Annotated in this window: 56 protein-coding genes and 2 tRNA genes (1 of these 58 only partly in view); 16 read left to right on the plus strand and 42 right to left on the minus strand. The window is 69.6% G+C overall.

All coding sequences use genetic code 11. The annotated features are described in order from the left end of the window. Positions 1-369 precede the first annotated feature (369 nt). Positions 370-1,632 (minus strand): UDP-N-acetylglucosamine 1-carboxyvinyltransferase, encoded by a 1,263-nt coding sequence (gene murA / locus AC1DU4_RS08620; RefSeq protein WP_477838918.1) that lies wholly within the window; start codon positions 1,630-1,632, stop codon positions 370-372. 58 nt (positions 1,633-1,690) lie between these two features. Here murA and AC1DU4_RS08625 point away from each other — a divergent pair, with 58 nt between their 5' ends. Further along, the gene (locus AC1DU4_RS08625; RefSeq protein WP_477838920.1) at positions 1,691-2,278 is read left to right on the plus strand and encodes a cob(I)yrinic acid a,c-diamide adenosyltransferase; all 588 of its coding nucleotides are present in this window, start codon (positions 1,691-1,693) and stop codon (positions 2,276-2,278) included. 72 nt (positions 2,279-2,350) lie between these two features. On the opposite strand, the gene AC1DU4_RS08630 is transcribed toward AC1DU4_RS08625, so the two are convergent. From AC1DU4_RS08630 to prmC, 13 genes are all read right to left on the minus strand, one after another. Further along, positions 2,351-2,773: a DUF2550 domain-containing protein gene (locus AC1DU4_RS08630; protein ID WP_477838922.1), complete on the minus strand. Its 423-nt coding sequence runs from the start codon at positions 2,771-2,773 to the stop codon at positions 2,351-2,353. Between the two features lie 54 nt (positions 2,774-2,827). Continuing rightward, complete coding sequence (locus tag AC1DU4_RS08635) at positions 2,828-3,196, minus strand: F0F1 ATP synthase subunit epsilon (protein WP_072846395.1); 369 nt, start codon at positions 3,194-3,196, stop codon at positions 2,828-2,830. A 6-nt stretch (positions 3,197-3,202) separates the two neighbouring features. Then, positions 3,203-4,648: a F0F1 ATP synthase subunit beta gene (atpD, locus tag AC1DU4_RS08640; protein WP_477838924.1), complete on the minus strand. Its 1,446-nt coding sequence runs from the start codon at positions 4,646-4,648 to the stop codon at positions 3,203-3,205. 4 nt (positions 4,649-4,652) lie between these two features. Beyond that, on the minus strand, positions 4,653-5,624 hold the full coding sequence (locus tag AC1DU4_RS08645) for a F0F1 ATP synthase subunit gamma (RefSeq protein ID WP_477838926.1): 972 nt from the start codon (positions 5,622-5,624) through the stop codon (positions 4,653-4,655). A gap of 49 nt (positions 5,625-5,673) precedes the next feature. Further along, positions 5,674-7,317 (minus strand): F0F1 ATP synthase subunit alpha, encoded by a 1,644-nt coding sequence (gene atpA / locus AC1DU4_RS08650; RefSeq protein ID WP_072846398.1) that lies wholly within the window; start codon positions 7,315-7,317, stop codon positions 5,674-5,676. Positions 7,318-7,387: 70 nt separating this feature from the next. Further along, positions 7,388-8,212: a F0F1 ATP synthase subunit delta gene (locus AC1DU4_RS08655; protein WP_477838928.1), complete on the minus strand. Its 825-nt coding sequence runs from the start codon at positions 8,210-8,212 to the stop codon at positions 7,388-7,390. Positions 8,213-8,217: 5 nt separating this feature from the next. Then, on the minus strand, positions 8,218-8,778 hold the full coding sequence (locus AC1DU4_RS08660) for a F0F1 ATP synthase subunit B (RefSeq protein ID WP_477838930.1): 561 nt from the start codon (positions 8,776-8,778) through the stop codon (positions 8,218-8,220). A 4-nt stretch (positions 8,779-8,782) separates the two neighbouring features. Then, entirely contained in the window at positions 8,783-9,034 is a 252-nt protein-coding gene (locus AC1DU4_RS08665) for an ATP synthase F0 subunit C (protein ID WP_477838932.1), read from the minus strand. Positions 9,035-9,104: 70 nt separating this feature from the next. After that, positions 9,105-9,830, minus strand: a complete 726-nt coding sequence (gene atpB / locus AC1DU4_RS08670) for a F0F1 ATP synthase subunit A (RefSeq protein ID WP_477838934.1) — start codon at positions 9,828-9,830, stop codon at positions 9,105-9,107. Between the two features lie 425 nt (positions 9,831-10,255). Then, positions 10,256-10,708 carry a hypothetical protein gene (locus AC1DU4_RS08675; protein ID WP_477838936.1) on the minus strand — a complete coding sequence of 151 codons (453 nt, stop codon included), beginning with the start codon at positions 10,706-10,708 and terminating at the stop codon, positions 10,256-10,258. A 17-nt stretch (positions 10,709-10,725) separates the two neighbouring features. Further along, complete coding sequence (locus tag AC1DU4_RS08680) at positions 10,726-11,847, minus strand: glycosyltransferase family 4 protein (protein WP_092776441.1); 1,122 nt, start codon at positions 11,845-11,847, stop codon at positions 10,726-10,728. A 118-nt stretch (positions 11,848-11,965) separates the two neighbouring features. Then, positions 11,966-12,634: an L-threonylcarbamoyladenylate synthase gene (locus tag AC1DU4_RS08685; protein WP_477838938.1), complete on the minus strand. Its 669-nt coding sequence runs from the start codon at positions 12,632-12,634 to the stop codon at positions 11,966-11,968. A gap of 82 nt (positions 12,635-12,716) precedes the next feature. Next, positions 12,717-13,616 (minus strand): peptide chain release factor N(5)-glutamine methyltransferase, encoded by a 900-nt coding sequence (prmC, locus tag AC1DU4_RS08690; protein WP_477838940.1) that lies wholly within the window; start codon positions 13,614-13,616, stop codon positions 12,717-12,719. A gap of 132 nt (positions 13,617-13,748) precedes the next feature. Between prmC and AC1DU4_RS08695 the strand changes: the two genes are divergently transcribed. Beyond that, the gene (locus tag AC1DU4_RS08695; protein ID WP_477838941.1) at positions 13,749-14,204 is read left to right on the plus strand and encodes a hypothetical protein; all 456 of its coding nucleotides are present in this window, start codon (positions 13,749-13,751) and stop codon (positions 14,202-14,204) included. Between the two features lie 27 nt (positions 14,205-14,231). On the opposite strand, the gene prfA is transcribed toward AC1DU4_RS08695, so the two are convergent. The 8 genes from prfA to argS form a co-directional block, all read right to left on the minus strand. Continuing rightward, positions 14,232-15,311: a peptide chain release factor 1 gene (gene prfA / locus AC1DU4_RS08700; RefSeq protein ID WP_477838943.1), complete on the minus strand. Its 1,080-nt coding sequence runs from the start codon at positions 15,309-15,311 to the stop codon at positions 14,232-14,234. A gap of 181 nt (positions 15,312-15,492) precedes the next feature. Then, the gene (gene rpmE, locus AC1DU4_RS08705; RefSeq protein ID WP_027503018.1) at positions 15,493-15,726 is read right to left on the minus strand and encodes a 50S ribosomal protein L31; all 234 of its coding nucleotides are present in this window, start codon (positions 15,724-15,726) and stop codon (positions 15,493-15,495) included. Positions 15,727-15,896: 170 nt separating this feature from the next. Continuing rightward, positions 15,897-17,981, minus strand: coding sequence for a transcription termination factor Rho (gene rho, locus AC1DU4_RS08710; RefSeq protein ID WP_477838946.1), 2,085 nt, complete (start codon positions 17,979-17,981; stop codon positions 15,897-15,899). 396 nt (positions 17,982-18,377) lie between these two features. Next, positions 18,378-19,310 carry a homoserine kinase gene (gene thrB, locus AC1DU4_RS08715; RefSeq protein ID WP_477838948.1) on the minus strand — a complete coding sequence of 311 codons (933 nt, stop codon included), beginning with the start codon at positions 19,308-19,310 and terminating at the stop codon, positions 18,378-18,380. A gap of 29 nt (positions 19,311-19,339) precedes the next feature. Continuing rightward, complete coding sequence (gene thrC, locus AC1DU4_RS08720; RefSeq protein WP_477838949.1) at positions 19,340-20,428, minus strand: threonine synthase; 1,089 nt, start codon at positions 20,426-20,428, stop codon at positions 19,340-19,342. Beyond that, positions 20,421-21,734: a homoserine dehydrogenase gene (locus tag AC1DU4_RS08725; RefSeq protein WP_477838951.1), complete on the minus strand. Its 1,314-nt coding sequence runs from the start codon at positions 21,732-21,734 to the stop codon at positions 20,421-20,423. Before AC1DU4_RS08725 ends, thrC begins: the two co-directional genes overlap by 8 nt. Beyond that, positions 21,727-23,154 carry a diaminopimelate decarboxylase gene (lysA, locus tag AC1DU4_RS08730; RefSeq protein ID WP_477838953.1) on the minus strand — a complete coding sequence of 476 codons (1,428 nt, stop codon included), beginning with the start codon at positions 23,152-23,154 and terminating at the stop codon, positions 21,727-21,729. Before lysA ends, AC1DU4_RS08725 begins: the two co-directional genes overlap by 8 nt. Beyond that, positions 23,151-24,803: an arginine--tRNA ligase gene (gene argS / locus AC1DU4_RS08735; RefSeq protein WP_477838955.1), complete on the minus strand. Its 1,653-nt coding sequence runs from the start codon at positions 24,801-24,803 to the stop codon at positions 23,151-23,153. The genes lysA and argS overlap by 4 nt, the downstream gene beginning before the upstream one ends. A 123-nt stretch (positions 24,804-24,926) precedes the next feature. Between argS and AC1DU4_RS08740 the strand changes: the two genes are divergently transcribed. Both AC1DU4_RS08740 and AC1DU4_RS08745 read left to right on the plus strand, forming a co-directional pair. Further along, positions 24,927-25,841, plus strand: coding sequence for a DUF3105 domain-containing protein (locus AC1DU4_RS08740; protein WP_477838957.1), 915 nt, complete (start codon positions 24,927-24,929; stop codon positions 25,839-25,841). Further along, on the plus strand, positions 25,834-26,562 hold the full coding sequence (locus AC1DU4_RS08745; RefSeq protein WP_477838959.1) for a DUF305 domain-containing protein: 729 nt from the start codon (positions 25,834-25,836) through the stop codon (positions 26,560-26,562). The genes AC1DU4_RS08740 and AC1DU4_RS08745 overlap by 8 nt, the downstream gene beginning before the upstream one ends. A gap of 64 nt (positions 26,563-26,626) precedes the next feature. On the opposite strand, the gene AC1DU4_RS08750 is transcribed toward AC1DU4_RS08745, so the two are convergent. After that, the gene (locus tag AC1DU4_RS08750) at positions 26,627-29,032 is read right to left on the minus strand and encodes a phosphoketolase family protein (RefSeq protein WP_477838961.1); all 2,406 of its coding nucleotides are present in this window, start codon (positions 29,030-29,032) and stop codon (positions 26,627-26,629) included. A 220-nt stretch (positions 29,033-29,252) separates the two neighbouring features. Between AC1DU4_RS08750 and AC1DU4_RS08755 the strand changes: the two genes are divergently transcribed. Then, positions 29,253-29,328 (plus strand) — tRNA-Arg (locus tag AC1DU4_RS08755). A 60-nt stretch (positions 29,329-29,388) separates the two neighbouring features. On the opposite strand, the gene AC1DU4_RS08760 is transcribed toward AC1DU4_RS08755, so the two are convergent. The 6 genes from AC1DU4_RS08760 to AC1DU4_RS08785 form a co-directional block, all read right to left on the minus strand. Then, positions 29,389-29,760: a nuclear transport factor 2 family protein gene (locus AC1DU4_RS08760; RefSeq protein ID WP_477838964.1), complete on the minus strand. Its 372-nt coding sequence runs from the start codon at positions 29,758-29,760 to the stop codon at positions 29,389-29,391. A gap of 81 nt (positions 29,761-29,841) precedes the next feature. Then, entirely contained in the window at positions 29,842-30,906 is a 1,065-nt protein-coding gene (locus AC1DU4_RS08765; RefSeq protein ID WP_477838966.1) for a TIGR03617 family F420-dependent LLM class oxidoreductase, read from the minus strand. Positions 30,907-30,950: 44 nt separating this feature from the next. Further along, on the minus strand, positions 30,951-32,063 hold the full coding sequence (locus AC1DU4_RS08770; protein WP_477838968.1) for a 3'(2'),5'-bisphosphate nucleotidase CysQ: 1,113 nt from the start codon (positions 32,061-32,063) through the stop codon (positions 30,951-30,953). Beyond that, positions 32,060-33,922 carry a sulfate adenylyltransferase subunit CysN gene (gene cysN / locus AC1DU4_RS08775; protein WP_477838970.1) on the minus strand — a complete coding sequence of 621 codons (1,863 nt, stop codon included), beginning with the start codon at positions 33,920-33,922 and terminating at the stop codon, positions 32,060-32,062. The genes AC1DU4_RS08770 and cysN overlap by 4 nt, the downstream gene beginning before the upstream one ends. Next, complete coding sequence (gene cysD, locus AC1DU4_RS08780; RefSeq protein ID WP_477838972.1) at positions 33,922-34,863, minus strand: sulfate adenylyltransferase subunit CysD; 942 nt, start codon at positions 34,861-34,863, stop codon at positions 33,922-33,924. Before cysD ends, cysN begins: the two co-directional genes overlap by 1 nt. Positions 34,864-35,009: 146 nt before the next feature. Beyond that, complete coding sequence (locus AC1DU4_RS08785; protein WP_477838974.1) at positions 35,010-35,930, minus strand: IclR family transcriptional regulator; 921 nt, start codon at positions 35,928-35,930, stop codon at positions 35,010-35,012. 92 nt (positions 35,931-36,022) lie between these two features. Here AC1DU4_RS08785 and AC1DU4_RS08790 point away from each other — a divergent pair, with 92 nt between their 5' ends. The 5 genes from AC1DU4_RS08790 (at position 36,023) to AC1DU4_RS08810 (ending at position 40,066) form a co-directional block, all read left to right on the plus strand. Further along, a complete protein-coding gene (locus AC1DU4_RS08790; RefSeq protein ID WP_477838977.1) occupies positions 36,023-37,207 on the plus strand; it encodes a hypothetical protein in 1,185 nt (394 codons plus the stop codon). 8 nt (positions 37,208-37,215) lie between these two features. Further along, complete coding sequence (locus AC1DU4_RS08795) at positions 37,216-37,998, plus strand: SDR family oxidoreductase (RefSeq protein ID WP_477838979.1); 783 nt, start codon at positions 37,216-37,218, stop codon at positions 37,996-37,998. Positions 37,999-38,011: 13 nt separating this feature from the next. Next, complete coding sequence (locus AC1DU4_RS08800) at positions 38,012-39,163, plus strand: sulfotransferase family protein (RefSeq protein WP_477838981.1); 1,152 nt, start codon at positions 38,012-38,014, stop codon at positions 39,161-39,163. Positions 39,164-39,323: 160 nt separating this feature from the next. Beyond that, the gene (locus tag AC1DU4_RS08805) at positions 39,324-39,737 is read left to right on the plus strand and encodes a Zn-ribbon domain-containing OB-fold protein (protein ID WP_477838983.1); all 414 of its coding nucleotides are present in this window, start codon (positions 39,324-39,326) and stop codon (positions 39,735-39,737) included. Further along, the gene (locus AC1DU4_RS08810) at positions 39,734-40,066 is read left to right on the plus strand and encodes a hypothetical protein (RefSeq protein WP_477838985.1); all 333 of its coding nucleotides are present in this window, start codon (positions 39,734-39,736) and stop codon (positions 40,064-40,066) included. Before AC1DU4_RS08805 ends, AC1DU4_RS08810 begins: the two co-directional genes overlap by 4 nt. 59 nt (positions 40,067-40,125) lie before the next feature. Here the strand turns inward: AC1DU4_RS08810 and AC1DU4_RS08815 are convergent, their stop codons facing one another. Further along, positions 40,126-40,959, minus strand: coding sequence for an alpha/beta fold hydrolase (locus tag AC1DU4_RS08815; RefSeq protein ID WP_477838987.1), 834 nt, complete (start codon positions 40,957-40,959; stop codon positions 40,126-40,128). Between the two features lie 181 nt (positions 40,960-41,140). Here AC1DU4_RS08815 and AC1DU4_RS08820 point away from each other — a divergent pair, with 181 nt between their 5' ends. Together AC1DU4_RS08820 and bfr are read left to right on the plus strand one after the other, a co-directional pair. Beyond that, positions 41,141-41,338, plus strand: a complete 198-nt coding sequence (locus tag AC1DU4_RS08820) for a (2Fe-2S)-binding protein (RefSeq protein ID WP_072846427.1) — start codon at positions 41,141-41,143, stop codon at positions 41,336-41,338. Positions 41,339-41,425: 87 nt separating this feature from the next. Beyond that, positions 41,426-41,911: a bacterioferritin gene (gene bfr / locus AC1DU4_RS08825; RefSeq protein WP_072846428.1), complete on the plus strand. Its 486-nt coding sequence runs from the start codon at positions 41,426-41,428 to the stop codon at positions 41,909-41,911. 54 nt (positions 41,912-41,965) lie between these two features. Here bfr and AC1DU4_RS08830 read toward each other — a convergent pair whose 3' ends face one another. From AC1DU4_RS08830 to AC1DU4_RS08860, 7 genes are all read right to left on the minus strand, one after another. After that, positions 41,966-43,129 carry a CaiB/BaiF CoA transferase family protein gene (locus AC1DU4_RS08830; protein WP_477838990.1) on the minus strand — a complete coding sequence of 388 codons (1,164 nt, stop codon included), beginning with the start codon at positions 43,127-43,129 and terminating at the stop codon, positions 41,966-41,968. Then, positions 43,122-44,183: a phosphotransferase family protein gene (locus AC1DU4_RS08835; RefSeq protein WP_477838992.1), complete on the minus strand. Its 1,062-nt coding sequence runs from the start codon at positions 44,181-44,183 to the stop codon at positions 43,122-43,124. The genes AC1DU4_RS08830 and AC1DU4_RS08835 overlap by 8 nt, the downstream gene beginning before the upstream one ends. Further along, positions 44,183-44,932, minus strand: coding sequence for an SDR family oxidoreductase (locus AC1DU4_RS08840; RefSeq protein ID WP_477838994.1), 750 nt, complete (start codon positions 44,930-44,932; stop codon positions 44,183-44,185). Before AC1DU4_RS08840 ends, AC1DU4_RS08835 begins: the two co-directional genes overlap by 1 nt. 1 nt (position 44,933) lies before the next feature. Beyond that, positions 44,934-45,941: a 3-oxoacyl-ACP synthase III family protein gene (locus AC1DU4_RS08845; RefSeq protein WP_477838995.1), complete on the minus strand. Its 1,008-nt coding sequence runs from the start codon at positions 45,939-45,941 to the stop codon at positions 44,934-44,936. A gap of 180 nt (positions 45,942-46,121) precedes the next feature. Next, positions 46,122-46,192, minus strand: a tRNA-Cys gene (locus AC1DU4_RS08850). 72 nt (positions 46,193-46,264) lie between these two features. After that, entirely contained in the window at positions 46,265-46,777 is a 513-nt protein-coding gene (locus tag AC1DU4_RS08855) for a DUF6998 domain-containing protein (protein ID WP_477838997.1), read from the minus strand. A 126-nt stretch (positions 46,778-46,903) separates the two neighbouring features. Continuing rightward, the gene (locus AC1DU4_RS08860; RefSeq protein WP_477838999.1) at positions 46,904-48,094 is read right to left on the minus strand and encodes an MFS transporter; all 1,191 of its coding nucleotides are present in this window, start codon (positions 48,092-48,094) and stop codon (positions 46,904-46,906) included. A gap of 110 nt (positions 48,095-48,204) precedes the next feature. Here AC1DU4_RS08860 and AC1DU4_RS08865 point away from each other — a divergent pair, with 110 nt between their 5' ends. The 3 genes from AC1DU4_RS08865 (at position 48,205) to AC1DU4_RS08875 (ending at position 50,539) form a co-directional block, all read left to right on the plus strand. After that, on the plus strand, positions 48,205-49,017 hold the full coding sequence (locus AC1DU4_RS08865; RefSeq protein WP_477839001.1) for an SDR family NAD(P)-dependent oxidoreductase: 813 nt from the start codon (positions 48,205-48,207) through the stop codon (positions 49,015-49,017). A gap of 104 nt (positions 49,018-49,121) precedes the next feature. Then, a complete protein-coding gene (locus AC1DU4_RS08870; protein ID WP_477839003.1) occupies positions 49,122-49,655 on the plus strand; it encodes a MarR family winged helix-turn-helix transcriptional regulator in 534 nt (177 codons plus the stop codon). A gap of 107 nt (positions 49,656-49,762) precedes the next feature. Beyond that, complete coding sequence (locus tag AC1DU4_RS08875; protein WP_477839005.1) at positions 49,763-50,539, plus strand: DUF7159 family protein; 777 nt, start codon at positions 49,763-49,765, stop codon at positions 50,537-50,539. A 44-nt stretch (positions 50,540-50,583) separates the two neighbouring features. Here AC1DU4_RS08875 and AC1DU4_RS08880 read toward each other — a convergent pair whose 3' ends face one another. From AC1DU4_RS08880 to AC1DU4_RS08900, 5 genes are read right to left on the minus strand one after another with little or no spacing between them, the layout of a single operon-like run. Then, a complete protein-coding gene (locus AC1DU4_RS08880) occupies positions 50,584-51,360 on the minus strand; it encodes an enoyl-CoA hydratase (RefSeq protein ID WP_477839007.1) in 777 nt (258 codons plus the stop codon). Beyond that, the gene (mmsB, locus tag AC1DU4_RS08885) at positions 51,357-52,271 is read right to left on the minus strand and encodes a 3-hydroxyisobutyrate dehydrogenase (protein WP_477839009.1); all 915 of its coding nucleotides are present in this window, start codon (positions 52,269-52,271) and stop codon (positions 51,357-51,359) included. The genes AC1DU4_RS08880 and mmsB overlap by 4 nt, the downstream gene beginning before the upstream one ends. Before the next feature lie 26 nt (positions 52,272-52,297). Next, positions 52,298-53,389 (minus strand): enoyl-CoA hydratase/isomerase family protein, encoded by a 1,092-nt coding sequence (locus tag AC1DU4_RS08890; protein ID WP_477839011.1) that lies wholly within the window; start codon positions 53,387-53,389, stop codon positions 52,298-52,300. Positions 53,390-53,429: 40 nt separating this feature from the next. Beyond that, entirely contained in the window at positions 53,430-54,578 is a 1,149-nt protein-coding gene (locus AC1DU4_RS08895; RefSeq protein WP_477839013.1) for an isobutyryl-CoA dehydrogenase, read from the minus strand. A gap of 7 nt (positions 54,579-54,585) precedes the next feature. Continuing rightward, positions 54,586-56,091 carry a CoA-acylating methylmalonate-semialdehyde dehydrogenase gene (locus AC1DU4_RS08900; protein WP_477839054.1) on the minus strand — a complete coding sequence of 502 codons (1,506 nt, stop codon included), beginning with the start codon at positions 56,089-56,091 and terminating at the stop codon, positions 54,586-54,588. 165 nt (positions 56,092-56,256) lie between these two features. Between AC1DU4_RS08900 and AC1DU4_RS08905 the strand changes: the two genes are divergently transcribed. Beyond that, on the plus strand, positions 56,257-56,451 hold the beginning of the coding sequence (locus AC1DU4_RS08905) for an SDR family NAD(P)-dependent oxidoreductase (RefSeq protein ID WP_477839015.1). Its footprint extends 585 nt past the window's final position; 195 of the gene's 780 nt are visible here — the first part of the coding sequence; the start codon lies at positions 56,257-56,259; the stop codon falls past the right edge of the window.

A 56,451-nucleotide genomic window follows, 5' to 3' on the forward strand; every position in this document is an offset into this window, starting at 1 on the left:
GCTGGATGTTCTGGCTGAAAAGGGGTTCTTGTCAGGCTTTCGACGTCCTACCTCGTGTCCCGTACCTCTCGGTCCGGGTCGGTGTCCGTGTCGCTCTGACTCGACAAAAGTTACGTGAGCGTGAACCCCGAAGCAAATCGCCAGGTCACGCGCATCGGCCGGCCGCATCGCTCCAGGTCAGCGCCCGACCACCGGTCCGAATTCCGTTCTGAACCGCAGATTCGGGCGGTGTGACGCCGACCACCCTGCCCCGTGGGCCGGCGCCGAGGCCCCTGCAAGTGCCCCGGCATGCAAGAAGGGCACCGCCGCCCGCAGCCGCGAGAGGTGGTGCCCTTCTTCGTTCATGTGCAGGTGACGGGACCGAATCCGTCAGCCGGCGTCGGTGACCCGGACGATGTCGCCGCCGAGCGCCGAGAGCTTCTCGACGAACATCGGGTAGCCGCGATCGATGTGGTAGACGTCGTGGACCTCGGTGGTTCCGTCCGCGACCAGGGCGGCGAGCACCAGGCCCGCGCCGGCGCGGATGTCCGAGGACCACACCGGCGCACTCGACAACCGGGTGATCCCGCGGACCACGGCATGGTGTCCGTCGGTCCGGGCGTCGGCACCCAGGCGGATCATCTCCTCCACGAACCGGAACCGGGCCTCGAAGACGTTCTCGGTGATCATCGACGTCCCGTCCGCGACCGCGGCCAGGCCGATCGCCATCGGCTGCAGGTCGGTGGGGAATCCGGGGAACGGCAAGGTCGCGAAGTTGACCGCCTTCGGCCGCGACTCCTGGACCACCCGGAAACCGTCGGCCTCGGGTGTGACCTCGGCGCCGGCCGCTCGCAGCTTGTCCAGCACCAGCGACAGGTGCTTCGGGTTCACCCCGCGCACCCGGACGTCGCCCCGCGTCATCGCAGCGGCGATCCCCCAGGTCGCGGCGACGATCCGGTCGCCGATCACCCGGTGCGTCGTCGGCTCCAGCCGGCGCACCCCCTGAATGGTCAGGGTCGACGAACCGGCGCCCTCGATCCGGGCTCCCATCCGCGCCAGCATGTTGCACAGGTCGACGATCTCGGGCTCGCGCGCGGCGTTGTCGATCACCGTCTCGCCCTTGGCCAGGACCGCCGCCATCAGGATGTTCTCGGTGGCGCCGACAGACGGGAACGCCAGCCGGATCTGCGCACCGTGCAGGTCGTCGGCCTCCGCGACGAGGCAGCCGTGCTGGATCTCGCTGCGCGCGCCGAGCAGTGCCAAGCCGGTCTGGTGCATGTCGAGCGGGCGTGACCCGATCGCGTCGCCGCCCGGCAACGCCACCACCGCACGCCGGCACCGTGCCACCAGCGGCCCGAGCACACAGACCGAGGCCCGGAACTGCGTCACCGCCGGGAAGTCGGCGTGGAACTTCGGCTCGGCGGGCGTCGTGATCCGCACTGTGTCGCCGTCGAGTTCGACGTCGCAGCCCAGTCCGCGCAGGACCTCGGCCATGTACGGCACGTCGAGGATGTCGGGGCAGTTGGTGATGACGGTGGTGCCCTCGGCCAGCAGGGCCGCGGCCATCAACTTGAGCACGCTGTTCTTCGCGCCACCCACCGAGACCTCACCGGTCAGTCTGTTGCCACCGGTGACAAGAAAGCGTTCACTCACAGTTCGACAGCCTAGTCAGGTCCCCCGGCGCCGGATGCCACGCCGGTACCGTGACGGCATGGCAGTCCACCTCACCCGCATTTACACCCGCACCGGCGACGACGGCACGACGGGGCTCAGCGACTTCTCCCGGGTCTCGAAGAACGACCCGCGACTGATCGCCTACGCCGACTGCGACGAGGCCAACGCATGCATCGGCGTGGCACTCGCGCTCGGCGAACCGAGTCCGCAGATCACGTCGGTGCTCCGCCAGATCCAGAACGACCTGTTCGACGCCGGCGCGGACCTGTCCACTCCGGTGGTCGAGGATCCGAAGTACCCGCCGCTGCGGGTGACCCCGGCCTACGTCGAGCGACTCGAGGCCTGGTGCGACGAGTTCAACGAGCCGCTGGCCCCGCTGAACTCGTTCATCCTCCCGGGCGGCACCGTGCTGGCGGCGCAGTTGCATGTCGCCCGGACGGTGACGCGGCGGGCGGAGCGGGCGGCCTGGGCAGCGGTCGATGCCAGCCCCGCCGACACCAGTGTGCTGTCGGCGAAGTACCTCAACCGGCTCTCGGACCTGCTGTTCATCCTCGGCCGGGTGGCCAATCCGGACGGCGACGTGCTGTGGCAGCCGGGTGCGGGCGGTACCGATTCCGACGCCTGACCGCATCGGCACCTGCCCCTACACACAAGAGAACCCCGACCGGATTCGGTCGGGGTTCTTGTTTCGTCGGCGTCAGGCGGGCCGGCCGCGCATGGAGCGGCCGTCCGGGCGCGACTCCACCCAGGAGAGGAAGGCGGTGAGCGCACCGCGGTCGAGGGCAACCTCGTAGCTGCGCTCGCCGTCGACCACCGACAGGATCAGGATCTCGTCGGTCATGATGTCGTACTCGGTCTCGCGGGGACCGCGCCGCTCACCCAGCTCGATGCCCTGCCGGTCCAACCGGATGTCCGGTCCGGGCCGCAGGCTCGACAGCTTGAGGAAGACGAGACTGTTCTCGCCGTACCGGATGACGCCGTGCCGCCAGCCGTGCCCGGCCGCGGCGGGTGTCACCCGGAGAATCGCCGCGGTCCCGCCGCGGCGCAGAACGCTCAGTCGATACACGAAAGCCGCGACGAGCGCCGCGAGCAGGACAACCAGAACGAAGAGAACTGTCACTCCGATTGTCACTGCCCGTGGCCCTGCTCGTCGCGGCTGTCTGTGTCTACCGGGTCAGGCCCGCTCGACGGCGCGCAGGCGCCCCTTGGCGATCGCGATCGCCTCGAGGTCGTCCTGCGTCTCCGCGAGCACTGCCTTGGCGGCCTCCACGTCGATGTCGCCGGCAAAGTCCGCGGACTCGGCCAGGATCGTCACCGAGGTGCCGGTCACGGAGAGGAAGCCACCGTGCACCGCGGCGACGACGCGGTCGCCCTCGCCGGTGGTGATGGCGACGACACCCGCCTCGACCAGCTGACCGAGGACCGGCTCATGTCCGTACATGATGCCGATCTCGCCCTCGGTGGTCTGGGCGCTGACGAGCGTCGCCGTGCCCGACCACAGACGCCGCTCGACGGCGACGAGCTCAACGGTCATCTCAGCCATGGTCGACTACTTCCCTGCGATCTTCTTGGCAGCGGCCTCGACGTCGTCGAGTCCACCGCAGCTGTTGAACGCCTGCTCGGGCAGGTGGTCGAACTCGCCCTTGCAGACACGGTCGAACGCCTCGATGGTGTCCGCGAGCGGCACCACGGAGCCGGCCTCGCCGGTGAACTTCTCGGCGACGATGAAGTTCTGACCGAGGAACTTCTGGATGCGGCGCGCGCGGCCGACGAGGATCTTGTCCTCKTCCTGCAGCTCGTCCATACCCAGAATGGCGATGATGTCCTGCAGTTCCTTGTACTTCTGCAGGATCCGCTTGACCTCGTTGGCGACGCGGAAGTGCTCCACGCCGACAATGCCGGGCTCGAGGATGCGCGAGGTCGACGTCAGCGGGTCCACAGCGGGGTAGATACCCATCTGCGAAATCGGACGCGAGAGCTCGGTGGTCGCATCGAGGTGCGCGAAGGTGGTCGCCGGTGCCGGGTCGGTGTAGTCGTCGGCGGGCACGTAGATCGCCTGCAGCGAGGTGATCGAGCGGCCACGGGTCGAGGTGATGCGCTCCTGGAGCTCACCCATCTCGTCCGCGAGGGTCGGCTGGTAACCCACGGCCGAAGGCATACGACCCAGCAGGGTCGAGACCTCGGAACCGGCCTGGGTGAACCGGAAGATGTTGTCGATGAAGAGCAACACGTCCTGGTTCTGCACATCGCGGAAGTACTCCGCCATGGTCAGTGCCGACAGGGCGACGCGCATACGCGTTCCCGGCGGCTCGTCCATCTGGCCGAAGACAAGGGCGGTGTCCTGGAGGACGCCCATCTCTTCCATCTCGAGGTGTAGGTCGGTGCCCTCACGGGTCCGCTCACCGACGCCTGCGAACACCGAGGTGCCGGAGAACTCGCGGGCGATACGGGTGATCATCTCCTGGATCAGAACGGTCTTGCCGACACCGGCACCACCGAACAGACCGATCTTGCCGCCCTTGACGTACGGGGTCAGCAGGTCGATGACCTTGATGCCGGTCTCGAGGATCTCGGTCTTGCCCTCGAGCTGATCGAAGGCGGGGGGCTTGCGGTGGATGCCCCACTGCTCGCCGTCGCGACCGAGGCCCGGGGTGTCGAGGCAGTCACCGAGGGCGTTGAACACGTGGCCCTTGACGACGTCGCCGACGGGAACCGAGATCGGCTTGCCGGAGTCGACGACCGCGGTGCCGCGCACCAGGCCGTCGGTGGGCTGCATCGAGACGGTGCGCACCAGGTTGTCGCCCAGGTGCTGCGCCACCTCGAGGGTCAGCGTCTTCGCGACCGTCGGCAGAGTGACCTCTGCGTTCAGGGCGTTGAACAGTGCGGGAACGGCGCCGCGCGGGAACTCAACGTCCACAACGGGACCGATGACCCGCACGACTCGGCCGGCGGTTGCCGCACCGTTCGCGTTGGTTTGGGTTACTGCTGCGGTCATGTGTCTAGTCACTTCCTGCGCTCGAGGCGAGCGCATTCGCGCCACCGACGATCTCGCTGATTTCCTGGGTGATCTGGGCCTGGCGCACCTGGTTTGCCTGACGGCTCAGGGTGTTCACCAGCTCGTTGGCGTTGTCCGTGGCCGCCTTCATGGCGGTCCGACGTGACGCCGACTCCGACGCCGCGGCTTCGAGCAGCGAGGAGTAGATGCGGGTGTTGATGTACTTCGGCAGCAGCGCCGACAGCAACACACCCGCTTCGGGCTCGAAGTCGTACTGCGCGGTGGGATGAGCACCGTTCGAGTCGGTGAGCATGTCCTCGCCGAGCTCGAAGTTCTCGTCCTGGTACGCCACCTCGAGCGGAGCCATCCGCCGGACCTCCGGCGTCTGGGTCAGCATCGACACAAAGCGGGTGTAGACGATGTGAAGCTCGTCGACGCCCTCGATGGTGCCCTCGCCGTTGTACGCCGGAACCTCGTTGCCCGAGCCGGCCATGAACAGCTCGACCAGGTGACGGCTCGCCCGTGCGGCGTCCGCGTAGCCCGGGTCCTGCGAGAACCCGGTCCACGAACCCTTCAGGTCCCGGTCGCGGAAGGTGTAGTACGTCAGACCCTTCGCGCCGAGCACGTACAGCACCGGCTCCTTGCCCTCGCTGCGCAGCAGCGCGAACAGCTCCTCGGCCTCCTTGAGGACGTTGGAGTTGTAGCCGCCACACATGCCGCGGTCACTGGTGACCACGAGCACGGCCGCACGCTTCGGGTTCGCCCGCTCGTTGAGCAACGGGTGGTCGAGCGATCCCGAGGCACTCGYCAGCGCGGAGAGCACCTTGGTGATCTCCTCGGCGTACGGCTTGGAAGCCGCGACCCGAGTCTGCGCCTTGGTGATGCGGGAGGTAGCGATCAGCTCCTGCGCCTTGGTGATCTTCTTGGTCGAGTTGACTGACTTGATACGTGAGCGCAGTTCGCGCAGGCTTGCCATCTACTCAGTCACACTCCCTTCCCACAAGTCGAGGACACGGCAGTCACGCTCACTTGGTGACGTGCTTGCGCGTGACGGAAACCTGCTCCTGGCTGACCTCGTCGGCACCCAGTGCGCTGGCCTCGGCCTCGTTGACCACGCGGCTGCCGTCCGACGCCAGGAAGCCCTGCTTGAACTTGTCGGTCGCCGCCACGAGGGCCTTGGTCGAGTCCGCGTCGAGAGCCTTGCCGCCCTTGATCGCCTCGTAGACGCCGGCCGCGTTGCGGTGCAGGTCCTCGAGCAGCTCCGCCTCGAACCGGCGGACATCGCCGACCGGCACGGAGTCGAAGACACCCTCGCCCGCGAGGTAGATCGAGATGATCTGGTCCTCGACGGCAATCGGGGAGTACTGGTCCTGCTTGAGCAGCTCGACCAGACGCTGGCCGCGCTCGAGCTGGGCCTTGGAGGCGTCGTCCAGGTCGGAGGCGAAGGCGGAGAACGCCTCCAGCTCACGGAACTGTGCGAGCTCCAGACGCAGCGAACCGGAGACCTTCTTCATGCCCTTGGTCTGCGCGGCGCCACCGACTCGGGAGACCGAGATACCGACGTTGATCGCGGGGCGGATGCCCTTGTTGAACAGGTCGGACTCGAGGAACACCTGACCGTCGGTGATGGAGATGACGTTGGTCGGGATGTAGGCCGAGACGTCGTTGGCCTTGGTCTCGATGATCGGCAGCGCGGTGAGCGAGCCACCACCGAGGGCGTCGGACAGCTTCGCCGAGCGCTCCAGCAGACGGGAGTGCAAGTAGAAGACGTCACCCGGGTACGCCTCGCGGCCCGGCGGGCGACGCAGCAGCAGCGAGATGGCGCGGTACGCCTCGGCCTGCTTGGTCAGGTCGTCGAACACGACCAGGACGTGCTTGCCCTGGTACATCCAGTGCTGGCCGATGGCCGAACCGGTGTACGGCGCGAGCCACTTGAAGCCGGCGGAGTCGGAGGCCGGGGCGGCGACGATGGTGGTGTACTCCATCGCGCCCTGCTCCTCGAGCGCCTGCTTGACGCCGGCGATGGTGGAGCCCTTCTGACCGATGGCGACGTAGATGCAGCGGACCTGCTGCTTCGGGTCGCCGGTCGCCCAGTTGGCCTTCTGGTTGAGGATGGCGTCGACGCAGACCGCGGTCTTGCCGGTCTTACGGTCGCCGATCACCAGCTGGCGCTGGCCACGGCCGATCGGGGTCATCGCGTCGATGGCCTTGATGCCGGTCTGCAGCGGCTCCTCGACCGGCTGGCGCTCCAGCACGGACGCGGCCTGCAGCTCCAGCGCGCGGGTCTCGGTGGTCTCGATCTCGCCGAGGCCGTCGATGGGCTGGCCCAGCGGGTTCACGACGCGTCCGAGGAACGCATCGCCCACCGGCACGGACAGCACGTCGCCGGTGCGCTTGACCTGCTGGCCCTCCGCGATGTGCTCGTAGTCACCCAGGATGACGGCACCGATCTCGGTGGCATCCAGGTTCAGTGCCACGCCGAGGACGCCGCCGGGGAACTCCAGCAGTTCGTTGGCCATTGCCGAAGGCAGGCCGGTGACGTGCGCAATGCCGTCACTGGTGTCGGACACCGCTCCGACCTCCTCGCGGGAGGCCTCCGGGGAGTAGCTCGCGGTGTAGTTGTCGATCGCGCTACGGATCTCGTCGGAGGAGATCGTCAGCTCCGCCATGTTCTTCCTGCTCTCGGTATCTGGTCTTCGAATTGATCTGGAGGTTGGTGCTGCGAGGCGCAGCGCCGGACTACTTGAGGTTCTTGCGCAGCGTCGCGAGTCGTCCCGCCGCGCTGCCGTCGATGACCTCGTCGCCCACGCGAACCACGAGACCGCTGAGGAGCTCGGGATCGACCTCCACGTGCACGGTGACCGGCTTCCCGTAGGTCCGGGTCAGGGTCGCGGCGAGCCGCTCCACCTGTGCGCTCGACAGCGGCGAGGCGCTGCGCACGTGCGCAACGGCCTTGTCACGTCGGGCCGCGGCCAGCTCGGACAGCTCGTTGAATGCGTCCGCCGGGGCGGTGCGCAGTCGACCGGCTGCCTGGATGGCCAGCGCCTCGGTCACCGCGGTGACCTTGCCGTACAGCAACTTCGACAGCATCTCGCGCTTGGCCGCAGTAGGCCGGGCCCGATCGGACAGGGCCTGCTCGAGCGCGGGGTTACCCGCGACGATGCGACCGAGCCGGAAGAGCTCGTCCTCGACGGTGTCCAGCTGGTTCTGGTCGTCGGCCGCGCGAAGCAGCGACTCCCGTCCCAGCAGCACCAGCGAGTTCCGAAGGTCGGCGGAGCTGGACCAGTCCTGGCCCGCCGCTGCCTTCAGAGTCGCCAGCGTCTCGGCGGAAACCTTCGCCGAGAACACCTGCTCGGCCAGCCCCTGCCGCACAGCCGCGGGGGCCGACGGATCGGCCAGTGCGGCGCGCAGCGTGCGCTGGCCGTCGAGGGTCTCGACCGCCGTGAACAGCTCTGCGCCGGTCTGTGCCGCAGCCGCAGTCGCCGCGCCGGCCGAGACTCCGGCCAGCGCTGAATCCAGGACGCTCCTCGTATGAGTCAGCGCCTCACGGCTTGCTGCGTACATGGTGCTCACTTTCCGGCTGCGGAGTTCGCGCTGACGGTGTCCAGTTCACTGAGGAAACGGTCGATCGTGCCGGCCCGCTTGACGTCGTCGGAGAGCGACTCCCCGATGACCTTCTCGGCGAGGTCGACCGCGGTGCGGCCGAGATCGCTGCGCAGTTCGGCCACGATCTGCTGACGCTGCGCGGCGAGCTGGCTGCTGCCGGCGGCGACGATGCGGTCGCTTTCCTCCTGGGCCTGGACCTTCATCTCGGCGATGATCTGCTGACCCTGGGTGCGGGCATCCTCGCGGATGGCCGCTGCCTCGGTACGAGCCTCGGCGAGCTGGGCGCGGTACTGCTCCAGCGTCTCCTTGGCCTCCACCTGGGCCTCTTCGGCACGCTTGATGCCGCCTTCGATCTGGTCGCTGCGCTCGGCCAGCACCTGCTGGAACTTCGGAAGGATGAACTTCCAGAAGGCAAAACCGATGATGACGATGCAGACCGTCGACCACACGATGTCGTAAGTCTCGGGGAGGAGGGGATTGATGTTCTCCGCCTCCGAGGCTGYGATCACTGCAATGTTCGACATTCGATCAGCCGAACAGGAAGCCGGCGACGATACCGATCAGCGCGAGGGCCTCGGTGAATGCAATACCGAGGAACATGTTGGTGCGGATCTGGCCGGAGAGCTCGGGCTGACGCGCGATGCCCTCGATGGCCTTACCGACGACGATACCCACGCCGATGCCGGGGCCGATGGCCGCGAGACCGTAGCCGATGGCGCCGTAGCCCTTGCCCGTGGTGGTCTGCTCAACCGCGGCCTGTGCCAGGTACGAGAGGCTCATGTGGTGTTCCGTTCCCTTTCTGTTGCCCCTTGCCGGGATCGGCGAGGGGTCAGGTTTGTGTGTAGTGCGGTCAGTGCGAGTCGGCGTGGAGCGCCAGGTCGATGTACACGGCGGTCAGCAGGGCGAATACGTACGCCTGCAGGAAGATCACCAGCAACTCGAAGAGGGTGAATCCGAAGCCGGCTGCCAGCGAGAACACACCGAAGATCTTCATTCCGGCCGCAGCCTCGAAGAAGAAGAACTGGGTGGCGCTGAAGAACAGCACGAGCATGAGGTGGCCGGCCAGCATGTTCGCCATGAGACGGACGGTGAGCGTGAACGGCCGAAGGATGAAGGTCGAGATGAACTCGATCGGGATCAGGATCACGTGCAACGCAATCGGTACGTCAGGAACAACGATGCTGCTCTTGATGTACTTGAAGAAGCCGTACTTCTTGATACCGACGTAGTTGAAGGTGATGTACGCGATCGCGGCAAGCACRATCGGCATACCGATCCGCGCATTCGGCGAGATGTTCAGCAGCGGAATGATGCTGGACACGTTCATGAAGAGCACCGCGAAGAAGATCGTCGCCAGGACCGGCAGGAAACGCTTGCCCTGTTCCTTGCCGAGGATCTCGTCGGCGATCTGGTCCTTGACGAACGCGAGCCCCATCTCGGCCACGTTCTGGACGCCGCGCGGGATCAGCCGCGGGCTGCGCATCGCGATCGCGAAGAAGGCGAGCAGCACGACCGTCATGAGGATGCGGATGAGCATCAGTCGGTCGAGCTCGAAGGGGGTCCCCTCGAACAGCACAGCGGGAGGGAAGAAGTCTGCAAGTGACGGCGGATGGAACTCCGCGGCCAGGGTCGTGACGCTCAGCGGTCTCTCCCGTAGTCGTGGCCGCAGGCGGCATCGCCTGCGGTTCGATCGGACATTGACGAAACAAGTCGACAAGGTCGGCTCGCGTATTCGTCAGCAGCTGTGAGCCCGTTCCAGGGCTCGTGCGTCTGTCGGTGTCGGCGGACTGTCGTCGACTCGGCGACCACCCCACGACGCTCCGGTCATGTCGAAATCCAACATGCGAAACCGTCGATCGGGGCCACCTGTGCGGTTGCGGGACGACGCGGAATTGCGAGATTTGCGTCGTTCCTACCCTCGCTTGGGCATGACCCTATCAAGACATCTACGACGTTGTGTAGACAGGGTCCCCGCAAAACAAATTACTACAGGCTGTCGTACTACTTCCCGTCGGAATCGGGCTCCTCGGAGGCGGGCACGACGTACGGCACCTTGATCTTGAGCAGCCCGTAGGTCTCGGCGCCGAGGACGATGATCAGGGCCAGCACCATGACGATGGCCAGCGCGCCCTTGCTGTAGAAGTCCATCCCCTTGAGGATGCCCAGCACCAGGATCGCCAGGATCATCTTGAGCAGCCAGCTGCCCAGCAGGACCGCACCCGAGGTGGCCGGTGGGAGCTTCTCGGTGAACAGGACGGCGAGCGCGGTGCAGAGCACGAAGCCTCCGCCGACCGCGACGCCGATGAGCGCACCCCACAGCCCGGCCCAGCCGGCGACCAGGCTCGCCACGATCGACCCGACCACCGCGAGGGCGATCAGGCCGAAGATGCCGTACCGCACCGCGGCGCGGAGCGGGGCGGACTGGTCGGGCACTGGGTTCGGAGAAAAAGTCACGGTCCAAGCCTAGCTGGCTACGCCTGCCGGTCCCGATCCCGTCCGTGGTCCTGCTGCACCCGCAGCGAGGGGACGGCCGTGACCACCAGCGCGAACACCAGTCCGCCGGCGAGCAGCAGCACCACCAACCGGCGGTCGATCAGCGCCGATCCCACCGCACCGAACGCCAGCACACCCACCCACAAGTAGATGAGCAGGACGACCCGCCGATGCGAGTGCCCGATCTGCAGCAGGCGGTGATGCAGGTGCATCTTGTCCGGACTGAACGGACTGCGACCGGCCATGGTGCGACGAATCACCGCGAGCAGCAGGTCCAGGACCGGGATGAACATCACCGCGCCCACCAGCAGCAGCGGGGTGAGCAGGCCCAGGATGTCGCGAGAACCGTAGGCGTTGAGCGAGATCCGCCCGGACGCACTGGTCGAGATCGCGGCGAGCATCAGGCCGATCAGCATCGAACCGGAGTCGCCCATGAAGATGCGGGCCGGTTGGAAGTTGTGCGGGAGGAAGCCGAGGCAGGCACCGGCCAGCGCGGCCGCGAGCATTGCCGGCGGGTACGCGCTCACGTCACCACCCTGCTCGTGCAACAGCCCGACGGAGAACACGCAGATCGCCACCGAGGAGATCAGGCCCAGTCCCGCGGCGAGGCCGTCCAGGCCGTCGACGAAGTTCATCGCATTGATCATCACCACCGCGACCAGGACGGTGAACAGTCCGGCCTGGAGTTGGTCGAGGATCAGCGTGGTGCCGCCCCAGGGCAGGTACAGCGCGAACCAGCTGACCCCCATCACCACCAGCACGCCCGCGGCGGTGACCTGGCCGACGAACTTGGTGAGGGCGTCGAGGCCCCAGCGGTCGTCGACGACGCCGACCAGCACGATCAGCAGGCCCGAGACCAGCGCGGCCGGGATGTCCTGGGTGTTGTACTCGAATCCCCTGGCCAGGGCGGGCAGTTGCTGCGCGAAGAGCAGCGCGACCGCGAACCCGAGGTACATGCCGATCCCGCCGAGCCGCGGTGTCGGCGTGACGTGCACGTCACGATCGCGTGGGACCGCGACCGCGCCGAACCGGATCGCGAACAGCCGCACGGCGCCGGTGGCGAGGAAGGTGACCACGGCCGCGGTGAACAGCACCAGCATCAGTTCCCGCAACGGCACGCCGGCGCCGCGATTGGACTGCGCCTCGAACGCCGATCCGGCCAGAAGTACGGTATCGGCGGCGATCACGTCGACGACGGTACCCGCAGATGCGTCGCCGTCATCCCGCCGCGCCCCCGCCGACCAGGGACTCCACCGGCACGCCGAGCACCTCGGCGACGGCGGCCGCCGGCACCGCGCCCTCCCGCAGGATCCGGGGCTCGTCCGCGGTCAGGTCCACGATCGTCGACGCCACCGCGTGTTCGGCCGGTCCCCCGTCCAGGTACACGCTGGCCGCCGCGCCGAGCTGGTCACGCGCCTGCTCCACCGTGGTCGACGGTGCGTGGCCGGAGATGTTGGCGCTGGAGACCGCGAGCGGTCCCACCTCGCGGAGCAGTTCGATGGCAACCGGGTGCAGCGGCATCCGGAGCATCACGGTGCCCCGGGTGTCCCCCAGGTCCCAGGCCAGCGAGGGTGCCTGTTGCACAACCAGACTCAGCCCGCCGGGCCAGAAGGCGCGGATGAGCTCACGCGCCTGCGGACGGACGTTGAAGACCAGCCCGTCGATGGTGTTCCACGAGCCCACCAGGACCGGCACCGGCATGTCGCGGCCACGTCCCTTGGCGCGCAGCAGGCTGGTCACGGCCTCGCCGTCGAAGGCGTTGGCGGCCAGTCCGTAGAGGGTGTCGGTGGGGACCACCACCAGTCGCCCGGCCTTGAGCGCGTTGGTGGCGGCGGTGATGCCCGCCTCGCGCGAATCGGTTTGCCGGCAGTCGTACACAGTGCTCACATCGTCATCCTTCCATCCGCGCGATTGCGGCCCGACCGACCCCACCACGCCGGGGCCTTCTGCGCCCGGTTTACGGCCTACTTCAGCGGGCGCGGGCCGCCTCGGTCTCGGTCGCGACCCGGCGGGCCACCACGAATCTCGGCTTGCCCGCGAGGTCGGAATGCTCTGCGACGTCACCGAACACCCGGCGCTCGGCCAGCATGGCCGCGACCTGGGCGCCATTTGTGTCGTCGTGTTCGATGGCGAGCGCGCCGCCGATGCGCAGCCAGCGCGCGATGTTGGAGACCATCGGGGTGATGACCGACAGCCCGTCCGGACCGCCGAACAACGCGAGGGCCGGGTCGTGCTCGGCCACCTCCACGTCCAGTTGCGCGCCGGACGGGATGTACGGGGGGTTGGACACCACCACGTCCACCCGTCCCTCCAGTTCGGTGAGCAGGCCGCGGTCCGTCACGTCGCCCTGGTGCAGGGTGATCGGGGTGTCGCCGTCCCGGGCGCGGGTGTCGGCGTTGCGCCGCGCCCAGGCCAACGCGCCGGGGTCGAGCTCCACGGCGTGAACCACCGCGTCCGGACGCGCATGGGCCAGCGCCAACGCCAGCGCACCGGAGCCGGTGCACAGGTCCAGGACCACCGGACGCTCGCCGGCGGTGCCCTCCAGGACGGCCAGCGCCCAAGCCAGCAGCAGCTCTGTCTCCGGCCGCGGCACGAACACCCCAGGCCCCACCTGCAGGTCGATCTCACCCATCGAGGCCACACCGGTGATGTGCTGCAACGGAATTCGCTCGGCACGACGGGCGACCAGCGCACGGTACTCCTCGATCACCTCGGCGTCGACGAGCGGCACCAGGCCTAGTCGGCCCCGCTCGACGCCCACCACGTGGGCCGCGAGAAGTTCCGCGTCGATGCGTGGGCTGTGCACGCCGGCCTCCTCGAGGAGACGGGTGGCTTCGAGGATCGCTAGGCGCAGGGGTTGACGGCTCACGCGGTCAGCCTGCCACGCCGTCACGAAGCAGACACGTACAGGTCACGAACCACGCGGACCGTCTGACGAAGCGCGCGGACCGCCGCAAACCTCGATACGGTCGGCTGGTCGGGACAATGGAAAGGAACTCTTGTGTACGAGTCACGATTCATCGCCCGCACGGTCGCCGCCGCGGCACTCGGCGGCGCGGCCGTCCTGGCAGCTCCCGGGCCGGCCTCCGCGAAACTGATCGATGTGCAGCCGGCCCCCCTGTTCTGCGCGGGAGGCATCGCCCCGGTCCAGTCGCTCACGCACGCCGACAACGACAAGATCGAGCCCGACGACCTGCTGTTCGTCGTCAACGAGCAGGGCAAGACCGGCCCCAATGTCAACTGGATCAACGTCAACACCGGCGAGACCGGAGCCGGCGTGATGGCCCCCGAGAAGGACATCCTCAACGCACCGGCACTGCTCGTCGAACCCGAGGGCGGCACCGCGATCACCGCCGTGTGGGGCACGTACGAGAACCCGAAGGGCGAGAACTGCTTCCTGCTGCCGGGCATCGACGTCAGCCAGCTGGCCGGCGAGCCCGAGGGGCCCGCCGACTGACCGACCCGGTGGACCGGCCGCGGCGAGTCACTCCGCCGCGAGCCTGGCCTCTCGGTCCGACTTGCCGAGCGCGTCGAGCAGCGCGTCGAGGTCGCCGTCGAGCACCGCGTCCAGGTTGTGTGCCTTGAACCCGATCCGGTGGTCGGTGATCCGGTTCTCCGGGTAGTTGTAGGTGCGGATGCGCTCGGAGCGGTCGACGGTGCGGACCTGGCTCTGGCGTCCGGCGGAGGCCTCGTCCGCGGCGGCCTCCTCGGCCGCGGCCTGCAGCCGGGCAGCGAGCACCTGCATCGCACGCGCCTTGTTCTGCAGCTGCGAACGCTCGTTCTGACAGGTCACGACGATGCCGGTGGGCAGGTGGGTGATCCGGACCGCGGAGTCGGTGGTGTTGACGCCCTGCCCGCCCTTGCCGGACGAGCGGTACACGTCGATGCGCAGATCGGTCTCGTCGATCTGCACCTCCTCGACCTCATCGGGCTCGGGGTAGATGAGCACGCCGGCGGCGGAGGTGTGCACGCGCCCCTGGGACTCGGTCACGGGAACCCGCTGCACGCGGTGCACGCCGCCCTCGAACTTGAGCCGGGCCCAGACGCCGTCCCGGGTGTCGCCCTTCGACTTGATCGAGATGGTCGCGTCCTTGTAACCGCCGAGATCCGAGATGGTGGCGTCGAGCACCTCCACCCGCCAGCCGTGCCGCTCGGCGTACCGGACGTACATCCGGGCAAGGTCGGAGGCGAACAGTGCGGATTCCTCGCCGCCCTCCCCCGACTTGACCTCGAGCACCACGTCGTCGCCGTCGTGCGGGTCGCGAGGGGCGAGCAGGTCGGTCAGTGCGACGTCGAGCTCGGCGACCGTGACCTCCAGCTCGGGCAGCTCGGCGGCGAAGCTGGAGTCGTCGGCGGCCAGCTCGCGGGCGGCCTCGAGGTCCTCGCGGGCCGACTGCAGCCTGGTGAGCGTCGCCATCACGGGGGCGAGTTCGGCGAACCGCTTGCCCACCCGTCGCGCGGCGGCGGGGTCGTTGTGCAGCGCCGGATCCGACAACTGCTGCTCGAGGCCGGCGTGTTCGGCCAGGATGTCGTCGATGGCCGACGGCTGGGTGTTGCCCGCCATGGTTGCTCCGCTCTCAGTCTTCTCGCGTGGCACGGACTACTCGCGTGTCATGCCTGTTCTTGCGTGTCGCGCACGCGCCGGTCGTTCCAGGTACCCCAAGTGTGCGCACTCCCCGCGGTACCGCACAAAAAAACCGACGCCCGGCCTGTGAATGAACACAGGACGGGCGTCGGCAGTGAAGCTAGCTGTCGGCGTCGGCCTTCTTGCCGGCGCGCTTGCCGTAGCGAGCCTCGAAGCGCGCGACGCGTCCACCGGTGTCGAGGATCTTCTGCTTGCCGGTGTAGAACGGGTGGCACTGCGAGCAGACCTCGACGTTGATGCGTCCGGACTCCTTGGTGCTGTGGGTCTCGAACGTGTTACCGCAACCGCAGACGACGGTGGTCGCCACGTAGTTGGGGTGAATTCCTGCCTTCATGGTGTCCCTTTCGGTGGTCGCCGGGTCGCCCTCGCCACTCGAGGACGTGAACCGGAACCGGACATGGTTTTGCCGTGCACTCGGCGGATGCCGTGAGACGCGAGGTCTCATTGTGCCAGAGCCGCCTATGTTGTCCTAAACGGCCCTGGCACAACTTCTGTTCCCGACAACTAGTCGTCGCCCATGGCTCCCGGCGCGGTCTTGGAGACCTGCATCAGGAACTCGACATTGCTCTTGGTCTTCTTGAGCCGGTCGATGAGCAGGTCGATCGCCTGGTGCGAGTCCAGACCGGACAGCACCCGGCGCAGCTTGTGCAACACCGCGGCCTCGTCGGGGCTGAGCAGCAGCTCGTCCTTACGGGTACCGGACGGATTGACGTCGACCGCGGGGAACACCCGGCGCTCGGCGATCTTGCGGTCCAGCTTGAGCTCGGCGTTGCCGGTGCCCTTGAACTCCTCGAAGATCACCGTGTCGCCGGTCGAGCCGGTCTCCACCATCGCGGTGGCGATGATCGTCAGCGAGCCGCCGTTCTCGATGTTGCGGGCCGCACCGAGGAAACGCTTCGGCGGGTACAGCGCGGTCGAGTCGACACCACCGGAGAGGATGCGTCCCGAGGCGGGCGACGAGTTGTTGTACGCACGCCCCAGTCGAGTGATCGAGTCGAGCAGCACGACGACGTCCTTGCCCTCCTCGACCAGGCGCTTGGCCCGCTCGATCGCGAGCTCGGCGACCGAGGTGTGGTCTCCCGGCGGCCGGTCGAAGGTGGAGGCGATGACCTCACCCTTCACGCTCCGCTGCATGTCGGTGACCTCTTCGGGACGCTCGTCGACCAGGACGACCATGAGGTAGCACTCAGGGTTGTTGGTCGCGATGGCGTTCGCGATGGCCTGCAGGACGCTGGTCTTACCGGCCTTCGGCGGGCTGACAATCAGGGCACGCTGGCCCTTGCCGATCGGCATCACCAGGTCGATGACGCGGGTGGTGAGGATGTTCGGCGTGGTCTCGAGCCGCAGCCGCTGGTTCGGGTACAGCGGGGTGAGCTTGCCGAACTCGGGGCGACGCTTCGCCGCCTCCACGTCGCCACCGTTGACGGAGTCGATGCGGACCAGCGGGTTGAACTTCTGACGCTGGCTGCTGCCCGGGGCCTCGCCCTCGCGGGGAACGCGGACGGCACCGGTGATGGCGTCACCGCGACGGAGCCCGTTCTTGCGGATCAGGTTCATCGACACGTAGACGTCGTTCGGACCGGCCAGGTAACCGGAGGTCCGCACGAAGGCGTAGTTGTCCAGCACGTCGAGGATGCCGGCGACCGGCTGCAGGACGTCGTCCTCGCGGATCTCGGGCTCGCGCTCGCGGTTGTCCGCGCCGCCACCCTCGCCGCGGTCACGCCCACGACGACGCTCGCGGAAGCGCCGACCCCGACGGCCGCGACCTTCTCCGTCGTCCTCGCCGCCGCGGTCGTTGCGGTCACCACGCGGGCCGTTGTTGCCCTGGTTGCGATCGCCCTGGTTGCGGTCACCCTGGTTGCGGTCACCCTGGCTACGGTCACCCTGGCTACGGTCACCCTGGCTACGGTCACCCTGGCTACGGTCACCCTGGTTGCGATCGCCCTGGCTACGGTCACCCTGGTTGCGATCACCCTGGTTGCGGTCGCGACGGTTGCGCTCGCCGCGCTCACCCTGCTGGGACTCGCTGCCCTGCTGCTCGGTGCCGGTCGAGGCGTTCTCGCCCTGCTCGGCGGAACCGGCGGCCCGGGAGGCGCCGCGACGCTGACGGCCACGACGACCGCCCTGCTCGCCCTCGCCGGACTGCTCGCCCTCGGCGCGAGCCGAATCCGGAGCCTGAGTCGGCGCGGACACGGCGGCCGGAGCCTGAGCGGCGGGCGCCTGAGTGGCGGCGGGCGCCTCGACCTTGGCCGGAGCCTCGGTCGCGACGGCTGCAACCGCGGGTGCCTCGACCACGGTCTTGACGGCCTTGTTCGCCGCCGGGGCACCGCCCTGACGGTCCTTGATGGCCGCGATCAGGTCGCCCTTGCGCATGCCGGAGGTGCCCTTGATGCCGAGTTCGCCGGCGAGCCCGCGCAGTTCGGCGAGCACCATTCCGGACAGGCCCGCACCGCGGCGCGCATCGGCACGCTTGGTTGCGGCGGCCACGGCAGGGGCCGATTCTGAAGTCTGTGAACCGCTCTTCTCACTCGTCACGGCGGAAGCCGCAGAATCGAGCGCAGGAGGAGCGATCAGGTCCGTATCGGTCACGGAGATCCTTTCCTTCCCTCGCTCGCGCGTCGCAAAGTCGAGGGTTCGTCCCGAAGTTCAGTTCATACACTGAACCCGGATGTGCCGGACGTGTTCGCTGGATGGAACTTTCGGCTCGTCCGCCCCCGTGGGCCCGCATGCAGGCACATTTTCCGATCCATCACCGCAGAGAGATTCGCGAGAGGACCAAGCCAGGAACGCGCACCCGCAATTCGACGCTTCCGTTATTCGGAGAGCTCCGGAATTCGGGAGTTGATTGCCCTGGTAGAGCACCGGCGACTGACGCGCACGATGGGCGGACGATCCCCACAATAGCCGCGAACTGGATGCTCGGCAAGGTCCCGCCCTGCCGGTGTGCCCACCGCCACGATCGACGACCTGCCGAGCGGGGTCCGGTCAGTGAACCTGCACGCCGTCCGACACCTCGAGATCGAGCACGCGCAGCCCCTCCGCCTCCGCACGCCGGCGGAGTTCGTCGGGCAGCGCCGCGGTGGTCAGGGCCAGTACGGTCGGCCCGGCACCGGAGACCACCGCGGCGATGCCGTGCTCACGCAGCGTGGCGATCCACCGGGTCGTGACCGGCAGCGCCGAGGCCCGCTGCCGCTGGTGCAGCCGGTCCTCGGTCGCGCTCATCAGCAGCTCGGGACGCTCGGTGAGGGCGACCACGGCGAGCGCCGCCCGGCTCACGTTGAAGGCGGCGTCGGCGTGCGGGACCTGCTCCGGCAGCATCCCTCGGGTGTGCGCGGTGGACGAATGCTCGGACGGCACCAGTGCCACGATCCGAATGTCCGGGTGTACCTCGAGACGTGCGGCGAAGTACTGCTGCGGGCCGTCGGCAACCGTCGGCGCCTCGGACCACGAGACCACGGCGCCGCCGAGCACGCTGGCCGATGCATTGTCCGGATGCCCCTCGAACTCGGAGGACAGCTGCACCAGCTGCGCGGCGGTCAGCGCCAACGCGGGATCGAGGAGGGACACCAGCCCGTTGGCCGCGGCGAGCCCGCCGACGGCCGCGGACGCGGACGACCCGAGTCCACGAGAGTGCGGAATCACGTTGCGGCAGACCACGTCCAGGCCGCCGGCCCAGACGCCTGCGACCTCGAGGCCACGCTCGATCGCCCGCACCACGAGGTGCGAGGGGCCCCATGGCACGTCCTCGGCACCCTCGCCCTCGACCCGAACCGTCAGGCCGGCCGCGGTCGTCGTCACCGTGATCTCGTCGTAGAAGCCCAGCGCCATGCCCAGGGTGTCGAATCCGGGGCCGAGGTTGGCCGTCGACGCGGGTACCCGCGCCGTGACGGTCAACCCCGCCGGCAATGTCTGAGTCACTACGCCCTCTTCGATCCGCGAAGTGGCCACTAGACCAGCTCGAGCGCCGCGGCCACCGCCACCGGGTCGACCGGGATGGGCTGCACGGCAGGCATTCCCGCCAGCGCCGTGTCGGGGTCCTTGAGGCCGTTGCCGGTCACGGTGCACACCACGGTCAGGCCGGAGTCCAGCCAGCCCTCCTTGCGCGCGGCCAGCAGGCCGGCCACGGACGCCGCGGAGGCGGGCTCGACGAAGACGCCCTCGGTGCGGGCGATCAGCCGGTACGCCTCGAGGATCTCCTCGTCGGTGGCCGCCCGGAACGCGCCGTCGGACTGCTCCTTGGCGTTGACCGCACCGTCCCACGAGGCGGGCGAACCGATCCGGATCGCGGTGGCGATGGTCTCCGGGTCCTTGACCGGGGCACCGTGGACCAACGGGGCGGCACCGGCGGCCTGCACACCGAGCATCCGCGGACGCACCGAGGTGATGCCGTCGGCGTAGTACTCGGAGTAGCCGCGCCAGTACGCGGTGATGTTGCCGGCGTTGCCGACGGGCAGCGCGTGCACGTCGGGCGCCTTGCCGAGCGCGTCGCAGATCTCGAACGCCGCGGTCTTCTGCCCCTCGATGCGGACCGGGTTCACCGAGTTGACCAGGCCGATGGTCGGGAACTCGGCGGTGGTCTTGCGTGCCAGCTCCAGGCAGTCGTCGAAGTTGCCCTCGACCTGGATGATCTTGGCGCCGTGCATGACGGCCTGGGCCAGCTTGCCCATCGCGATCTTGCCCTGCGGCACCAGCACCGCACAGGTCATCTTCGCGACCGCCGCGTAGGCGGCGGCCGAGGCGGACGTGTTGCCGGTCGACGCGCAGAGCACGGCCTTCTGGCCACGGGCGAGCGCGTCGGTGACGGCCATGGTCATGCCACGGTCCTTGAACGAGCCGGTGGGGTTGAGCCCCTCGACCTTGAGGTACACGTCGCACCCGGTGAGCTCCGAGAGGTGCCCGGCGGGCAGCAGCGGGGTGCCGCCCTCCCGCAGCGTGATCGTCTTCCAGTTCGGGCCGATGGCGAGCCGGTCCCGGTACGCCTCGATCAGTCCGGGCCAGGGGGTGTGGACGGGCGTGTGCTGGCGGGGGCTATTCACTGGAACCTTCCAATCGGAGAACGCTGGTGACTGCGGTGACGAATTCGAGCTTGGCAAGGGCGGCAACGGTTTCCGACAGGTCTGCGTCGCTGGCCCAGTGGGTGACGACGATCAGCCGGGCACCGTTGCCGGCGCCCTCCTGCCGCACCGTGGAGATGCTGACGTCGTGCTTGGCGAACTCGGCCGCGACGGCCGAGAGCACGCCGGCACGGTCCGCGACCTCCATGTTGACGTAGTAACGGGTGGGGATCTCGCCGATGGGCGCGATCTTGAGGTCGGCGTACTTCGACTCGCGGGGGCCACGGCCGCCGTGCACCTTGTTGCGAGCCGCCATCACCAGGTCGCCCATCACGGCCGACGCGGTCGGCGCCCCGCCCGCACCCTGACCGTAGAACATCAGGCGGCCCGCCGCCTCGGCCTCCACGACGACCGCGTTGAACGCACCGTTCACCGAGGCCAGCGGATGGTCGTTCGGCACCAGTGCCGGGTAGACGCGCGCCGAGATGCGCTCCTCGCCCGCCTCGTTGGTGATGCGCTCACAGATCGAGAGCAGCTTGACGGTGCACCCCAGCGACTTGGCCGCCTCGAGGTCCGCCGACGTGATCTTCGAGATGCCCTCGCGGTAGACGTCGGCCGCGGTGACCCGGGTGTGGAACGCGATCGAGGCGAGAATGGCAGCCTTGGCCGCCGCGTCGAAGCCCTCGACGTCGGCGGTCGGGTCCGCCTCCGCGTAGCCGAGCCGGCCCGCCTCGGCGAGCGTGTCGGCGTAGTCGGCGCCGGTCTCGTCCATTGCGGAGAGGATGAAGTTGGTGGTGCCGTTGACGATTCCGGCGACCTTGTTGACGCGGTCGCCGGCCAGCGACTGGGTCAGCGGCCGGATCACCGGGATCGCGCCCGCGACCGCGGCCTCGAAGTACAGGTCGGCCCGCTGCTTCTCCGCGGCCTCGGCGAGTTCCCCGGTGTAGTCGGCCAGCAGCGCCTTGTTCGCGGTCACCACGGACTTGCCCGCGTTGAGCGCGGCCAGGATCAGCTTGCGGGGCACCTCGATGCCACCGATCACCTCGACGACGATGTCGACGTCGTCGCGGGCGACGAGCGAGTCGGCATCCGTGGTCAACAGCTCGGCAGGGACCCCACGGTCACCCTCGACGCTGCGGACCGCGATGCCGCGCAGCACCACCGGGGCGCCGACACGGGACTCGAGCTCGCGGGCGTGGTCGCGCAGAATCCGTACGACCTCACTGCCCACGTTGCCGAGGCCGAGGACCGCCACGCCGATCGTTGCGGCGCCGTTCGGTTCAGTCATGTTGCCTAACCTCCAAGCTGAGCAGATCTTCCACTGTCTCCCTGCGCAAGACGAGTCGGGACTCGCCGTCACGGACCGCGACCACTGCAGGCCGGGTCAACAGGTTGTAGCGGCTGGACATCGAGTAGCAGTATGCGCCAGTGGCGGCGACGGCAAGGAGATCTCCCGCGCCCACGTCCTCCGGCATCCAGGTGTCACGGATGACGATGTCACCGCTCTCGCAGTGCTTCCCCACCACCCGCGCGACGACCGGCTCGGCCGAGCTCTCCCGCGAGACCAGCCGGGCGTCGTACTCGGCCTGGTAGAGCGAGGTCCGGATGTTGTCGCTCATCCCGCCGTCCACGCTCACGTAGCGGCGAGTCGCGTTGCCGTCCAACCGGACGTCCTTGATGGTGCCCACCTCGTAGAGGGTCACCGTGCCGGGTCCGGCGATCGCGCGGCCGGGCTCGACCATCAGGGTCGGCGCGGACAGCCCCGCGGCGGCGGACTGGTCCGCGACGATCTTGGTCAGCTTCGCCGCCAGCTCGTCCACGGGGGGCGGGTTGTCGCTCGGCAGGTACGAGATGCCCAGTCCACCACCGAGGTCGACGATCGTGACCTGGGCGCAGCGCTCCGCGCCGAACTCGTTCTCCATCTCGCGGAGCAGCCCGATCACCCGGTGCGCGGCGAGTTCGAAACCGTCGACCTCGAAGATCTGCGAGCCGATGTGGCTGTGCAGACCGACGAGTCGCAGGTTGGCCGCGGCGAACACCGCGCGCACGGCGTCCATCGCCGCGCCGCCGGAGAGCGAGAAGCCGAACTTCTGGTCCTCGTGCGCGGTCGCGATGAACTCGTGGGTGTGCGCCTCGACGCCCACCGTGACGCGGATCAGGACGTCCTGGACCGCACCGAGTTCACCGGCGACGGCGTCGAGGCGGCCGATCTCCTGCATCGAGTCCACCACCACGTGCCCCACCCCGGCGGAGACCGCGGACCGCAGCTCGGAGACGGACTTGTTGTTGCCGTGCATGGTGATTCGCTCGGCCGGGAAACCTGCGTGCAGCGAGACCATCAGCTCGCCGCCGGACGCGACGTCCATCGACAGCCCCTCGTCGGCGACCCAGCGGGCGATCTCGCCGCACAGGAAGGCCTTCGACGCGTAGTGCACACGGTCGGCGGAACCGAAGGCCCGGGCCATGTCGCGGCAGCGGGACCGGAAGTCGTCCTCGTCGATCACGAACAGCGGCGTGCCGTACTCCTCGGCGAGCTCGGTGACGGCCACCCCGGCGAGCCGGACCACACCGTCCTCGCCGCGGCTGGCACCGCGCGGCCACACCGCCTCGGGCAGGTCGGTCATCTCCCCGGGCGCGACGGGACGCGGCGGCAGGCCCGGCGCGTGCGGGATCTCGGCGTGTCGCGGTCCGGCGGGATGCGTGCTCACATCCGCTCCGGGGCGCTGACGCCGAGCAGGCCGAGGCCGTTGGCGAGGGACTGACGGGTGGCACTGCACAGGGCCAGGCGCGCGGTGTTCAGCTCGCCGGCGACCTCGTCGCCCTGCGGCAGCACCCGGCACTCGGAGTAGAAACGGTGGTAGGCACCGGCCAGCTCCTCGAGGTAGCGGGCGATTCGGTGCGGTTCACGCAGGTCAGCGGCGGCGGACACGACCTTCGGGAAGTCGCCGATGGTTCGGATGAGCTCGCCCTCCCGGTCGTGGGTCAACAGTTCCAACTTGGGATTGTCGGTGGCCAGGCCGAGTTCCGCGGCGTTTCGGGTCAGCGAGGCGAGTCGCGCGTGTGCGTACTGCACGTAGTAGACGGGATTCTCGCTCGTCGTGCTCGCCCAGAGCTCGAGGTCGATGTCGAGGCTCGAGTCCACCGAGGAGCGGATCATCGCGTACCGGGCGGCGTCGACGCCGATCGCCTCGACGAGGTCGTCGAGGGTGATCACGGTGCCGGCCCGCTTGCTCATCTTCACCGCGACGCCGTCGCGCACCAGGTTCACCATCTGCCCGATCAGCACCTCGACGGTGTCCGGGTCGTCACCGAACGCCGCGGCCGCGGCCTTGAGCCGGCCGATGTAGCCGTGGTGGTCGGCGCCGAGCATGTAGATGCACAGGTCGAATCCGCGCGAACGCTTGTCCTGGAAGTAGGCGATGTCGCCGGCGATGTAGGCGGCGTTGCCGTCGGACTTGATGACGACGCGGTCCTTGTCGTCACCGAAGTCGGTGCTCTTGAGCCACCAGGCGCCGTCCTCCTCGTAGAGGTTGCCGCTGGTCTTGAGCGTGGTGACGGCCTTCTCCACGGCACCCGACTCGAACAGCGAGTTCTCGTGGAAGTAGACGTCGAAGTCGGTGCCGAACTCGTGCAGGGTCCGCTTGATGTGGTCGAACATCAGCGCGACGCCGATGGACCGGAAGACCTCCTGCTGCTCGTCGTCGGTCAGTGCGAGCGCGTCGGGACGCTGCCGCAGCACCTCCGCGGCGATGTCCGCGATGTAGGCCCCGGCGTAGCCGTCCTCCGGCGCGGGCTCGCCCTTGGCGGCGGCGATCAGCGAACGCGCGTACCGGTCGATCTGCGCACCGTGGTCGTTGAAGTAGTACTCGCGGGTGACGTCCGCACCCTGAGCCGCGAGGATCCGGCCGAGTGCGTCGCCGACCGCGGCCCAGCGGGTGCCACCGAGGTGGATCGGTCCGGTGGGGTTGGCGGAGACGAACTCCAGGTTGACCCGTCGGCCGGTCTGCGCGGTCGAGGCGCCGTAGGCGTCGCCCGCGGCGAGCACCTTCGCCACGATCGCACCCTGCGCGGCGGCCGCCAGGCGGATGTTGAGGAACCCGGGGCCGGCCACCTCGGCGGTCTCGATGCCGTCGGCCGCGGTCAACGCCTCGGCCAGCCAGGTCGCCAGGTCGCGCGGGTTGACGCCCGCTTTCTTGCCCACCTGCATTGCCACGTTGGTCGCGTAGTCGCCGTGTTCCGGGTTGCGCGGGCGTTCGACGGCAAGCGTCGCGGGCAGCACGGACACGTCCAGCTCGCGCGAGGTGAGGACCTCCGCGGCAGTCGCGCGCAGGAGTTCGGCAAGGTCAGCAGGAGTCACAGGTACTTATCCTATGGTCTCGCAGTTCAGAGCCTGCGCTCAGGCATAGAACGTACAGTGGGTGCGCCCACGGGGACGCCCCGTGCCACAGACTGTGTCCCACCACCGAAAGAGCACTCACCGATGCCCAGCGGTTCGGAAAATCGTGACGCCAAGAAGAGTGGCGCCAAGTCAGCCAAGGCGATGAAAGCCGCCAAGAAGAGTTCCGGCGGCGCCAAGACGAAGTCCGGGATGCCGAAGAGGCGCGAGATCCCGTGGATGACGATCGGCGCGGTCGTGGCCGTGCTGGCCCTGGTGGGCCTGCTCGCTTTCAGCCTGGTGCCCAAGTACCAGGACAAGGCCGCGGCCGACAAGTTCGCGCCGTCCGCCGAGAACCCCGACCCGTCCACCGCCATCGACGGCGTCGTGAAGAAGGACTACCCGGCCGCCCTGCACGTCGCCGCGACCCAGCGCGTGGCCTACGACCAGAGTCCGCCGTTCGGCGGCCCGCACGACGCGACCTGGGCCACCTGCACCGGCATCGTCTACCCGACCGCCATCCGCACCGAGAACGCGGTGCACTCGCTCGAGCACGGCGCCATCTGGATCGCCTACAACCCCGACAAGGTCTCGGACGCCGACGTGGACACCCTGAAGTCCAAGGTCGACGGCAAGGCCTACATGCTGATGTCGCCTTACCCGGGCCTGGACTCCCCGATCTCGCTGCAGAGCTGGGGCCACCGGCTCCAGGTGGACAGCGCCGACGACAAGCGGATCAACGAGTTCATCGCCGCACTGCGCCTGAACAACTTCGGCGCGTACCCCGAGAAGGGCGCGAGCTGCTCGACCATCCCGGGCGCGTTCGATCCCGACAACCCGCCGGCATTCGACCCGACCGCACCCGGCCCCGACGCCGTGACCATGGACGGCACGGGCATCACGCCCGACACCGGTGAGCTCGGCGGACTCGAGGGCCTGATTCCCCCGGCCGCACCCGCGGCCCCGGCCCCGGCACCTGCACCCGCACCGGCACCCGCACCGGCGGGCAGCAATGGCTGACCAGCCGCAACAGGCTGAGACCGGCGCCGCGGGGGGCGGGGGCAACGTACGCAGCCAGCGCACGGCCCTCGCCGTGCTGGGCCTGATCGCCGCGATCGCGGTCGGGTTCGGGCTCGGCTTCCTGGCCAACCAGTTCCTGCACGACGAGCAGCCCGCGACCCCGGTCGCGGGCTCGGTCGACGTCGGGTTCGCGCAGGACATGACCGTGCACCACAACCAGGCGGTGGAGATGGCGGCGATCGCGATCGCCAACGCCGAGGACCCCATGGTCCGTGACCTGGCCTACGACATCCTCACCACCCAGCAGAACCAGATCGGCCAGATGACGGGCTGGTTGTCGCTGTGGAACCAGCCGCTGCTGCCGACCGGCGACTACATGACGTGGATGGATTCCGGCCACGACATGTCCGGTCACGGCACGTCCCCGTCCGGCACCGCCGAGCAGCAGTCCGGCATGGCCACCATGCCCGGCATGGCCAGCAGCGAGGACATGGCCGCGTTGCGGCAGGCCCGCGGCGCGGCCGCGGACGTGTTGTTCCTCCAGTTGATGCTGCGCCACCACGAGGGCGGCCTGCACATGATGGAGTACGGCGCCCAGTACGCGGACGTGCCGACCGTCCGCGACCTCGCGCAGACGATGGTCGACACCCAGCAGTCCGAGTCCCACCGGATGACGCAACTGCTCACCGAGAAGGGCGCGGCACCGCTGCCGATGAACTAGTCGGCGAACCAGGCACTGCCGGGCTCGTGCGCACCTCGCCGGTGTGCACGGGCCCGGCGGCGTCTCACCCCGTGGGCGGGGCGGTGAACCCCCACGTCCACTCGCGCACCTCGGGCAGGTCCTCGAGGTGTTCGCGCACGTAGTCGTGGTGCCGGGCCAGCTGGGCGCGGCAGAAGTCGGCCAGTTCGGTGCCCCGTTCCGGGATCCGACGCGCGCGTCGCAGCGCCTCGAGCACCAGGTGGTACCGGCTCATCCGGTTGAGCACGACCATGTCGAACGGCGTGGTCGTGGTGCCCTGCTCACTGAATCCCCGCACGTGGAATCGCTCCGGCCCGGTCCGGCCGTGCAGCAGTTCGTGCACCGCCCGCGAGTACCCGTGGAACGCGAACACCACGTCGGTCCCGGCGGTGAACAGCCCGACGAACTTCTCCTCGGGAAAACCGTGCGGGTGCACGCTCTCCGGCAGCAACGCCATCAGGTCCACCACGTTGACCACGCGGACCTGCAGGTGCGGCACCCACACGCGCAGCAGTTCGGCGGCCGCCAGGATCTCCTGGGTCGGCACGTCGCCCGCCGCCGCGAGCACGATGTCGGGCTCGTCCGGCACCCCGGGCACCCGTTCCTCCGTGCCCGCCCAGCCCCACACCGAGGCGCCGGCCGCGCAGTGCTCGTCGGCCTCCTCGAGCGTGAGGTACTGCAGGTGCGGCTGCTTGTCCACGACGATCAGGTTGACGTGGTCGGTGCTGCGCAGGCAGTGGTCGGCGATGGAGAGCAGGGTGTTGGCGTCCGGCGGCAGCCACACCCGCACCACCTGTGGCGCCAGTGGGATGGCCGCGTCGATCATGCCGGGCCCCTGGTGGCTGAACCCGTTGTGGTCGTTGCGCCAGCAGGTGCTGGTCAGCAGCACGTTCAGCGACGACACCGGCGCCCGCCACCGCAGCTCGGCGGCGTGTTGGAGCCACTTGGTGTGCTGGATCAGCATGGAGACGCTCACCATGGCGAACGCCTCGTAGCTCGCGAAGATCCCGTGCCCGCCGGTCAGCAGGTAGCCCTCGAGCCAGCCCTGGCAGAGGTGCTCGCTGAGCACCTCCATGACCCGGCCGTCCGGCCCTAGTCCGTCGTCGTCCGCCGTCGACGGCAGCTGCCAGCAGCGGTCGGTGACCTCGAACACCGCACCGAGCCGGTTGCTGGCCGTCTCGTCGGGGCAGAAGAGCCGGAACCGGCCGCCGCCGTCGGGGCGGGTGGTGTCGGCGTAGAGGTCCCGCATCAGCTCCCCCAGCACCCGGGTCGTCTCGTGCAGGGTGGTCGCCGGCATGTCGATCTCGAGCGCGTAGCGGGCGAGGTCCGGGATCGCGAGCGGCGTCCGCAACCGGCCGCCGTTGGCGTACGGCGTGGCGCCCATGCGCTTGTCTCCGACCGGCGCCAGCGCCGCCAGTTCCGGAACCAGCGCGCCGGCGGCGTCGAACAGTTCGTCGGGGCGGTAGGAGCGCATCCACTCCTCCAGCAGCGCCAGGTGGGCGGGGTTGTCCCGGACCCCGGACAGCGGCACCTGGTGCGCGCGGTGGGTGCCCTCGATCAGCACCCCGTCCACCGTGTGTGGCCCCGTCCAGCCCTTGGGCGTGCGCAGCACCACCGCCGGCCACCGTCGGCCGCGGGTGTCGACTCCCGACCGCGCGGCACGCTGGATCTCCGCGATCCTCGCGTGCGCCGACGCGACCGCCGCGTCGAGCGCCCGGAACACCGGCCTCGGGTCGTCCCCGGCCACCACGACGGGCTCCCAGCCCTGCCCGGCGAGGTAGGCGCACACGTCGTCGTCGGAGCTGCGGCCCAGGACGGTCGGGCCGGCGATCTTCGCGCCGTTGAGATGCAGGATCGGCAGCACCGCCCCGTCCCGGCGGGGGTTGAGGAACGCCGGCAGCTTCCAGGACGCGGACAGCGGGCCGGTCTCGGCCTCGCCGTCGCCGATCACACAGGCCACCAGCAACTCCGGCCGGTCGAACGCCGCCCCGCCGGCGTGCGCGAGGGCGTACCCGAGTTCCCCGCCCTCGTGGATGCTGCCAGGGGTCTGCACGCTCACGTGGCTCGGGATGCCGCCGGGGGTGGAGAACTGGCGGCACAGCCGCTGCACCCCCTCGGCGTCGCGGCCGACGTGCGGGTAGACCTCCGAGTAGGTGCCCTCGAGGTAGGTCGATGCCACCAGGGCCGGGCCGCCGTGCCCGGGTCCGGTCACGTACAGCACGTCCGCGCCGGTCCGCCGGATGTGACGGTTGAGTACCGCGTAGATCGCGGACAGACCCGGGCTGGTCCCCCAGTGCCCGAGCAGCCGTGGCTTGACGTGCTCGGGTCTGAGCGGGTCGCGCAGCAAGGCGTTGTCCTGCAGGTAGATCTGCGCCACCGTCAGGTAGTTGGCGGCGTCCCACCACCGCAGGTCCAGGTCGAGCTCGGCGTCGGTGTAGCTCTGGTCTGCCATCGAAGAGACCCTTCGGTATTCGTGGTTGAACCCGTGCTGATCACTCTGCGTCACCATTGCGCTGCCGAACCCGCGCCCGCGTCCGTCGAACCGCCGGTTTCTCCCCGCGGGCACCGGGCGCGTACCAGGCACTTTACCCAATCCGGGGGCCCAAATATGGATCCGGCGAGTCATGGGTTACGCTAACCCCGCCCAATGGCACGCCGGAAGTTTTCGGCGGGCCCCCGTAGCTCAGGGGATAGAGCGTTCGCCTCCGGAGCGAAAGGCCGCAGGTTCGAATCCTGCCGGGGGCACCACCATTTGACGCGGGAACCCCGATCCAGGGAACTGGATCGGGGTTCTTGCGTTTGTCGGCGCTACCGGCCGCCGAGGGCCGCGAGCGGGGCCATGTCGAAGTAGTCCCGCCAGGCCGCGATCTTGCCGTCCTCGTCGACCTCGAACACCCCCGTCACCGGCAGTTCGACGACGGTGCCGTTGATCGTGAACACGTCGGTGCGCTCGTTCATCACCACGCGGCCGGCACTGGCCTGGTGGTGGATCGTGAACACGATGCCGCCGAACGCCCCGAGGAACCCGGCGAGGAAGTCCTTGATCGCGGGCTTCCCCACCACGGGTTCCATCGGAATGTTGTGGTAGACAGCATCTTCGGCGAAGTACTCGGCGAGCGTCTCGGGGTTCGAGTCCGCCCAGCGGGCGCAGAACTCGGTGACGACGGCGTCTGCATCCATGGATGCTCCTAGCGTGGGTGCGACTCGGCGCGGATCGGACGCGGCCCCGGTCGGGCGCGTCGGCGCCGGGTCCTCACACTCTCACGCGGGCCCGGAGACCAGGCCCGGTTTCGGCGCCGCTGCGCCGGTCTGGAGGTCGGCGACCACCCGGGCCATCTGCGGGTCACGGTCCGGGTCCGCGGGCAGCGTCAGGGTGACCCCGTCCGCCAGCCCGGCCACCCGGCGGCGGACGGCCTCGGCCAGCTCCGGGTAGCGCGCGGTGGGCAGCATCGCGTCGAGCACGTCGTCGGTGACCACCTCCCGCAGCTCGGACCACGAGTCGCGCCGGACCATCCGGGCCAGCGGCTCACGCAGGTGTCCAAGACCGCACCGCACCAGCTCCTGGTGGTAGGCCGGCGTCGAGTAGAGGAAGGCGAAGAGCCGGCGCTGGCGCTCCCGCTCGCGGTCCACCTCCGCTTCCGTCTCGCCGGTGATCACCTGCACGCCCGCGACGAGTTCGAGGTCGGCGAGGGTTCGGCCGGCGGACGCGGCACCGGCGCTCAGCGCGGGCCGGCAGTCGGACTCGAGGTACTGCGGGCTGGAGTTGGTGGGGTGGGTGATGAAGCCGTCGGCCAGTTCCCCTGCCACCGTGCACATCCGGCGCCCCACCCCGCCCAGGTAGACGGGCGGTGTCGGGGTCTGCGCGTCGGGTCCCGGGTTGAAGTACGGCTGCATCCGCCGGAAGCGGTAGTGCTCGCCGTCGAAGACCGTCAGCTCGCCGGTCCGGAAGGTCTCGAACGCCGCGTGCACCACCCGCACGTACTCGGCCATCCGCGCGGCGGGCGCCGACCACGGCATCGCGTACCGCTCCTCGATGTTCTGACGTACCTGGCAGCCGAGCCCCAACTGGAAGCGTCCGCCGGAGAGCCGTGAGAGGTCCCACGCGGTGTACGCGGTCAGCAGCGGGCTGCGGACGAAGGCCAGCGCGACGGAGGTGCGGACCACGATCCGCTCGGTCGCCTGCAGGGCCTGCAGGGCCAGCATGAACGGGTCGTGCACGGTCTCGGAGACGTGCAACCCGTCGTAGCCCGCCGCCTCCGCGCGCCGCGCGTAGGCGCCGATGTCCGCCAGTCCGAGCCTCGGGTCCGTGCCCGTGTACACCTTCACCCGACAGTTGTACCCGAGGCGGACCCGGACCCGAGGCGCCGTGGTCAGCGCAGCGGTTCGATGATCGCGGTGATCGCCGCGATCGCCGCGCCCGAGATCGCGAAGTGCTCGGTGATCGACACCGTGAGCGTGCCCTCGCCGGACCGCATGTCGAGCAGGAAGCGGGCCACCACCTGGGAGCCCCACTCGTTCAGCTGGAGGTCCCGGATCCCGGTGATCGGCTCGTACTGGTGACCGTGCTCGAGCTCGTACCGGATCTCCGCACCGCTGCTGCCGGTGCGCTGGCCGTTCTCCACCCGGAGGCAGTTCTCCGCCAACCGCACCTTCGAGGCGTCGTGGGTGACGAGCGAGTCCAGATACTCGCGGACCAGCGCCACCGACTGGCTGCCCGCCGCCGCGGTGAGCGTCGCGATCTCGCCCAGCAGCGTGCCCGCCACCTCCGGCCGGCAGATCAGCAGGTCCGGCAGGTAGGGACGGGTCTCGTTGTAGCGCAGCGCACTACCGTCCACCCGGGAACAGTGCAGCCCGGCCGCCTGGGCCACGCCGACCGGTGCGGCGGAGTCCCACTCCCACTGCCCACCGGCGTGCACGTACGCGTCCGCCTCTCCGCGCAGCACCGCCATCGCCTTCGCACCCGCCGAGCCCATCGGGACCAGCTCGGCATCGACGCGGCGGGCCAGCTCCGTGACGAACGCGGGTGGGCGACTGCCGCTCACCAGGATTCGGAGCGGTCCGGGCGCGCGCTCGGCGAGTCCGACCGCACCGGAGGTGTACACCGCACCCAGGGCGGGCTGCGCCACCGCCGCCTCGGTGATCCCGCGGCCACGCTCCCACAGCGCCACGTGCACGGCCCAGTCGTCGCGGCCCGGCAGCCCGTACTCCTTGGAGCCGTCGAGGGGGTCGATGATCCACACGCGGTCCCGGTCGAGTCGCGCGAGGTCGTCGGCCGACTCCTCGGAGAGCACGGCGTCGGCGGGACGCCCCTCCGCGAGGAGGTCGAGGAGCAAGGTGTTGGCCTCCTTGTCCCCGCGCCTCCCCAGCGCCCGCGCCTGGGCCGGGTCGAGCGGGGTGGCACCGAGCTCCCCGGCACGGATCTCGGTCAACAGCTCACCCGCACGGGCGGCCAGGTCGGCGGCAAATTCGGCGTCGGCATTCATACAGACAGATATTCCACGATCCGCACGGCCTGCGCAGCCGGATCGCCGTCCTCGGGGGTCAGCACCAGTTCGGCGTGCTCGGGCCGCTCGTACGGGTCGTCGACTCCGGTGAACCCGGTGATCTCCCCCGCCCTCGCCTTGGCGTACATGCCCTTCGGGTCCCGGGCCTCGCACTGCTCGATCGGGGTGTCGACGAAGACCTCGACGAACGGGATCCCGGCCGCCTCGTGCTGGGCCCGCACCCGGTCCCGGTCCTCACGGTAGGGACTGATCAGCGAGGCCACCGCGATCACCCCGGAGTCCGCGAGCAGCTGCGCCACCTCCCCCACCCGGCGGACGTTCTCGGCCCGGTCGTCGGCGCTGAATCCGAGGTCCGAGTTGAGTCCGTGGCGCAGGTTGTCTCCGTCGAGCCGGTAGGCCGGTACCCCGGCCGCGACCAGCCGTCGTTCGAGTTCCACGGCGACGGTGGACTTTCCGGACGCCGACAGGCCGGTCAACCAGACCGTGGCGCCGCGGGTGGCCCGCTCCTCGCGGGAGACCGCGGCGGAGTGCCACACCACCTTCGACTCCTTGAGCGTGGGCCCGGTGATCATCCCGGCCGCGACGGTGGCGCCGGTGGCCTCGTCGACCAGGATGAAGCTGCCGGTGACGCGGTTGCGACGGTACGGGTCGAACAGCAACGGCTGCTGGGTCTTGAGCTGCACGCGGCCGATCTCGTTGAGCTGCAGGCGTTCCGCGGACTCGTCGCGGTGCAGGGTGTTGACATCGAGCCGGTAGTCGAGACTCACCACCTGTGCCTTGGTGGCCCGGGTGGTGTGCAGCAGCGAGTACCGCGCGTTCTCGCTCAGTGCCGACTGCTCGGTCAGCCAGCAGACCATCGCGTCGACCTCCTGGCCGACGAGGGGGCGGTTGTTCGGCCGGCACAGCATGTCGCCGCGGCCGATGTCGATGTCGTCGGCGAGCTGGACGCAGACGGCCGACGGCGCGAATGCCTCCTCGACCGGCACCCCGCCCGGCCCGTAGACGGCCGCGACGGTGGAGGTGAAACCGGACGGCAGCACCACCACCTCGTCGCCCGCCTTGAACACGCCGCTGGCGACGGTGCCCGCGTAGCCGCGGAAGTCGCGGCGGGCGGCGTCGGTCTGCTGCTGCGGGCGGATGACGTACTGGACCGGGAGCCGCGCGTCGATCAGGTTGCGGTCCGAGGCGATGTGCACCTCCTCGAGGTGGTGCAGCAGCGACGAGCCCTCGTACCAGGGCATGTTCTCGGTGCGGGTGACGATGTTGTCGCCCTTGAGTGCGGAGACCGGGACGAAGGTCAGGTCGTGGATGTCCAGCTTGATCGCGAACTGCCGGAACTCCTCCTTGATCTCCTCGAAGCGCTCCTGCGACCAGTCGACCAGGTCCATCTTGTTCACGCACAGCACCAGGTGCGGGATGCCGAGCAGGGTGGAGAGGAACGCGTGCCGCCGGGTCTGCTCGAGCACGCCCTTGCGCGCGTCGACCAGGATCAGCGCGAGATCCGCGGTGGACGCGCCGGTCACCATGTTGCGGGTGTACTGCTCGTGTCCGGGGGTGTCGGCGACGATGAACTTGCGGCGCGGCGTGGCGAAGTAGCGGTGTGCGACGTCGATGGTGATGCCCTGCTCGCGTTCGGCGCGGAGGCCGTCGGTGAGCAGCGCCAGGTCGGCGTACTCGTCGCCGCGGGCGCGGCTGGTGCGCTCGACGGCCTCGAGCTGGTCCTCGAAGATCGACTTGGAGTCGTAGAGCAGCCGACCGATCAGCGTGGACTTGCCGTCGTCGACACTGCCCGCGGTGGCCACCCGGAGCAGCTGGAGCTGATGCTGGGACTGGGCCATCAGAAGTACCCCTCCTTCTTGCGGTCTTCCATCCCGGCCTCGGAGATGCGGTCGTCGGCGCGGGTGGCGCCGCGCTCGGTGATCCGGCTGGCGGCCACCTCGGTGACCACCTCGGCCGCGGTGGCCGCCGAGGACTCGACGCAGCCGGTGCAGGTGGCGTCGCCCACGGTGCGGAAGCGGACCAGCTCGTCGCGGGCCTCCTCGCCGGGCAGCAACGTCAGGAAACGGGTCTGCGCCAACAGCATTCCGTCGCGCTCGACCACCGGCCGGCGGTGCGCGTAGTAGATCGACGGCAGCGCGATGTCCTCCTCGAGGATGTACTGCCAGATGTCGAGTTCGGTCCAGTTGGAGATCGGGAACACCCGGATGTGCTCGCCCTTGCGGTGCCTGCCGTTGTAGAGGTTCCACAGTTCGGGACGCTGCGCCCGCGGGTCCCACTGCCCGAACTCGTCTCGGAAGCTGAACACCCGCTCCTTGGCCCGCGCCTTCTCCTCGTCCCGGCGGGCGCCGCCGAAGACCGCGTCGTACCCGTTCTCCCGGATCCCCCGCAGCAGGGTGTGGGTCTGCAGCCGGTTGCGGCTGGCCCGCGGACCCGTCTCCTCGACCACGCCGCCGGAGTCGATGTCGTCCTGCACCCCGGCGACCACCAGTCGCAGCCCGAGCCGCTCGACCGTCTCGTCCCGGAACTCGATCACCTCGTCGAAGTTGTGCCCGGTGTCGACGTGCATCACCGGGAACGGCAGCGGCGCCGGCCAGAAGGCCTTGGCCGCGAGGTGCAGCATCACCACCGAGTCCTTGCCCCCGGAGAACAGGAGCGCGGGCCGCTCGAAGGTGGCGGCGACCTCACGGAAGATGTGCACCGACTCCGCCTCGAGCGCACCCAGGTGGGACAACTCGTATCTCGGCGGGGACGAACTGAGTGGCGGGGACTGTGCGGTCATCTTGGCTCCGGTTCAGGCTCACAGGGTCGGAGATCGGTACATTTATGTACCGCATCGGTACCAAATTGCGGGTCTGCGCCCGACCTTAGAACGTGTTGCAGAACCGGTCAATGCCCCGACGGCACCGCCCCGGCACACCGACGCCCTCAGCGCACCGGAGCCCGGCCCCCCACCTCGGCGGTCACCGCGTTCGCCGCCGCCACGAGCGCCCGGCCCCGGCGCGCGATCTCGGTGCCACTGATCGATCCGCCCACATCGAGGGTCATCACCAGCGTCTGCCGCCCGTCCGCGTCGTAGCTCGGGGCGGCGATCAGGCTGACCGGGTACTCGACGTCCGCGGACGTTTCGCGACCGAGATAGACCCGTTCGCCGAGACTCGAGACCATCTCGCCCACCAGTTCGCGCAGCTCGGCCGGCAGGTCTCGACCGGCAACCCCGGCCATCAGGGAGAACAGCCGTCGCCCCGTCGGCGTGAGGCGCTCGACGAGGTAGCCCGTCTCCCGGCAGTCGTCGACGACGCTCCGCAGCAGGTCGCGATCGAGCACGACGGGGAATGCCGGCTCGCGCCCGAGCCACCGCGTGAAGTCCTCGTCGTGGCTCCACAGGACGTACATCAGCCCGACCGGCGGCGCGAAGGGGTACACCTGCCCGACCTTGGCGACGGTTCGTCCGGCCTCGACACCGGACGGGGCCGCGACCTCGAGGATCATGACCTGGTCCCCCACCACCGCGGACGCCGTGCAGATCGCGCCGAACTCCTCGGCCAGCGCATCCAGGTACGGCCGGACGATGGGGCCGACCGCGAATCCCCGCTGCGCGGCCCGGCCGGCGACTATCAGCGCCGGCCCGAGTCCGTACTTCGCCTCCGGGTCCCGGGTGAGGTACCCGCCGCCGACCAGGGCGGTGAGGATGCCCAGACAGGTCGGCTTGCTCATCCCCAACGCCCGGGCGAGCTCGGAGAGGCCGAACCGTCGCTCGGGCCGGGCGACGAGGTGATCGAGCACCTGGATCACCCGATCGGTCGGGGGCGAACGGCGCCCGGTGACGGCATCCGGCTCGACAGCCATTGACCACTCCTTAGAACACGTTCTATGGTCGGGGCAACAAATTTCCTACCACTTGGGTACATATTTGTACCACCTGAACGCGAGGAGCGGGAGTGCTGACAGATCCACTGGCCGAGGCGATCGCCGAGGCCGAGAAGCTGGTCGAGGCCGCGCCGCACATCCGGTCCGAACACGACCTGCTCGAGGGCTACCAGTACCTCGCGGGCGGCATCCTGGCCACCGTGCACGCGGCCTGGGCCACCGAGAAGACGCATCCGGGCTTCATCCAGGGCACCGGCCCGTACACGAAGATGGGCCTGGACAACCCCGACACCCTGTACTTCGGCACCCGCGTCAACGACGACGCCGAGTACGTCGTCACCGGCACCCGGGGCACCACCTGCGACCTCAGCTTCCAGGTGCTCAGCGGCAACTACACCGATTCCAACGTGCCCGGCAGCGCATCGGCGTTCGACGACCGGGACATCGACATCGACGCCGACGGCAACTTCGAGGTCCGGTTCGGGCCCGCGGGCGGGGCATGGGCCGAGAAGAACGCCGGGCGCCGCAACTACTTCACGCTCGCGCCGGGCGCGTCACAGCTGGTGGTGCGCGAGGTCTACAGCGACTGGTCCCAGCGCCGGGGCACCGTCCGCGTCGAGCGTGTGGACCGCAGGGGCGTCCCGTTCGATCCGCTGACGCCCGAGGAGACGGCGAAGCGCTTCGCCCGGGCCGGCAAGGCCCTGGTCAGCCGGGTCAAGACCTGGCTGCAGTTCCCCGAGTGGTTCTACCTCAAGCTGCCGGTGAACACGATGACCGAGCCGCGGCTGACACCGGGCGGCCTGGCCACCCAGTTCTCCTCGGTCGGGCACTACGAACTCGCCGACGACCAGGCGATGATCATCACCGTCCCGAAGTCCGACGCGCCGTACCAGGGTTTCCAGCTCGGGAGCATGTGGTACATCTCGCTGGACTACACCGGACACCAGACGTCGCTGAACAACACCCAGGCCCAGGCGGACCCGGACGGCATGATCCGCATGGTGGTCTCGGAGCGGAATCCCGGCGTCACCAACTGGATCGAGACCGTCGGCCACCCGCGGGGCATCCTGCAGTTCCGCTGGCAGCGCACCTCGCGGGAGTTCACCCCGGCCGACGGCCCGACCGTCGAGGTGGTCGGCATCGACGAGGTCGCCGCGAAACTGCCCTTCCACGAACAGAACAAGATCACGCCRGAGGACTGGACCGCCCGCATCGCGGAGCGCCAGGCCGCCGTCGCCAACCGCATGCTCGGATAGGACTCACCGTGACAAACCTGTTGCAGGACAAGATCGTCGTCATCTCCGGGGTCGGCCCCGCACTCGGCCGGACACTGGCCCTGCGGTTCGCCGCCGCCGGCGCGGACCTGGTGCTGGCCGCACGGACGCAGGCCCGGCTCGACGAGGTGGCCAAGGAGGTCACCGACCTGGGCCGGCGCGCGGTGACCGTCGCCACCGACATCACCGACCACGACTCGGCGGAGCACCTGGTCGCCGCCAGCGTCGAGGCGTACGGCCGGGTGGACACGCTGGTCAACAACGCCTTCTCCGTCCCGTCGATGAAGCCGTTGGCGCGCACCGACTTCCAGAGCATCCGCGACGCCGTCGAGCTGACGGTGCTCGGCGCGCTGCGGCTGACGCAGCTGTTCACCCCGGCACTCGAGGAGTCCAAGGGGTCGGTGGTGAACATCAACTCGATGGTGCTGCGGCACTCGCAGGAGCGCTACGGCAGCTACAAGATGGCCAAGGCGGCCCTGCTGGCGATGTCGCAGTCGCTCGCGACCGAACTGGGCCCCAAGGGAATCCGGGTCAACTCGGTGGCGCCGGGCTACATCTGGGGCGACACCCTCAAGGGGTACTTCGCGCACCAGGCCGAGAAGTACGGCATGACGGTCGAGCAGATCTACCAGGCCACCGCCGCGAACACCGACCTCAAGCGGCTGCCCGAGACCGAGGAGGTCGCGGACGCGGCGCTCTTCCTCGCCTCCCCGATGGCCAGCGCCGTCACCGGGCAGTGCCTCGACGTCAACTGCGGCGAGTTCCACCACTAGAAGGTCGAGACAGATGACTGAACGCACCAGTGCCGAGCGGACGACCGTCGGCACCGTCGAGGACCTGCACGCCTCGGCCACCAAGATGACCGGGCTGACCGACTTCGGCGTCGACGACTACACCGAGGCCCTCGGCGTCCTGCTCGACTCCTACGCCCGGGACGAGGACCTGACCCCGTTCGGCAGCAAGATCTCCCGGGTGTTCCTGCGCGGCGCGCTGGTGGCCCGGCTGCTGTCCGAGGCCGCGTGGAAGCAGCATCCCGAACATGCCGGCGTCGCGATCGAGCGGCCGATCTTCGTCACCGGCCTGCCCCGCACGGGCACCACCGCCCTGCACCGGCTGCTCACCGTCGACCCGGCCCACCAGGGCCTGGAGATGTGGCTGACCGAGATGCCGCAGCCGCGGCCGCCGCGCGAGAGCTGGGGGTCGAACCCGGTCTTCCAGGGCATCGAGGCCCAGTTCAGCAAGCACCACGTCGAGCACCCCGAGTTCATGGGAGTGCACTACATGTCGGCCGCCGAGGTCGAGGAGTGCTGGCAGCTGCTGCGGCAGACCTTCAAGTCGGTCTCCTACGAGTGCCTGGCCAACCTGCCCACGTACTCGAAGTGGCTCGAGGGACAGGACTGGACCAACGCCTACGCGCGGCACAAGAAGAACCTGCAGCTGATCGGGCTTCCCGATCGCGACCGCCGGTGGGTGCTCAAGAACCCGAGCCACCTGTTCGCGCTCGACGAGCTGCTCGCGGTGTATCCCGACGCGCTGATCGTGCAGACCCACCGCGCGCCGAGCACCATCATCCCGTCGGTGTGCAGCCTCGCCGAGCAGGCCACCGACGGCTGGTCCAACAAGTTCAAGGGCGAGGTGATCGGCCGCAGTCAGCTCGAGCTGTGGGCGCGCGGTCTCGAGCAGTTCACCGAGGCGCGGGCCAGGCACAACCCGGCGCAGTTCATCGACGTCGACTACCACGACTTCGTCGCGGACCCGCTCGGCACCGTGGAGGGCATCTACACCACGTTCGGCCTGCCGCTGACCTCCGCCGCGCAGGGGGCGATGGAGGCCATGCACGAGGAGAGCCACAGCGGGCCGCGCCGCCCCTCGCACAAGTACACCCTCGAGGAGTTCGGGCTCACCGCCGCCGAGGTCGAGGAGCGTTTCGGCGCCTGAGACAGCTCGGGGAGCAGATCCGGCCGGCCTGGCGGGATCTGCTCCCCGGTCCGTCCGGACGAAAAACAGGTATGCACCCGGGTAGGTCGGCCGTCGCCGGCAGGGGCGCGCGCTGACACAGTGTGATTCACATCACCAGCCACGACCCGCCGAGGTTCCCATGCACCAAGACCAGCAGGTTTCCCCGCCCAGCACGCCGGCCGCCCCCGCGTCGGACGGACTGTTCATCAAGCGCTGCGCGAACTGCGCCACGCTGCTCGCGCCGCTGACCGAGACGTGCACCTCCTGCCGGGGCACCGAGCTCGGAGCGGTACTCAGCTCCGGCGCCGGAGCGATCGTGTCGTGGCAGCCGGCGGCTCCCGCACCGCACCCGGGCCAGACCCCCGGCGCGGTCGCCATCGTCAAGCTCGACGACGGCCCGAGGATCTACACCTGGATCGAAGGCGAGGTCCCGACCCCGCCCGACCTTCCCGTGCGGGTCCGGTTCCGGCCGACGCGCGACGGCGAGCGGTCCCCCCTGTTCGTCGTCAGTTCGACCGCGCCGACCGCCGCCACGACGGCGGGTGCCGCATGATCGCCGGCGGCAGGACCGATGCCGAGCGGATCCAGGCGTGGCGTCGGCTGTGCGACTACCTCGCCCGCAACGGCGCCGTCAGCCCGCACTCGCGGTGGGTGGTCAACTTCGCGATCACGTGGGCACCGTTCGGCGGCGCGAGTCCGGCCGAGCTGCTCGAGACGTTCGGCGTCTCACCCGGGCGGTACATCCAGATGCTCCGCGAGGCCCTCGATCCGCACGGCGCCGCCGACTACGTCGGGACCGTCAAGCGTCAGCTGTCGGAATCGCTGCTGCAGGCCTGGGCGGGCGCCGACCCCGCGAGGTCCCGGGCGCGACGCGCCGCGTAACGGCCGGTCCAAGGATGTTCGTCTCGCCCACCCGAGAGGGCGCGGGAACTACCTGCCGGTCAGACGAGATGCCGAGCGAGCAGCTCGTCGACCCGGTCCGGCGCCTCGTCCGGGATCCAGTGGCTGACCCCGCGCAGCGTCTCGAAGGTGTACGGGCCGTCGACGTACCGGGCGGACAGCTCGGCGCCGACCCGGCCGACCGCGGTGTCCCCGTCGCTCCACACGTGCAGGGTGGGCACCCGCACCTTGCCCGCCGTCGCGCGCCACGTGGTCAGCGCCATCGCGCGGTACCAGTTCAATCCGCCTCGGGCCCGGGACTTCTCGCGCATCGGCGGGAGGTCCCGATCCGCGACCTCGGCGCTCATGCCGCTGCCGAGATGGGCGCGGCGGATCACCTGGTCGGAGGCGAACAGCCGTTCCGGCAGCCAGGGCAGCTGGTACAGGAGCATGTACCAGGACTTGACGATCTGACTGCTGGTGAGCAGCGCCCGCACGAACGCCGCCGGGTGCGGCACCGACAGCGCGGTGAGCGTGCGCACGTGGTCCGGGCGCTGCGCGGCGACGCGCCAGGCCACCGCGGCGCCCCAGTCGTGGCCGACCAGGTGCACCGGACCCAGGCCCGCCTGCTCGATCAGCGCGACCACGTCCTGGTTCAGCTCGGCGGACCGGTAGGCCCGGCGCGAGTGGGGGCGCGCACCGACCGAACAGCCACGCAGGTCCGGCGCGAGGGTGCGGAACCCGCGTCGGTGCAGCAGCGGCGCGAGCCGGTCCCAGGATCGGGAGTCCTGCGGGAAGCCGTGCAGCAGCACGACGGGCGCACCGCCGAGCGGGCCGGCGTCCCGGACGTCGAAGATCAGGCCGGCGCGGGTGAACGTGGCGATCCGCTCGCTCATGCGTAGGACCCTACGCGGGCCTGCACGCCGACACACGGGCCTCGGCGCCTGCGGGCAGGAGCTGTCCGGTCTTCACCGCGACCGGTCGAAGGTTGTCAGATTTGGGTTAGCCTACCCTTTAAACCACCGACTTCTTAGTGTAGCCTCGCCTGGGAAGACGTCGTATCGAGGAGTTCGAAACATGTACGTGTGCATCTGCGCGGCCGCCACCGAGGACCAGGTCCAGCTGTGCATCACCGCGGGCGCACACACCGCCAAGCAGGTCGCGATGGGATGCGGGGCAGGCAAGGGCCGCGGCTGCGGACTGTGCCGCGACCGCATCAAGTCGATGATCGAGAAGCACTACTCCGAATGCGAGGTCGAACAGATCAGCGCGTAAGAAACACCGGCCACTCGGCGCGTAAAAACTCCGATTGGGAGATAGGCTGCGATCAAGGTTCAGCCCGCCCCCATCGGAGGTGTCACCGTGCGCGGAGACGACGAGGTTATCGCCCTTCTCAACGAGCAGTTGACCAGCGAACTCACGGCCATCAACCAGTACTTCCTGCACTCGAAGATGCAGGCGAACTGGGGCCTGACCAAGATCGCCGCGAAGACCCGCGAGGAGTCCTTCGAGGAGATGCGGCACGCGGAGCTGCTCACCGACCGGATCCTGATGCTCGAGGCGCTGCCGAACTACCAGCGACTGCTGCCCCTGCGGGTCGGACAGACCATCCGCGAGCAGTTCACCTCCGACCTGGCCGTCGAGGTCGAGGTCGTCGAACGGCTGCGACCCGGGATCACCATGTGCCGGGCGAAGGGCGACCACACCAGCGCCGGCCTGCTCGAGCAGATCCTCGCCGAGGAGGAGGAGCACGTCGACTACCTCGAGACCCAGCTCGAGCTGATCGACAAGCTCGGCGAACAGCTCTTTCTCGCGCAACTGGTCGACCAGCCGCCCAGCGCGGGCTGACGCCCCTCCCGTCGGCGGACACCGCCCCGTCGGCGCCCACTCGACCGGCGCGGTTCAGCTCGGCCAGCCGTCCTCGAAGGCGTCGTTGTGTTCGCCGAGGGCGGGCGCGGGCAGCCGAACCTCGAAGGGCGCGTCGTCGACGAGGCCAGGCATGCCGACGTACGTGAATGGCCCGGCGACCGGGTGCTCGGCGTCCACGAACACGCCCCGGTGCCGCAGATGCTCGTCGCCTGACATCTCGCCGAGCGTGCTGCGGACCGGCCCGATCGCCAGGCCTGCGTCGATCGCGAGCGAAATCCACTGCTGCTGTGTCCTCGTCGCGAAGATCTCGGTCAGCGTGTGCTCGAGGTCCACCCCGTCCGGGCTCGCGTCGATCAGGTCCTCGCGGCCGACGGCGCGGCAGAACCTGGCCCAGAACTTCGGCTCCAGCGCGGTGAAGGCCACCGCCTGCCGATCCCCGGTCGCGTAGAGCCGGTACCGCGGCCTGCCRGTGCCGTCGCTGAGCAACGGCAACGTCGTGGTGTCGGCAATCCGGTCCAGGTTCGCCTGGTAGACAACGGGAATCATCGACTGCGCCAGCAACGCGTCGGCACCCGACACGTCGATCCGGGCGCCGATTCCGCGGCGTTCCCGACGCACCAACGCGGCACAGATCGCCGTGGCCGCCGCACTGCCCGCGGCGACGGCCGCATCCCCGCCCCGCCCGCTGATCGACGCGCCCTCGCGCTCCGCCGCGCCGAGCGTCCCGTCGGCGGCGACCGTCGTCGGGTTCGCGCCCACCAGAGCGCTCATCATCAGCCCGTGCGTCGGTATCGCGGAGTACGGACCGCTCACCCCGTAGCCGCTGACCGAGCAGTGCACGAGGCCCGGATTCAGCTGCGCCAGCACGGGATCCGGCAGCCCCATCTTGGCGAGGGTGCCCGGCGCGTTGCCGTCGACGAACACCGCCGCGCCCTCGAGCAGCCGACGGAACCGGGCGGCCCCCTCGGGCGTCCTCATGTCGAGGGTGATCGCCCGCTTGTTGCGGTTCAGCTGCAGGTGCGCCGGGCTGTATCCGGCGGTCACCTGGCCCAGCACCCAGCGGATCAGGTCGCCGTGCGGCGGTTCGACCTTCACGACGTCGGCCCCGAGGTCGGCCAGCATCATCCCGACCGTGGCGCCGGTCAGCAGGCTCGCCGACTCGACCACGCGGACCCCGGCCAGCAGCGGCTCAGCCATCGCCGTCCGAGAGCCGCAGTCCGTGGTCGGCGCAGCCGTCCGCCATCGTCGCGAACAGTGCGGCCGCCTCGGGGCGACCGCGACGCGTGCCGGCCGCCACCCGCCCCTCCAGCACCACCGCAAGCCGGGCCATCGCCAGGCCCTGGTAGAACGGCAGCAGCTCGATCGACTGGCCGCTGACCTGCGCGTACCGCTCGGCGAGGTGTTGCCGGGACGGCAGCAGGTCGTGCGCGGYGGGGTCGGGGCCGCCGAGCGCGAACGCCGCCACCAGCGGGTTCTCCTCGGGCCGCACCCACCGCGCGGTCAGGTACCCGATGTCGATCATCGCGTCGCCGACGGTCGCCGTCTCCCAGTCCAGGACCGCCTGCACCGCCGCACGCTCGCGCGAGACCATGATGTTCATCGCGCTGTAGTCGCCGTGGATCAGCCCCAGGTCGTAGGTCGAGGGCTGGTCCCTGCGCAGCCGGTCGAGGAGCTTCCGCAGGGCCGGGGTGTCGCGGGTGCGGAACCGCTCGAGCATCGAGGCGGCCTTGTCGAACTGGCGACCGAGGTACCCGTCGGGCCGTGCGATGTCGCCGAGTGCGGTCGAGCGCCAGTCGACGGCGTTCACCCTGGCGAGGGTGTCGACGATCGATTCCGCGACGGCCCGGCCGTCGCGGGGGTTGGCGTACGCCTGCGGCAGCGCCCGGTCGAGGGTGATCCCGTCGACGAACTCGCTGACCAGGAAGTCTCGGCCCGTCGGCGCGGACTCGTCGCGGACGGCGACCGCGGCCGGGTGCGGGACCCCCGTCCCCGCGAGGGCGTCGAGAATCCTGGCCTCCCGGCTCAGGTCGAAGCCGCCGCCCACCGACGCCTCCGGATGGTCGGGCGCGACCCGGAGCACCCACCGCAGCTCGCCGCGGGTCAGCAGGTAGACCGCGTGCGAGTGCCCGGCGGCCTGCACCAGCGGCGCCGCCGTCACCGCTCCCCGGCCCGGCAGCCGGTCGGCGAGCCAGCGGGAGAGGTCCTCGACCTCGGCGTCGCCGAGCGCTCGACTGTTCGTGGTTTCCGACATCAGAACCGGAATCCCCCGTTGAGGCCGATGGTCTGACCGGTCAGCCAGCCGGACTCCCCGCCGACCAGGTGGCTCACCAGGGCGGCCACCTCGGAGGGCTCCCCCACCCGCCGAACCGGCGCCTGCATCGCGTAGAAGTCGATCACCTGCTGATTCGTCACCGCCCGCGCCGTCGCGGTGTCCACGAGGCCCAGTTGGATGGTGTTGCAGGTGATTCCGCGTCCGCCGAGCTCGCTGGCCGCGGTGCGGGTGATCGACTCGGCGGCTGCCTTGCTCGCCGCGTACGCCGCCCCGCCGAACAGTCCCTGCACCGTGGCGACCGAGGAGATGTTGACGATGCGGCCGCCGTCGGCCATCCGCTGTGAACACTCGGCGGCCGCGACCAGCAACGCGTGCGCATTGAGCGCAAACACCTGGAGGTAATCGTCGTGCCGCTGGGTCGCCAGCTTGGGGAGCGACCCGAACACCGCGGTGGCCGCGTTGTGGACGAAGGCGTCGAGGCGTCCGAATTCGTCGACCGCCGTGTCCATCAGCAGCCGCACGCCTTCGGGCTCGGTGAGGTCGGCCTGCACGGTCACCGCCCGCACCCCCGACTCCCGGCAGTCGTGTGCGGCATCCTCGGCGCCGGATTCGTTGGCGCAGTATGCGATCACCACGTCGAAACCGTCGGCGGCCAGTCGTCGGCTGATCGCCGACCCGATGCCGCCGCCGCCGCCGGTGACCACCGCGGTGCGCTGCTGGTCCCCCATCTCAGAACCACCGCATGACGATGACCGCGCCGCTGACGCCGGCGCCGGCGGTGACCATCGCGACGATGTCCCCCCGCTGGATCTTCCGCTCACGCGCGGACATGACGGTGCCAATCGGCAACGACGCCGCCGCCGTGTTCGCCACCCACTGCCCGGTGGTCGGCACCTTCTCGGGTGCAAGCCCGAGGACCTGCCCGAACAGTCGCACCATCTGCACGTTGGCCTGGTGCACGAAGAGATGGTCGATGTCCGCCACCGTCAGCCCGGCCTCGTCGAGCGACTCCCGGAGCAACTCCGGCAGTTCTCGGACGAACACCTCCGCGAGCTGGCGACCGTCCATGTGCAGCGGTTCGACCCCGGCGGAATCCGGGGTGCGGTACGGGGTGCACAGGGCGTCGACGAAGGTGCTGTCCGTGACGAGACGGCTGGCGAGCATTCCGTAGCCCGGCGGCACGGGGCCCATCAGGTAGGCGCCTGCCCCGTCGCCGAACAGCGGTGCGGTCTTGCGGTCGGACGCGACCAGGAAGTTCTCAATGCGGTGCGCTCCGATCACCAGCGCGGTACCGGCCTGCCCGATCTGCCGGTACGCGTCGGCGGTCACCATCGCCTGGGCAAACCCGGCGCAGCCACCGTCGAGGCTCAATGTCGGCATGGGCGCCAGCCCGATCCGCGCGTGCACGTCCGAGACCGGCGCGGGCACCTGCCGGTCAGGCGTGGACGTCGCCACGATGAGCATCCCCGGTTCCTCGCCTGCCTCCGCCGTCAACGACATTTCGCGCGCGTGCTTGAGCGCCTGCCGGCCCGCCTCGGCGGCCATGTCCGCGGTGTTCTCCCCCGGCGCGGTTCGTCGGCGCTCGAGGACCCCGGTCTTCTCGACGATCCACTGCTCGGTGACACCGGCGCCGTCCGCGACCTCGGCGTTGGTCGCCACGCGCTGCGGGACGTACATCCCCATACCGAGGACGCCGTAACCTCCCTGTTCCTCGGCACGCCTTTTCCCCGACACCATCAGCCTCCTCCTGAGTGGACGCCCCCGACAGCGCTGAAACCTGTTCTACTCCAAAGATTGACGCCCCGGCGTCAATTTCGGGGCATTCGTCCTACTCCGGACACGCACCCGCGAGTCGAGCCATCTCACCCGCGCAACACGAATCGGGGCCGACCATGGCTGGCCGGCCCCGATTTCTCGAGCGGATGACGGGATTCGAACCCGTGTGAACGGCTTTGCAGACCGGTGCCTGACCACTCAGCCACACCCGCATCGACTACGGACTATGCCGGTCGGCCGGGCCGGCGAACAGGGTTCGGATCAGCGTGATTGAAACCTCGCCCTCACGGCCGCGCCGCTACCTCTGCCCGAGGTGTACTGATTCGCCGGTAGGCATCTTTCAGGTCAATTTCCGTGATCATCTCACTCGCCAGCAAGGACTTCGACAGGCGAGGGATTATCCCGTTGACGTAACTGCTCCGTGCGAACTGCGACTCGACCGCGCAACGCGGCATCGTGAAAGACTGGTCGAGGTTGAAATCGGTGTCGAAGATGACCACAAGCAACGTGTCGAAATCGGTATCCCGAATTGCGCTGAGAGCGACCCGCTTGTTGGTGGCGGTGCGACGCATTCCCTTCACCTGGATGCGCTCACCGCCCGGCGTGCGAACGTCCCAGCCCTTCTGGCTGAACGACCCCCGCTCACCGCCGTAGTGCTCGTGCGCGATCGCCTCCGCGAGATCGCCCACGGGGCTGTTGTTCGTCCGGGTCAGTTCGCGTGATTTCAGCTCGTCCATGCTGGCTGCCCACAGCCTGAGCAAGTCCGGCACGGTCATTCCGGCGAGGTCGATGTCCATCCAGCTATCTCAGCACCGATCCTGCTTGCCATCTCGCGTTCGATCGGATGCCCGCGTGCCTCCGGTGTACGTCAGCCGGGGGCGATTCGTAGGTGACCGCGGTAGCCGATGATTCGAACCGCGCCCTCACGGCCGCGACCACGCCAGCCGCGCGCTGAACCCCACCGTGCACAGCGCGAACACCACCGACACCGCCGCGAAGGCCTGCCCGCCCAGCGTCGTGAGGCCGAGCAGCGCGGTACCGGCACCACTGCCGACGTAGAGCACGGAGTTGTTCCAGGACACCGCCGCGCCGCGCCGCTCCGCCATCACCGTCGTCAGGTACACCTGTGCCGAGCTGAAGAACCCGGTCCCGGAGAAGAACGCCAGCACGAACCCGGCCAGGGCGAGCTGCCAACTCGACGCCGTCGTCGCCACGGCCAGGGCCGCCGCGAGCAGCAGGCCCCAGCCGACGTTGAGCACCGGCACGTGACGCCCCTTCGACGACCACCAGTCCACCAGCGGGCCCGCGGCCAGCGACCCGGCCAGCGACCCGATGCCCACCAGCGCGCCGACCAGGCCGAGCACCGCGGTGGAGAAGCCGAACTTCGACGCGAACAGCGCGCCCGCGTACGCGTAGGTGCCCAGCCTGGCCGCCTGGAGGAAGAAGTTTCCGGCCATGATCGTCCGGAACACCCGTACCCGCCACAGGCCGAACGACGACCGCAGCGCGGCCGCGGGACTCCTCGGCGCCGCCGCGGCGACCGACCGAGATTCCCGCAGCCGCAGCCAGATCAGCGTGCCGGCGACGGCGAGGCCCGCGGCGACCGCGGCGAAGGCCAGGCGCCAACTGGACCCGGACGCGACGAAGGTCGCCAACGGCACGCCGATGATCTGGCCACCGGCGTACGCGGACGCGCCGAACGCGATCGCCTTCCCCCGATGGCTGGGCAGCGCGGTCTCGGCGAGATAGGCCCACATCGCCGGCCCGATCAGGGCACCGCCGACGCCGCCGACCACCCTGGCGCCGATCAGCCAGCCCAGCGACGGCGCGACCGCGCACAGCAGCTCACCGGTCATGAACACCGCGATGCCGGAGAGGATCACCCGTTTACGCGGCAGGTGTTCGGTGAGCGCCCCGACCAGCGGACTGGCGATGGCATAGGACAGACCGAACGCCGTGACCACCCACGCGGTGCGCGCGATCGACGTGCCGAAGTCCTCCGACATCGTGGGCAGCAGCGGCGAACTCAGGAACAGCTCGGCGCCCATCAGGAAGAAGACGAAGTGGATCAGACGGTGCTGGCGCCACGGCGTGCTGGGTTCGATCAAGATCACTCCTTCGGCTCGCACGCTACCGGCCGACCTGCCACCACCGACCCCCGACTCTCCCGCTGACAGGGAGCCGCCGGTGCCGCGCCGACGTCTCCGCGCCTACCGTGCGGGGCATGACCCCTCTTGACCTGCGGGACCTGACCGGCATGACCGCGGTGGTCACCGGCGCCGCCTCCGGAATCGGCGCCGCCGTCTCCCGCAGGGCGGCGACGCTCGGAATGCGGTTGGCGCTGGCCGACTTCGACGGCGCCGGCCTCGACCGCGTGGCCGCCGAGCTCTCCGACGCGGGCACCGAGGTGCTCGCCGTCCGCTGCGACGTCACCCGGACCGCGGACGTCGAACGCCTCGCCGCCGCGACCGCCGAACGCTTCGGGGCGGTGCGACTGCTGGTCAACAACGCCGGCATCGAGAGCACCGGGCGCCTGTGGGAACTCGAGCCCGACCATTTCGGCCGGGTGCTCGGCGTCAACGTCGGCGGGGTCTTCCACGGGATCCGCGCCTTCGTGCCGCGGATGCTGGCCGCCGGCACCCCCGCCACCATCGTCACCACCGCCTCGATCGGCGCGGTGACCACGATGCCCGCCCAGGCCGCGTATGTCGCAAGCAAGCACGCGGCGCTCGCGCTGACCGAGTGCCTGGCGTTGGAACTGGCCGAGTCCCCCATCACGGTCGCCGCCCTGCTGCCCGGCCCGGTCGACACCGCCATCTACGCCAACGCGGGCGCCGACGGTCCCGCCGGCGACGCGGTGCGCCAACGGATGCTCACCTTCCTCCGCGAGCGTGGCGTCACCCCCGACGCGGCCGCCGAGGCGCTGTTCGACGGCCTGGCCGCCGGCGAGTTCTGGATCTACACCGACCGGGAGCGGGCGGACGTACTGCTGCGGCAGCGCGCCGACCGCCTGACCGGCCACCTGCCACCGGCCTGATCCAGCCCCACAGGCTCTGCGAGCTCGTGCGCGGCTACCGGGTCCCCAGACCCGTCAACCGCGCACGAGCAGCGGAGCTGCCTCCTCGTGGGATGATGGCGAGTATGTCGCGCCCGCAACCGCTCCCACTCGACCCGATCGAGGAGGCCCACCGCCAGTGGGAGGCGCACGGCTGGGGCGAGGTCGCCGACGGCATGGCCGCGGTCACCTCCCTGATGCGCGCGCAGCAGATCATGATGGCCCGGGTCGAGGAGGTGCTCAAGCCKAKCGGCCTGACCTTCTCCCGGTACGAACTGCTGACGCTGCTGACGTTCACCCGCAGCGGCGCGCTGCCGATGGCCAAGGCCAGTGCGCGACTGCAGGTTCACCCCACCAGCGTCACCAACGCCGTCGACCGGCTCGAGGCCGCACACCTGGTCCGCCGGATGCCGCACCCGAGCGACCGGCGCGCGACGCTCATCGAAATCACCGAGGCCGGACGCGATTTGGCGTTGCGGGCCACCGAGCAGCTCAACTCGCAGGTGTTCGCTCAGCCCGGCCTGTCCGCGGATAAACTGAACACTCTTGTGCGCATCCTCGCCGAGCTCCGCCGCGAGGCCGGGGACTTCGACACCGGGGACGCACCCACCAAGTGGTGACATGACAGGCGAGGAGTTCTAGGTTGGTGCTGGTTCTCGGGGTGTCGGCAGGCGCGAGCGGGGCCCGGGCGGTGTTGGCCCATTCCGATCGCCCCCATCGCGAGCCGATGGCGCGTTGCGACGTCCGGCGCCGGCCCGGAGCCGACGTCGGCGAACCGGTGATGTCCGCGATCCGCACCCTGAGGGCTGCCGCGGTCGAGCAGGGCGCCCTCGTCGGCGCCACCGCGGTCACCCTGCGCACAGGCATCGACCCGTTCGTGGTGGAGAACGCCACCGCCACCACCACCCGGCAGCACGTCCGGGTGTTCACGGAGACCTCCGCGCAGCTGCGGTACCTCAGGTTCACCGGGCTGCTGCCGCGCACCGGCACGGTCGCCCTCTACGACGTCGGCAGTTCCGGGCTGTCACTGTGCGTGGCCGACAGCGCGTCGGGCGAGGTGCTCGCCTCGCGGCGCAGCGCGGTGGTCGGCGGCGACCAGTTCGACCGGCTGCTACAGGACCATGTGGCGGGCAACGGGATCCGTCTGGACCTTGCCGTGTGCCGGGACGTCAAGGAGAGGCTCGCGGCCGAACGGCTGACGACGGTGGCGGACCCGGACACCGGCGCCTGCGCGGTGGTGACAAACAACGACCTCGCGACGCTGGTCCGTCCGGTGGTGGCGCACTCGGCGTCGCTGCTGCGCACCATGGCCACGCAGTCGCGGACGGCGCCGTCGCTGGTGGTGCTGCTCGGTGGCGGTGCCGGCATGCCCTCGCTGCAGGCCGAACTCGAGTCGGCGCTGCGCATCCCGGTCGCCGCCGCCCCGGAGCCGGCCGCGGTGTCGGCGCGGGGTGCGGTGATCCTCGCCGCCGCCGACTCTGCGGTCGGCACCCGGGGCTGGTAGCCGCCGGCCGGGCTCGGTGACGAGCCGGACCGGCGGCCGGCCGGTCAGCGGTGGCTGAAGTTCGGCGCCCGCTTCTCGATGAAGGCGGCCATGCCTTCCTTCTGGTCGGCGGTCGCGAAGGTCGAGTGGAACACCCGACGTTCGAACCGGACTCCCTCCGCGAGGGTGGTCTCGAACGAGCGGTTCACGGCCTCCTTCGCCATCATCGCGATGGGCAGCGACATCTCGGCGATGGTGGTCGCGGCCTTCAGCGCCTCGTCGAGCAGGTCCGCGGCCGGGACGATCCGCGCGACCAGGCCCGCACGCTCGGCCTCCTCGGCGTCCATGTTGCGCCCGGTCAGGCACAGGTCCATCGCCTTCGCCTTGCCGACCGCGCGCGTCAACCGTTGCGAGCCACCGATTCCCGGGATCACGCCGAGCTTGATCTCCGGCTGGCCGAACTTCGCCGTGTCCGCGGCAATGATGAAGTCGCACAGCATCGCCAGTTCGCAGCCGCCGCCGAGGGCGTAGCCGGCGACCGCCGCGACGATCGGCTTGCGGGCCGCGGAGAGCCGGTCCCAGTGCGTGAACAGGTCCTCCGCGTAGACGTCGGCGAAGGTCTTCGGCTGCATCTCCTTGATGTCCGCGCCCGCGGCGAAGGCCCGCTCGGAGCCGGTGATCAGGATCGCGCCGATCTCCGGGTCCTGCTCGAGCTCCTCGACCGCCGCGACCACCTCGCCCATCAGCTGGGCGTTGAGGGCGTTGAGCGCCTTCGGGCGGTTCAGGGTGATGACACCGACGCGTCCGCGCCGGTCGAGCAGGATGGTCTCGAAGTCGCTCACGCGTTCTCCTCGTCGGCACGGTTGCGGATGTCGGTGACGATGGCGGAGAAGTCCAGCCCGCCGCCCGTCTCCTGGTGGAAGCGGGAGTAGATCTCGGCGGCGCGCAGGCCGAGCTCGCCGGGAACGCCGTTGCTGCGCAGCGCGTTCGCGGCCAGGCCGAGGTCCTTGTCCATCAGCGCCGCGGCGAACCCGGGCTGGTAGTCGTTGTTCGCGGGGCTGGTCGGCACCGGACCCGGAACCGGGCAGTTGGTGCTCAGCGCCCAGCACTGGCCCGAGGCGTTGGAGGCGACGTCGAACAGCGCCTGGTTGCTCAGGCCGAGCTTCTCGCCCAGCACGAACGCCTCGCTGATCGCGATCATCGAGACGCCGAGAATCATGTTGTTGCAGATCTTGGCGGCCTGACCGACGCCGGGACCGCCGCAGTGCACCACCTTTCGGCCCATCACGTCCAGGAGCGGCCGGGCCGACTCGAAGTCCTCGTCCGAGCCGCCGACCATGAACGCGAGGGTGCCTGCCGTGGCACCGACCACGCCGCCGGAGACGGGGGCGTCCACCGAGCGGTGCCCCGCCGCGACGGCGAGGTCGTGGGCGGCGCGGGCGTCCGCCACGTCGATGGTGGACGAGTCGATGAACAGCGTCCCCGGGGTCGCCGCCGCAAGCAGCCCGCCGGCGTACAGGTCGAGGACGTGCTTGCCGCTCGGCAGCATGGTGACGACCACGTCGGCACCGGCGGCCGCGTCGTTGGCGGAGTCCGCGACCGTGATGCCGTCGCGCCGAGCCTGTTCCAGCGCGGCGGGTGCCAGGTCGAAGCCGACCACCTCGTAGCCGGACTTGGCCAGGTTCGCGGCCATCGGGCCGCCCATGTGCCCGAGCCCGACGAAACCGATCCGGAGGTTTTCTGCGGCGCTCATCTGATTTCCTTCCCCAACATTGTGGTTCACTGCGTGCTCAGTTCACTGGCGCGCGTCGGCGCCGCGTCCTCGTGCAGCCCGAGTTCGAGGTCGCCGAGTGCCGCGAAGAAACCGTCCACCTGCTCGGCGGTGACCTCCTCGAGCGTCGCCGGCGACCACTTCGGGTTGCGGTCCTTCTCCACCACCTGCGCGCGGATCCCCTCGACCAGGTCGTGGGACGCCAGGCAGGCCGACGACACCCGGTACTCCTCGTTCAGCACGGCCTCGAGGCTGGACTGCCCGCGGGCCTGCCGCAGCGACCGCAGCGTCACCTTGGCCGCGGTCGGCGACTTCGTGAGCACCTGCTCGGCCGCGGCGGCGGCGTCCGGCGACCCGTGGGCACGCAGCCGCGCGACGATCTCCTCGACCGTGTCCGCCGAGTAGGCGGCGTCGATCCACTCGCGCTGCGCCTGCAGGGCGGATGCCGGTGCGGGCTCGGCGAACTCGGCCACCGCGTCCACGACGGCGCCGCCGGAGAGGGCGGCGACGAAGGCGTCCAGCCGGTCGGACGGGACGAAGTGGTCGGCCAGTCCGCAGTAGAGGGCGTCACCCGCACTGAGCCGGGCCGTGGTCAGCGCGATGTGGGTGCCCAACTCGCCCGGGGCCCGGGAGAGCAGGTAGGTGCCGCCGACGTCCGGCACGAATCCGATGCCCACCTCGGGCATCCCGATCATCGAGCGCTCGGTGACGATGCGGACGCTGCCGTGCGCGGAGACGCCGACGCCGCCGCCCATCACGATGCCGTCCATGATCGCCACGTACGGCTTGCGGTAGGCCGCGATCGCCGCGTTGAGCACGTACTCGTCGCGCCAGAAGTCGCGCGAGCCGTCGCCGCCGGTCCTGGCGTCGTGGTAGATCGAGACGATGTCGCCGCCCGCGCACAGGCCGCGCTCCCCCGCGCCGGTCAGCACCACGGCGTGCACGGAGTCGTCGTCGCCCCACTCGATCAGCGCGGACGCGATCTGCCGCACCATGCTGTGGTTGAGCGCGTTGATCGCCTTGGGTCGGTTGAGGACCAGCCGGCCGAGGCCGCCGGACACCTCGACCAGGACCTCCGGCTCGCCGATGGGCTCGCTCACTGCCTGCACTCTCCTTCTCCTGTCGAATCGATCGGTCCGCTCACGCGGGGCCGGCCGAGCCGACGACCGCGCGCGCGATGACTACCCTCATGATCTCGTTGCTGCCCTCGAGAATCTGGTGCACACGCAGATCGCGGACAATTTTCTCCAGCCCGTACTCGGCGAGATAGCCGTAGCCGCCATGCATCTGCAGTGCCCGGTTGGCCACCTCGAAGCCGGTGTCGGTGGCGAAGCGCTTGGCCATCGCGCACAGCTCGACCTTGTCGGGGGCGTTCTCGTCGAGCGCCGCCGCGGCCCGCCACAGCAGTGTCCGCGCCGCCTCCAGCTCGGTGCGCATGTCGGCGAGCTGGAACTGCAGGGCCTGCGAGCCCAGCAGCGCCTCACCGAATGCCTTGCGCTGGGCCAGGTAGTCGACCGCCTTGCCCATCGCCGCCTGCGCGCCGCCGACCGAACAGGCGGCGATGTTGAGCCGGCCGCCGTTCAGCCCGGACATCGCGATCTTGAAGCCGTCGCCCTCGTTGCCGAGGAGGTTGGCCGCGGGCACCCGCACCTCGTCGAGGATGACCTGGCGGGTGGGCTGTGCGTTCCAGCCCATCTTCTTCTCGTTGGCGCCGAACGAGAGCCCGGCGGACTCCCGCGGCACGACGAACGCGGAGATGCCCTTCGGGCCGGGCGCGCCGGTCCGGGCCATCACCACGTAGACGTCGGAGGTGCCGGCGCCGGAGATGAACTGCTTGACCCCGGTGAGCACGTACTCGTCGCCGTCGCGAACCGCCTTGGTGCTCAGGGCCGCCGCGTCCGAACCGGCACCCGGCTCGGTGAGGCAGTAGCTGCCTAGCTGGTCCATCGAGCACAGCCCGGGCACCCACTGGTGACGCTGCTCGTCGGTGCCGTAGGAGTCGATCATCCAGGTGACCATGTTGTGGATGGACACGTAGGCGGCGAGCGACGGGTCGCCGGTGGCGAGCTGCTCGAAGATGCGGACGGCGTCGAGCCGGGTCAGGCCCGAGCCGCCCACGTCCTCGCGGATGTAGATCCCGCCCATGCCGAGCGCGGCCGCCTTGCGCAGCACGTCGACCGGGAAGTGCTTGGTCTGGTCCCATTCGACTGCGTTGGGCGCCAGGCACTCCGCGGCGAAGTCGCGAGCGGTGTCGCAGATCGCCCGCTCGTCATCGGTGAGGGTGAACATGTCTGTCCTAGTCCATCGTGGGGATGACGAAGTGGTCCGTGGCGTGCTCCTTGGTGCCGGAGGGCCAACGCTGGGTGATCGTCTTGGTCTTGGTGTAGAAGCGGATCGAGTCCGGGCCGTGCTGGTTCAGGTCCCCGAAACCGGAGGCCTTCCAGCCGCCGAAGGTGTGGTACGCGATCGGCACCGGGATGGGCACGTTGATGCCGACCATGCCGACCTCGACACGGCTCGCGAAGTCGCGGGCGGTGTCGCCGTCGCGGGTGAAGATCGCGACGCCGTTGCCGTACTCGTGGTCCGACGGCAGCGCGAGGGCCTCCTCGTAGTCGTGTGCGCGGACGACGAGCAGCACGGGTCCGAAGATCTCCTCCTTGTACACCCGCATGTCCTTGGTCACCCGGTCGAGCAGCGTTGCGCCCGCGAAGAATCCGTCGCCCGCCCCCTCGATCTTCTGCTCGCGGCCGTCGACGACCACGTCGGCGCCCTCGTCGGCCGCGATCTGGGTGTAGTCCAGGACTCGCTGCACGGCGTCCGCGCTGACGAGCGGGCCGAAGTCGACGCCCTTCTCGTCCGACTTTCCGACGTTGAGCTTGTGCACCCGCTCGGTGAGCTTCTCGACCAGCTTGTCCGCGGTCTCCTCGCCGACCGGCACGGCCACCGAGATGGCCATGCATCGCTGGCCGGCGGAACCGTAGCCGGCGCCGATCAGCTGGTCCGCGACGTCGTCGAGGTCCGCGTCGGGCATCACGATGGCGTGGTTCTTGGCGCCGCCGAAGCACTGCGCGCGCTTGCCGTTGGCGGTGGCGGTCTCGTAGATGTACTGCGCGATCGGGGTGGAGCCGACGAAGCCGACGGCCTTGACACGCGGGTCGTGCAGCAGCGCGTCGACGGCCTCCTTGTCGCCGTTGACGACGTTGAACACCCCGGCGGGCAGGCCCGCCTCGAGGAACAGTTCCGCGAGCCGCAGCGGCACCGAGGGGTCCCGCTCGGACGGCTTGAGCACGAACGCGTTGCCGCACGCCAGCGCCGGACCGGCCTTCCACAGCGGGATCATCGCCGGGAAGTTGAACGGCGTGATGCCGGCGACGACGCCGAGCGGCTGACGCATCGAGTAGACGTCGATGCCGGTGCCGGCGCTCTCGGTGTACTCGCCCTTGAGGAGGTGCGGGATGCCGATGGCGAACTCGATCACCTCGAGGCCGCGCTGGATGTCGCCCTTGGCGTCGGGGATGGTCTTGCCGTGCTCGGAGGAGAGCAGCGCCGCGAGCGAGTCCATCTCGTCGTTGACGAGCGCGACGAACTTCATCAGCACGCGGGCCCGCTTCTGCGGGTTGAACGCCGCCCACTCGCGCTGCGCCTCGGCGGCGTTGGCGACGACGGCCTCGACCTCGGACTTGGAGGCCAGCGGCACCCGGGACTGCACCTGGCCGGTGTTCGGGTCGAAGACGTCACCGAACTTGCCGGAGGTGCCTGCGACGGCCTTGCCGCCGATGAAATGAGTTAGCTCACGAACCATTTTCTTCAACCCGTCCTCATGAGGAAGCCCGCGGCGTCGTCGCGCAGCACTGTCTGAATACATTGCCATCCTATAGTTGGATGTCCATGTATGTCTAGGGTTGCCGTGGCCGCTCAGTGGGAAACGGGGATTGCGTCACCCCCGGGGCTGGCGGAGTGTCGGGACATGCCTGAATCACCCGTCTCCAACCTCGCCTCCCCCACCACCGCGGTGATCGTCACCGGCGGCGCCTCCGGCATCGGCCTGGCGTCCGCCCGCGCGCTCGCCGAGGCCGGTCGCCCCGTCGCCCTGTGGGACATCAACGAGACCAGGGCCAAGTCCGGTGCGGCCGAGATCGCCGACGAGTTCGGTGTCGACGCG

This window comes from Rhodococcus sp. P4_F5 (genome assembly GCF_056401315.1).

Excerpts from the sequence above, each read along its gene's own strand:
- AC1DU4_RS08625 (WP_477838920.1), top strand. The coding sequence starts at position 1,691 with ATGGCAGTCCACCTCACCCGCATTTACACCCGCACCGGCGACGACGGC.
- AC1DU4_RS08635 (WP_072846395.1), bottom strand. The coding sequence starts at position 3,196 with ATGGCTGAGATGACCGTTGAGCTCGTCGCCGTCGAGCGGCGTCTGTGG.
- atpA (WP_072846398.1), bottom strand. The coding sequence starts at position 7,317 with ATGGCGGAGCTGACGATCTCCTCCGACGAGATCCGTAGCGCGATCGAC.
- AC1DU4_RS08655 (WP_477838928.1), bottom strand. The coding sequence starts at position 8,212 with ATGTACGCAGCAAGCCGTGAGGCGCTGACTCATACGAGGAGCGTCCTG.
- AC1DU4_RS08665 (WP_477838932.1), bottom strand. The coding sequence starts at position 9,034 with ATGAGCCTCTCGTACCTGGCACAGGCCGCGGTTGAGCAGACCACCACG.
- AC1DU4_RS08680 (WP_092776441.1), bottom strand. The coding sequence starts at position 11,847 with ATGCTGGTGCTGTTCACCGCGGCCGTGGTCACCTTCCTCGCCACCGGC.
- prfA (WP_477838943.1), bottom strand. The coding sequence starts at position 15,311 with ATGGCGGGCAACACCCAGCCGTCGGCCATCGACGACATCCTGGCCGAA.
- rpmE (WP_027503018.1), bottom strand. The coding sequence starts at position 15,726 with ATGAAGGCAGGAATTCACCCCAACTACGTGGCGACCACCGTCGTCTGC.
- AC1DU4_RS08725 (WP_477838951.1), bottom strand. The coding sequence starts at position 21,734 with ATGACTGAACCGAACGGCGCCGCAACGATCGGCGTGGCGGTCCTCGGC.
- AC1DU4_RS08740 (WP_477838957.1), top strand. The coding sequence starts at position 24,927 with ATGCCCAGCGGTTCGGAAAATCGTGACGCCAAGAAGAGTGGCGCCAAG.
- AC1DU4_RS08745 (WP_477838959.1), top strand. The coding sequence starts at position 25,834 with ATGGCTGACCAGCCGCAACAGGCTGAGACCGGCGCCGCGGGGGGCGGG.
- AC1DU4_RS08750 (WP_477838961.1), bottom strand. The coding sequence starts at position 29,032 with ATGGCAGACCAGAGCTACACCGACGCCGAGCTCGACCTGGACCTGCGG.
- AC1DU4_RS08760 (WP_477838964.1), bottom strand. The coding sequence starts at position 29,760 with ATGGATGCAGACGCCGTCGTCACCGAGTTCTGCGCCCGCTGGGCGGAC.
- AC1DU4_RS08770 (WP_477838968.1), bottom strand. The coding sequence starts at position 32,063 with ATGAATGCCGACGCCGAATTTGCCGCCGACCTGGCCGCCCGTGCGGGT.
- cysN (WP_477838970.1), bottom strand. The coding sequence starts at position 33,922 with ATGGCCCAGTCCCAGCATCAGCTCCAGCTGCTCCGGGTGGCCACCGCG.
- cysD (WP_477838972.1), bottom strand. The coding sequence starts at position 34,863 with ATGACCGCACAGTCCCCGCCACTCAGTTCGTCCCCGCCGAGATACGAG.
- AC1DU4_RS08785 (WP_477838974.1), bottom strand. The coding sequence starts at position 35,930 with ATGGCTGTCGAGCCGGATGCCGTCACCGGGCGCCGTTCGCCCCCGACC.
- AC1DU4_RS08800 (WP_477838981.1), top strand. The coding sequence starts at position 38,012 with ATGACTGAACGCACCAGTGCCGAGCGGACGACCGTCGGCACCGTCGAG.
- AC1DU4_RS08805 (WP_477838983.1), top strand. The coding sequence starts at position 39,324 with ATGCACCAAGACCAGCAGGTTTCCCCGCCCAGCACGCCGGCCGCCCCC.
- AC1DU4_RS08810 (WP_477838985.1), top strand. The coding sequence starts at position 39,734 with ATGATCGCCGGCGGCAGGACCGATGCCGAGCGGATCCAGGCGTGGCGT.
- AC1DU4_RS08815 (WP_477838987.1), bottom strand. The coding sequence starts at position 40,959 with ATGAGCGAGCGGATCGCCACGTTCACCCGCGCCGGCCTGATCTTCGAC.
- AC1DU4_RS08820 (WP_072846427.1), top strand. The coding sequence starts at position 41,141 with ATGTACGTGTGCATCTGCGCGGCCGCCACCGAGGACCAGGTCCAGCTG.
- AC1DU4_RS08840 (WP_477838994.1), bottom strand. The coding sequence starts at position 44,932 with ATGGGGGACCAGCAGCGCACCGCGGTGGTCACCGGCGGCGGCGGCGGC.
- AC1DU4_RS08845 (WP_477838995.1), bottom strand. The coding sequence starts at position 45,941 with ATGGTGTCGGGGAAAAGGCGTGCCGAGGAACAGGGAGGTTACGGCGTC.
- AC1DU4_RS08855 (WP_477838997.1), bottom strand. The coding sequence starts at position 46,777 with ATGGACATCGACCTCGCCGGAATGACCGTGCCGGACTTGCTCAGGCTG.
- AC1DU4_RS08865 (WP_477839001.1), top strand. The coding sequence starts at position 48,205 with ATGACCCCTCTTGACCTGCGGGACCTGACCGGCATGACCGCGGTGGTC.
- AC1DU4_RS08875 (WP_477839005.1), top strand. The coding sequence starts at position 49,763 with ATGGCGCGTTGCGACGTCCGGCGCCGGCCCGGAGCCGACGTCGGCGAA.
- mmsB (WP_477839009.1), bottom strand. The coding sequence starts at position 52,271 with ATGAGCGCCGCAGAAAACCTCCGGATCGGTTTCGTCGGGCTCGGGCAC.
- AC1DU4_RS08895 (WP_477839013.1), bottom strand. The coding sequence starts at position 54,578 with ATGTTCACCCTCACCGATGACGAGCGGGCGATCTGCGACACCGCTCGC.
- AC1DU4_RS08900 (WP_477839054.1), bottom strand. The coding sequence starts at position 56,091 with ATGGTTCGTGAGCTAACTCATTTCATCGGCGGCAAGGCCGTCGCAGGC.